The sequence below is a fragment of the Streptomyces yerevanensis genome (assembly GCF_000716805.1).
Taxonomy (GTDB): domain Bacteria; phylum Actinomycetota; class Actinomycetes; order Streptomycetales; family Streptomycetaceae; genus Streptomyces; species Streptomyces flaveus.
The window spans coordinates 1-56,586 of the sequence record NZ_JNWJ01000060.1; the positions used below are offsets into that span (position 1 = coordinate 1).

Genomic DNA, 56,586 nt, shown 5'->3' on the forward strand with positions numbered 1-56,586 from the left:
GCGTCCGCGTGACGCGATGGCTTCCGCCGGCAAGACGCTGGTCGAGCTGTTCGGTCTGGCCCGTGAGCTCAACATCGACGCCGAGGGCATCGACATGGGCCCGTCCCCCACGGACGCAGCCCTCGCCGCCGACCTGGTCCTGCCGATCGAGGATCTCGACCTCACCGTCCGGTCGTACAACTGCCTCAAGCGTGAGGGCGTCCACTCCGTGGGTGAGCTCGTGGCGCGTTCCGAGGCCGACCTCCTCGACATTCGTAACTTCGGTGCGAAGTCCATCGACGAGGTCAAGGCGAAGCTGGCCGGCATGGGCCTGGGCCTCAAGGACAGCCCGCCCGGATTCGACCCGACCGCCGCTGCCGACGCCTTCGGCGCGAACGACGACGCGGATGCGGGTTTCGTGGAGACCGAGCAGTACTGAACGCTGCGCCACGGCCGGGTCACAGGGGAGCCGGTGATCAGGAGACGGCACAGCGGACGACCACACCCCCTTTCCCTGAGAGGGGGTGTTTTGGCAGGCGTGACGCGACGAACCCCGAATCACGGTATAGCTACCGGCCGGCCTCAGCGACCTCCACGTGCGCCTCCCCGCAGCTGCGCCTGACCTTCAGGAGTCCACGGTCGCGCGGCGCATAAGCCGGACGCCATTCACCCGGCGCTCAGACTCCAGGGTCTTGAGCGGTCGCGGGCCGTTCGAGAAGCGCGCCTTGCCGTTCGTTCAGGGCGGACCACCGATGCACGAACACAGCCCATACCGCGCCCGCCCACGCTGCACGAAGCCGAGAAAGCGTGTTGCGGGCAGTGGGAGTCCCCTGAGACTTTTCTGGGACTTCCGGCTACATCAACGGGCACGAGCTGAGACAGCCGAAAGGTTATTCATGCAGGTCAGCCACGCAGGGCCGCCCGTCGCAACAGGTCACGGGACCCGCTGGTCCCTTCCGGGCTCACTGACCACCAGCACCGGGTTCTGCTCGCTGTCGCCAAGTTCTCGTCCTGGGCGGCGATTCTCTTCGCTCCCACACTCGTCGGAACCATTTACGGCAGGAACTTCGACGACATGCCCGAGCTGGGCTGGCACTTCGGATACTCCTTCGCGATCGGCCTGATGGGGGCGGTTTGTGCCAGCTTGTGCGTGATTTTCAAGCGGCGGGACTGGCTCTAAGGTTGACCACTCCCCCTCGCGCGGAAGCGGGGCTTCTTCCAGCAGCACGCGAAGGGCACCCGACCACGCCCGGCGCGGGTCAGGTGCCCTTCTCTGTGTGACTCTCTGTATGACGCGAAAGCGGCCGTTCTACACCGCGCAGGCCCGGACGAACGCGTCGGCCAGTTCGGCGGGGCGGGTGAAGAGGGCCTCGTGGCTGCCCGGGGTCTCGATGACCAGCGGGTTCTTGAGCCGTGGCAGGAAGCGGTCGGCCCAGGCCCACTCGCCGGGAAGGGCAAGGTCCTCCGTGCACAGGATGTAGGCGGTGGGGATGTCGAGTGCGGCGAACGCCGTCGTGTCCGGCTTCTCGGTGAAGGTACCCAGGGGCTGCGGGACGAGCAGGGAGTGGATCAGGCGCTGGGTCTCCTCACTGGCGTCCTGCATGAACGCCTGCTGAAAGACCTCGAAGGGGAACGTCACCGTGTCGTTGCCGGAGGCGGCCGCCACGGCGAGGAACATCTCGCCGTAGTGCGGCGGGCACGCGTCGATCAGGGACTCGCCGTCGTTCGGGACGAACGCGTTCCAGAACACCAGGCGCCGTATCCGGGATTCGAGCTTCGGCGCCGCGCCGGTCAGGACGTAGCCGCCCCAGCTGTGGCCGAGCAGGGTGATGTCGGTCAGCCCGGCACGTTCGACGTAGTCCACGAGGCTGTTCACACAGTCGGTGAGGGTCACGCCGCGCGGGTCGTCGTCGGTGCCAAGGCCGGCCAGGGTGGGGGTGTGCACCTGGTGTCCGGCGGCTCTCAGCTCGGCCGCGACCGGGCGCCAGGCCCATCCGCCGTGACAGGCTCCGGTCACCAGGACGAAGGTCTCGCTCATGTCGATCTCCTTTGATCGTTCAGCCACATCAGGCTCACAGCCAGCGTGGAATTTCCGGGAGTTCACCGGTGACGTGCAGTTCGTCGGTACCGCTCCGGCCGGTGAGCCAGGCGGCCAGGGCGTACGGCGGTCCGCCGACCGTGACGCCGGGGGCGGGCGTGCCGAGGACGACCGTGTCGTGGCCGTCCGCCGACAACTCGGCACCGACGCCCGGGCCGAGCCGGGCCGACATCCACCCGGCCACATCGCGTACGAGGGCCCAGGCGAAGCCGGGCGGCAGCGCGTCCATGCCGACGCCCACGTGCAGATCGACCAGATGGATCCACACTTCGCGGGCCCGCAGCCACGGCACTTCCGACGCCGGGATCTCGCGGCCCTGCGCGCTGACGACCGTGGCCGACCAGGCGTCGGCCGACAGCGACCGGGCGGCTTTCCGGAAACGGGCGGCGGACTCCCGCACGTCGTCCCGTTGTTCGGCCAAGGGCCGTCCGGCGCCCGCCTCGATGTCCGTGGTGCGTTGGTCCGGCGAGGCGTACATGGGCGTACGGATCCCGGTCCGGGCCCAGGTCAGCAGGTTGACCAGGGCGTCGGCGTTGCGCGCGAGGTGGGTGAGGAGGTGGCCGCGGGTCCAGCCGGGGAGGGCGGACGGCTCGGTCACCGCGTCGGCAGGCAGCGCGTCGACCGCCTGCTGCAGCGCGAGCTGCCCCGCCTCGACCCAGGCCTGCGACCGGACGACGGGGACGGTCACGGCTTGTCCTCGACGACCGTGTTCACGCATTCCCCGATGCCCTCCACCACGGTCCGTACGACCTGGCCGGGCTTCAGGAACACCTTGGGATCGCGGGCCGCGCCGACCCCGCCCGGTGTACCGGTGAGAACGAGGTCACCCGGCTCCAGCGTCGTGAACGTGCTGAGGTACGCGGCGATGTCCGCCGGGGTGAAGAGCAGGTCGGACGTGCGCGAGCGCTGCATGACCTCGCCGTCCACCTCGAGACGGATCTCCAGGTCGGCCGCGTCGTCGATCTCGTCGCCGGTCACCAGCCAGGGACCGGCCGGGGTGCTGGCCTCCCACGCCTTGCCCTGCAGCCACTGCGGGGTACGCCACTGCCAGTCCCGCATGGAGACGTCGTTGACGACGGTGTAGCCGGCGATCGCGGTCGCCGCCTCCTCCTTGGTGGCCCGGCGGCGCAGCCGGGAGCCGATGACGAAGCCGAGTTCGGCCTCCCAGTCCAGCTGCTCCGTCTCGCCCGGGTGGACGATGTCGTCGCGGGCCCCGAGCAGGACGTTGGCGAACTTGCCGAAGAGGGCGGGATACGACGGCATCTCCCGGCCCATCTCCGCGATGTGGGTGCGGTAGTTGTGGCCCACGCAGAAGATCTTGGCCGGAGTCGTGACGACCGGGGCGAGGTCGAGTGCGGCCACCTCGTGCGCCGGGCCGTCGGCGGCGGCCGCGTACGCATGCCAGTCGGGGCGGCGCAGCAGGGCGGCGACGTCGGTGGCGCCGGTCTCCACGGCCCTGACGCCGTCGAGGCGGACGGCCGCCGTGCCGGCGGCGGTGCGGATGGTGGCGAGCTTCATGCGCGGGTGCTCCCGGTGTTCCCAGCCGTTTCCGGCTTCTCGGTCGTTTCGGTGCGGGCGAGGTTGAGCGCCTCGTAGAGGGGCGCGTCGCTGAAGGTGAACAGGTCGAGCTGCGTGTGCGCGGCGATGGTCAGGGCGCACCAGGAGGGGACGGCGATCAGGTCGCCGGCGGTCACCTCGATCACGCGGTCGTCGAGGGTGACGGTGCCGCTGCCGCGGAAGATCTGCCAGACCGAGGAGCCCACCGTGCGGCGGGTGGCGGTGGCCGTGCGCGGGCGCAGACGGTGCATCTCGGTGCGCAGGCTGGCGAGGGCGTCGCGGCCGGTGGCGGGGTTGGTGAAGCGGATCCCGGCGTGGCCGGGCTCGATGACTCCCGGGTGTCCCTCGTCCTCCAGCTCCAGCTGGGCGGTGAGGGCGTCGTCGGTGTCGGCCCAACGGTAGGCCATGAGTGGGGAGTTGGGGCTGTCCGGGGCCCCGATCGGGCGCAGGCCCGGGTGACCCCAAAGTCGCTCGTTCCGCGACCGCGACGGGGTCGACCGGTCCGACACCCCGTCCTCGCCGAACTCGAAGAACCCGGCGTCCAGGCGATGCACGAGCGGGATGTCGAGGCCGTCCAGCCAGACCATCGGCGCGTCGCCGACGTGATGGTGGCCGTGCCAGTGCATCGACGGGGTGAGCAGCAGGTCGCCGGGCCGCATCTCGACGGCGTCGCCGTTGACGACAGTCCACACGCCCTCGCCCTCCAGGATGAACCGGAACGCGCCCTGCGAGTGGCGGTGGGCGGGGGCGACCTCGCGCGGGCCCAGGTACTGAACCGCCGCCCAGAGGTTGGGAGTCGCGTACGGCCGTCCGGGCAGGCCGGGGTTGGCGAGGGCGATGGCGCGGCGCTCACCGCCGCGCCCGACCGGCACCAGGTCTCCGGACCGGCGGGCGAGCGGCAGCAGGGTGTCCCACGGCCAGACGTGCGGGACGGCCTCGGGCTGTGGGGTCATCGGCATCAGGTTGCCGATCTCGGTCCACAGCGGGATGAGCCCGGCCGCCGCGAATCCGTCGTACAGCTTCCGGAGTTCGGGGTCCGTCTCCTCCGGGGCTATGACGGACGCGATGCCGTAGCTGTCACTGGTCATCGGGGGTTCCTTCGGCGTCGAGCCGGCGCGTGATGTCGGCGCGCAGCGCTTTCTTGTCGATCTTTCCGACCTTGGTGGCGGCGAGTTCGGGGACGGTCACCAGCCGGTCCGGGAACTTGAAGCGGGCGACCCCGGCGTGCGCCATGACGTGGTGGACGTCGTCGAGGGTCACCGTGTGCCCCGGTTCCGGTACGACGTAGAGGCAGACACGCTCGCCGAGCGCGGCGTCGGGCATCGCCACGGCGGCGGCGCGGGCGATGCCGGGGGTCTGGTAGGCGAAGTTCTCGATCTCCTCGGCGGAGATGTTCTCCCCGCCTCGGATGATCATGTCCTTGTCGCGGCCCTCGACTACCAGGTTGCCGTCGGGCAGCAGCCGCACGATGTCGCCGGTGCGGTACCAGCCGTCCTCGGTGAAGGCGCGGGCGTTCTGTTCCTCGGCGCGGTAGTAGCCGCGTGGGGTGTACGGGCCGCGGGTGAGCAGCACCCCCGGGGCCCCCTCCGGGACCGGATCGCCCAACTCGTCGACGACGAGGAGTTCGTCGTCCTCGCACATGGGGCGCCCCTGCGTCGTACAGATGACGTCTTCCGGGTCGTCCGGACGCGTGTAGTTGAGCAGCCCCTCGGCCATGCCGAACACCTGCTGGAGCGTGCAGCCCAGCTCGGGGCGCACCCGGCGGGCGACGTGGTCGGCGAGCCGGGAGCCGCCGACCTGCAGGAGACGCAGCGAGCTCAGGTCGGTTCCGGGGTGTTCGCGGTGGTGGTCGAGCCAGCGCTGGGCGATGGCCGGGACCAGGGCCGAAGCGGTGACGCCCTCCCGCTCGACGATCGGGAACGCCTTCTCCGGATTGGGGGAGCCCAGCACCACCCGGCCGCCGTTCAGCAGCGCGCCGAGCAGGCCCGGGCAGGCGAGCGGGAAGTTGTGGCCGAGGGGGAGGGCGGCGAAGTAGACCGTGTCGGCGCCGAATTCGCAGAGCTCGGCGCTGCGGCGGGCGTTGTAGAGGTAGTCGTCGTGCGTGCGGGCGATGAGCTTGGGCAGCCCGGTCGTACCGCCGGAGAGCAGGAAGACGGCGATCGAGCGGCTGTCGGGCCGGTACGCGTCCACGGCGGCCCGGTCCTCGGGCGTGCCGGGAGCGGTGCACAACTCCCGCAGGTCCACGGCGTCGTCGCCGACCTTGTCGCCGAGTACGAGGACATGCTGGAGGGTTGGAGAGGCGCCGGAGACCTCGAAGGCCATCGACTGGTGGTCGTGGTCCTTGAGGAAGTCCGGCACCGCGATGGCGACGGCCTCGCTGTGCTCGACCAGGTGGCCGATCTCGTGTCTGCGGTGCCCGGGCAGGGCCATCACCGGGACAACGCCGAGGCGCAGACAGGCGTAGGTCAGGATCACGAACTCGGCGGTGTTGGGCAGTTGCACCACGAGCCGGTCGTCCGGTCGGAGCCCGAGCGCGGCCAGGCGCAGGGCCACGGCATCCGCACGCTCGGCGAGTTGACGGTACGTCAGCCGCCAGTCGCCGTCGACGAGTGCGACCGCGTCGGGAGTGGCGTCGGCGGCGGCGTGGAGCCGGTCGCCGATGGCGTGGCCTTCCCAGTAACCCTTCGCGGTGTAGCGCTCGGCGTACTCCGCGGGCCAGGGGACAGCGCCGTTGCTGCTCGGCCTTGGCATGGTCGTTCTCCTCAGGTGCGGTCGGCCGTGTGCACGATCACGGCGTCCAGGGCGATCAGCCCGTCGGCGGTGAGCCGCAGGGGGTTGATCTCGATCTCGGCGGTTTCCGGACTCGCGGCCAGGGCGGCCGCGAGCGCGGCGGTGACCCGTCCGAACTCGGCCCGGTCGAGCACCGGCCCGCCGCGCCAGCCGTCGAGCAGGGCGCGCGCGGCCAGGTCGTCGGGCATCCCCGCCGCCTCGGCCGCGGACAGCGGGGCGAGCCGGATCGCCACGTCGGCGAGCGCCTCGGCGGCCGTACCGCCAAGACCGGCGAGGACGACCGACCCGAAGACGGGGTCGCGTCGTACGCCGAGCACGAGGTCGACGCCGGCCGGGGCCATCGCCTCGACCAGGTAGCGGTGGTCGGGGCCGATGGCGTCCAGCGCCGTGTCGAGTTCGTCGGGGGTGCGTACGCCCAGGTGGACTCCGCCGATCTCCGTCTTGTGGAGGATCGTGGCGTCGAGCACCTTGACCGCGACGGGCTCGCCCAGCAGGCGCAGGGCGTAGTGGGCGTCGGCGCGGGTGTCGCAGGCGACGCGGTCGGGGGTGCGGATCCCGAGGGAAGCGAGGAACGTCTTGGCACCGTCCTCGTCCACAGGGCCGGACGGCACGGAGGCAGCCGTCTCCTGCGGAGACCTGTCGGCGCGCACGGTCCGCTGTCGGGCGTGCGTCACCAGGGCCCGTACGGCATTGGCGGCCGATGCCGGTCCGGTCAGCGCCGGAATCCCCGCCTTGTGCAGCCGCGCCCGCTGTTCGGCGACATCCTCGGGAAGGCCGCCGACGACCACCACGGCCGGGGAGTCCGCACCGAGGCCGGCGTCCTGCGCAGCCGAGGCGAGGTCGACGCTGTCGGGCTCGGTCAGGGCGTAGACGGCGAGCAGGTCCACCGCCGGATCGGCGGCCGTGGCGGCGAGAACGCGGCCGAAGGTCTCGGCGGGCCGGCCGGTGTCGACCGGGTTGCGCTGGTACGTGAGCGGGGGCAGCAGCTCACTCAGCGTGCGCTGCGTGGTCTCGGCCAGCTCCGGCATCCGTACGCCGTCGGAGCCCGCCCGGTCCGCGAGCAGCAGCCCCGGCCCGGCCTGGGCGGTCACGATCGCTAGCCCCGGGTCCGCATGCGGCCGCAGCCGGACGCGGGAGAGGGCGGTGAGTGCGTCCACCATCTCCCGTTCGTCGTCCACGACCACCGCCCCGGCCTGCCGCAGCGCGGCGCGCGTCGTACGCCAGGAGGTGGCGAGCGCTCCGGTGTGCGACCGGGCGAAGTCACCGACGTCGCTGCGGCCGACGACGAGCGCCACGACCGGCTTGACGGAGGCCACCAGGCGTACGGCCTCGACCAGCCGTGGCCCGTCCGGAACCGTCTCCAGGTGCAGTGCGACGGCTGTCGTACGGCCGTCCCCCGCGAGGTGCTCCAGGACGTCCGCGGCGGTGACGTCGAGGCCTGCCCCGATGCCGATGCCGACGCTGATCCCGTTCCCGGCGGCGACCAGGTCGAAGGAGAGCGCGTGGTTGACGCCGCCGCTGGCCGCGACGACCGCGATGTCTCCGGCCGGCAGCTGCCCGGCCGCGGGCACGAAGCTGGCCGTCAGTCCGAGGTGGGGGGCGAAGAAGCCGGAGGTGTTGGGACCGAGCAGGCGGATCCCCGTCTCCTGGGCGACGCGGCGCAGTGCCTCCGCGTACTGCTCGCCCTCCGGGCCCGCCTCGCCGAAACCGCCCGCGCAGACCAGCGCCGCACGGCAACCCGCGGCTGCCGCCTCGGCCAGCGCCTGGGCGCAGCCGGCCGCCGGTACGCAGAGCACGGCCAGGTCGAGCCGTGCGTCGGTGTGCGCGGCGGCTTCCGCGACCGAGGCGTACACGCCCTTGTCGGGCTCCGGGCGCCGCGCGTTGACCAGGGCACGGGCGCCGGGGAAGGGAGCCAGCGAACGGGCCATGGCGGCGCCCAGCTTGCCGCTCTGCCGTGAGGCGCCGATCACGACCACGCCCTCGGGCGCGAGCATCGGCGTCAGGTCGGTGCTCATGCCCGCTCCCCCGCCACCAGGTCGGCGCGCCCGGACAGCAGCAGCGTCTCGGCCCGGTCGTCGTCCATCGCGTCCTCCACGATCAGCACGGGTACGCCGTGCTCCAGCCGGGCCTGCTCGGCGAGCAGCGACCGGGTGAGCGGTGTTCCGCCGTGCACGGCGACCAGGTCCGGGGGCGTGTCGTAACCCAGAGCGTCAGCCAACTCGCCGAAAGCTTCCGGCAGTTGAGCCTCACCTTCGGGTGCGGTGAGCCACAGGCATCCCTCGGAGCGCAACGCCGCGAGCTCCGCCGCGGTCAGTCGCCGTCCGCCGAACTCCCTGAACGGCGTATTCAGGGGATCGCGTCCTTCGTGCGCCGCCCGCCAGTCCTGTACGACCTGCTCGACGAACTCCGGGTCGCGGCGCGCGATCCGTTCCTTGCCGATGCTGCGGGAGATGAAGTGGAAGGCGAACCGCGTCGGTTCGAACGCGTCGTGGTAGCGCCCGAAGTGCTCCCACCACGACAGGCTCGGCCGGGCGGCGCCCTGGATCTTCGCCACCGAGGGCTGCCGCGCCGCCTCGTACGCGTCCAGGGCGCTCGCGAGGTCGTCGCGGTGGGCGAGGAGGCTGTCGGCGAGGGCGACGGCGTCCTCCATGGCCATCTTGGTGCCGGAGCCGACGGAGAAGTGGGCGGTGTGCGCGGCGTCGCCGAGCAGGACGACGTTGCCGCTGTGCCAGCGCCGGGTGCGCAGGGTGCGGAAGTTGCCCCAGCGTGAGTTGTTGACCAAGAGTTCGTGGCCGTCGATCTGCTCGGCGAAGAGCTTCTCCAGATACTGCTTGGTCTTCTCGTCGCTCGGGCCGGGCGGCTGGGCGGTGTCGAACGCGTCGAGCCCCGCCCGCCGCCAGGACGCCTCGTCGGTCTCGACGATGAAGGTGCTGACGCTGTCGCTGATCGGGTAGCCGTGCACGGCGAAGGTGCCGTGCGGGCCGTGCTCGTGCACGAAGGTCAGACCGTCGAAGAGGTAGTTCGTGCCGAACCAGATGAACTTCGCGGTCGCGACCTCCACCTCCGGCACGAGCACGTCGGCGAGACGGTCACGGAGCCGGGAGTTGGCCCCGTCGGCGGCCACGATGAGGTCGTAGTCGGCCAGTTGCGCGGGGTCCGCGGGAACCTCGTGGCTGAACCGGAGCTCGACGCCGACCTCCTCGGCCCGCCGGTGCAGCAGCTCCAGCAGGGTCTTGCGGGTGATGGCGGCCATGCCGTTGCCGCCGCACCGGATCCGCTGCCCCTTGAGCCGCACCTCGATGTCGTCCCAGTGCCGGCCGTGCTCCGCGAGCGCGGTGCGCAGGACGGGATCCGCCGCGTGGATGGCGGCCAGCGTCGCGTCCGAGAACACCACGCCGAAGCCGAAGGTGTCCTCCGGGCGGTTCCGCTCGAAGAGCGTCACCTCGACCGACGGATCGGCCTGCTTGATGAGCGCCGCGAAGAACAGCCCACCGGGGCCGCCTCCCACGCAAGCGATCCGAGAAACCATGGCTCCTGCCTCCACGTCGAGTACAAGCCCAGACTCAGGCTCGGACACATCCTGTGTCAATGCATGCACGGGCGTTAATAATTTGTTGCGCGTCGCCGAGGCTGATTTCCCTGTGGAATCATGGGTTCTCTCGGTCGGATGGCTCATCATCACGACGGCCGTCCGTGTGACATAGTCGATTCCGTGAAGCCTCGATCGATCGTCTTCGACCTGTTCGGCGACTACGTCCGCTACCGCGGCGGCACCGCCCGGCTGCGTACCCTCAGCACACTGATGGGCTGCTTCGGTGTCGGTGAGAGCACGGTGCGGGTGGTTCTCGCGCGCCTGCGCAAAGAGGGCTGGTTCGACGTCCGGCGCGAGGGCAGGGAGACGCTCTACGCGCTCAACAAGCGCAGCCTCCAGCTCCTCGACGAGGGCCGCTCACGCATCTTCGACCGGACACCGTCCGACTGGGACCGGCACTGGTACATGGTCATCTACTCGGTCCCCGAGAGTGAGCGCGGTGCACGCGACCGCATCCGCAAGGAGCTGGCCTGGCTGGGCTTCGGCCCTCTGGCCCCGTCCACGTACGTCTCCCCGCACAACCGGCTCCAGCAGGTCCGGGAGAAGTTCGCCGACGAGCCTGCCATCCGCCTGGACACCCTGCGCTGCCAGTCCGGCGGGCTGCCCGTCGACCGCGAGATGGCGGCGCGCAGCTGGGACCTCGCCGCCCTCAACGAGGACTACCGGGAGCTGCTGCGCACCTACCGAAGCCGGATGCCGTCATACCGGGCCGGGCACCTCAGCCCCGAGGAGGCGCTGGTCGAGCGCATGCGACTGACCTACGACTACCGCAAGTTCCCCTTCCGCGACCCGGACCTGCCGACCGAACTCCTCCCGGCGGGCTGGGTGGGCCACGAGGCCCACGAGATGTTCCTGGAGGCCCACGAGGTCCTCGGCCCGTCGGCCGAGTCCTACTACGACGAGGTGGCCGGCCCGCGCCCCGTCCAGTAGGGCACTACGACAGGTGTCCCAGCTCGTACGACGCCGCGGCCATGGTGTCGTGCAGCTCGCGGGCCACCTCGGCGAGGTGGCCCGGGCCGGGGCGGCTCGCGTGGTCGCCCAGGAAAAGGTGAGTGCGATGCCCGTTGCCCCCAACCCAGCAGGTCCTCCCGGGACAAGCCGTAGCACGTCGGCGACGATCCAGCCGAACATCCTGCGTTACCTCGTCGCAGTCGCCGACGAACGCGGCATCGATCTGCGCCCCTTGTTCCAGCAGGTCGGACTGGACGAGACGGTCATGCGCTCGGCCGCGCTGCGGGTGTCGTACCGGCAAGGCAGCGCGGTGATCCGCCGTGCGCTGGAACTCACTGGCGACGAGTACCTGGGACTGAAGGTCGGCGCGGCGCAGCACCTGACCGCATGGGGCCTGCTCGGCTTCGCCCTGATGGCCGACGACACGCTCCAGCACGCCATCGAGACCGGGGTGAAGTACCAGAACCTGTCCGGGGCGATGGTGGTGTGGCCGGCCGGTGTGGGCGAGGAGGACGGCGCCTTCGTGCTGCGCGCCGATCTTCCCGATCCCGCCATGGACCCGGCCGTGGCCTCCTTCCTGATCGAGGAGGCGTTCGCCTCCGTGGTCACCCTGTCCCGGCTGTCCGTCGGCCCGGCCTTCGCGCCGAGGGCCGTGGAGTTCTCTTTTCCGCCACCGCGCCAACTCGACCTGTACGGCGCCCTGTTCCGCTGTCCGGTCCGCTTCGGTGCCCCCGCCAACCGCATGGTCATCGACCCCACGTGGGCCCGCACCCGGATGCCCGGCCGGGATCCGGTGAGCTACGCGTCGACGCTGGAGATGCTCGACGCGCAGATGGCTTCCCGCCGCGACCAGCAGGACCTGCTGGAGGTACTGGAGATCTCCGTCGCACAGAGTCTCCCGATGGTCCCTTCCTTCGGTGAGCAGGCACGGCGGCATGCGACCAGCGAGCGGACCCTGCGCCGCCGCCTGGCCGACTGCGGCACGACGTACGAAGCACTCGCCGAGGGAGTACGCCGCGAACGGGTCGAGCAACTGCTCCTGCGTCCGGAGCTGACCCTGCGCGACATCGCCCGCCGTGCGGGCTTCTCCGACGAACGGGCGCTGCGCCGTGCGGTACACCGCTGGCACGGCACCTCCCCCGTCCGCCTGCGCGAGCAGATGCTCCGGACTGTGAGGCCCGCGCAATGACGTGTCGGTGTCCGTCCGGTCAGCGGGTGCGGATCCAGACCGTCTTCTCGCGGGTCCACTGGTCGAACGCGTTGGTGGACTTCTCCACTCCGCCGAATCCGGATTGCTTCCAGCCGCCGAACGGGGTCGTGAGGTCGCCCTCGCTGTAGGCGTTGACGGAGACGACACCGGCCTCGATGTGGCGTGCCATCCGCAGCGCGGTGTCCAGCTCGCCGGTCCAGACCGAGGCAGCGAGTCCGTACTCGGTGGCGTTCGCCTTGCGTAGCGCCTCGTCCTCCGAGGTGAAGGTCTGGACGGTGACGACCGGGCCGAACAGCTCCCGGGTGAGGACGTCGCTGCCCTCGGGGGCCCGGGTGATCACAGTGGGTGGGTAGTAGGCGCCCCGCGAAGGCAGCCCGTGGGGCAGTCCACCGGTGTGGATCTGGGCGCCACCGGCCCGGGCGGCGTCGACGGCCCCCGCGACTCTCTCGAAGGCGGCACGGTCGATGAGCGGCCCCATCTGCGTGCGCGGGTCGGCCGGATCACCAATGACGAGCTTCTTCGCCGCATCCGTGAACCGCTCCAGGACTTCCTCGGCGATGCTGCTGTGCACCAGGACACGGGAGCCGGCTGTGCAGTTCTGCCCCATGGTCAGGAACGCGGCCTCGATCATGTTGCCGATGAGTTCGTCACCGTGGACGAGGGCGTCGGCCATCAGTATCTGCGGGCTCTTGCCGCCCATCTCCAGCGAGACGCGCTTGAAGTTGGTCTCGGCGGCGGCCTTGAGGATGCGGCGGCCGGTCGCGGTGGACCCCGTGAAGGAGAGCGCCTCCACGAGGGGGTCGCGGGCGAGGGCCGCTCCCGCTTCCCGGCCGTATCCGGGCAGGACCGTGAGAACCCCGTCCGGCAGGCCGGCCTCGGCGGCGAGTTCGGCCAGGTGCAGGGCGGAGCGCGGGGTCGCCTCGGCGGGCTTGACCAGCAGGCAGTTGCCCGCCGCCAGTGCGGGCCCGACCTTCCACGCGGTCATGGCGAGCGGGTAGTTCCACGGCAGGATCGCCGCGGCGACCCCGACCGGTTCGCGGCTCATGAAGCCGAGCGCGTCGGGCCCGCTCGGCGCAAGTCGGCCGAAGATCTTGTCGGCCGCCTCCGCGAACCAGCGGATCGACTCGATCGCGCCCGGTACGTCGCCCGTACGGCACTCCGTGATCGGCTTGCCCGTGTCCTCGCTGTCCAGCCGGGCCAGGAGTTCCGCGTCGCGTTCCATCAGAGCGGCCAGCCGCAGCAGCACCGCGCTCCGCTCACGGACCGGCAGCCGCGACCACACCCCGATGTCGCAGACCTGCCGGGCGCGCTCGGCGGCCTTGGCCACGTCGTCGGCGCTCGCGGCTGGCAGGGTGGTGATCGGCTCACCGGTGGCGGGGTTGACGACGTGCAGCATCTCGTTCGTGGTCATGCTTCCTCCACCAGTTCCCAGCGTCCGTCGGTCCGGCGGGCCAGTCCGCGTCGGCGGAGGTCCTCCAGATAGCGGGCCATGCCACGGTCACCGCGCTTGCGGAACAGCGGGAAGACCCGGGGCAGCAGGTTCGGCATGAGCATCGCGAAGCGCACCAGACGGGACTCACCGGGCCGGGGATAGGCCTCCAGACGGGGCTTGTCCAGCAGGCTCACCACCGCCGCGACGACGTCGGCGGGCTGCTGCGGCGGATCCTGGAACTGCATGGAGTTCCCGCCGTCCACGGCCTCCTGTCGCAGCATCCGGGTGTCGGTCGCCGACGGAAGCACCGACCCGGCCAGAATGCCCTTGCTCCGCAGGTCGAGCCCGATGGCGAGCATCGCGCCCCGCAGCCCGAACTTGGAAGCGGTGTAGATCGGGGTCTCGCCGAGCGGGAAGATCCCACCGAGGGAGACCGTCGTGACCACCCGGGCGTCCTGAGAGGCCTTCAGCAGGGGGATCGCGATCCTTGTGGCAATCAGCGGGGAGGTCAGGTTGAGGTCGATCTCCTGCTCGATGCTCTCGATGCTGCGTACGTCGAAACGCTCCGCGCTGGTCATGCCCACGTTGTTGACGAGCACGTCGAGACGCCCGTAGGTGTCGGCGACCGTGGCGAACAGCCGCTCCACCTGGCCGCGGTCCGTCAGGTCACAGCCGATGCCCGTATGCCAGGCGCCGGGAAGCTCCGCGGCCACCTTCTCGGCGCGGCGCCCGTCGATGTCGACGACAATGCACCGGGCGCCTCCGGAGGCGAAGCGGCGGCACATCGCGCTGCCGAGGCCACCCGCGCCGCCGGTCACCAGCATGACCTTGTCGGTGAAGTCGAAGCCGCTCATGCCGACGCCTCCGCGTGTCGCCTGGACCGCACCCGCGGCGGTTGACCTTCGGTACGCCAGCCCATCTCGCCCGCGACCTTGCCCAGGTACTTTACGAAGGCCCCGCTGTCGACGTAGCCGGTGTGGCGGGGCGAGTCGACGAACTTCAGCCCGCCGGACAGATCCGGGCGGTCGGCGCGGATCCTCTGGGCGAACCGCTCCGCGTTCCGCAGCCGGTGCCGAGCATCGTGGATGTACCCGGCGATCAGCTGCGCCTGGGTGTCGAAGAGCTGGTACGCCCCGGAGTTGGTCTCCACGAAGCCGATGCCGAACAGCCCCTGGTGCTCACGGGAGAACGCCGACAGGTACAGGTCGGGATGCTGCTCGTCGCCGAAGTACTTCTGCGCGACCGGCACTTTGTGGGCATAGCCCGTGGCCAGCAGGACGAGATCGAAGTCGTCGCTCGTGCCGTCGGTGAAGTGCACGGTCCGGCCCTCGGTACGGGCGATCCCGGGTTTGGCAGTGATGTCGCCGTGCTGGAGGTGGTGGATCAGCATCGAGTTGACGGCCGGGTGGGTCTCGAACAGCTTGTGGTCCGGCTTCTGCAGGCCCAGCCGCGTCGGATCACCGTTGATGGCCCTCAGGAGGGCGCCGAAGACCCGCTGCGCCAGCCACATCGGCAGATGCGGCCCGCTGTTGGCGATGGTGTCCACGGGCCGGCCGAACAGGTGCTTGGGAATGAACCAGTATCCGCGCCGCATGCTGATCACCGCGTGATCCGCGGTCCGGGCCGCGTCGCAGGCGATGTCGCAGCCGGAGTTCCCGGCGCCCACGACCAGGACCCGCTTGCCCCCCAGCTCCTCCGCGCTGCGATAGCCGACCGTGTGCCGTATCTCCCCGCTGAACTCCCCCGGCAGATCAGGGATGTTGGGGTGCCATTGCGAGCCCGTACAGACGACGACCTGTCCGTGCACGCTCTCCCGCCCGTCGGCCCGGGTGACCGTCCAGGTGCCGTCGGCGTTCTTCTCGACGCCCTCGACCTCGACGCCGAACTCGATCCGGTCCATCAGGTCGTAGGCATCGGCGAACGACCGCAGATACGACAGGATCTGCCGATGCGGCGGGTAGTCGGCGAAGTGCTCAGGCATCGGGAAACCGCCGAAACCCGACAGGGTCCTGCTGGAGATGAAATGGGCCGACTCGTACATCGGGCTGCCGGGATTGTCGACGTCCCAGATGCCGCCGGGACCGGTGTGCCGCTCAAGTTGCGTGTAGGGCAGATCCCGCTCCGAGAGGGCCCTGGCGACCGCCAGCCCGGCAGGCCCCGCCCCGATCACACACGTATCCAACTGGCTTTCCTTCACAGGTCTGCCTCCTCGTTCATGTCGCTGCAGGGGGTGTGCAAGGAAACGTATTCACCTGCCGTTCAGCGGGAACTGACCTGCGCGGCCACAGACCGGACTCCAGCGGCCACGTCACCCGGGCAACGGCCGCAACAAAAATGACTTCATCGAGCGACTGGTTCACGAGACTCAGTCGGTATGATGCGGTCATGGCTCACGTTCCCGCGGCCGAGCGCCGCCCTCAGCTGATCAAAGCGGCCATCGACTTCATGACGAGGGAAGGAGTCGCGGCCGGGAGCACCCGTGCCATCGCCGCCGAGCTGGGGGTGGCCCAGGCCACGGTGCACTACACCTTCGGCACGAAGGAAGGGCTGTACCGCGCCGTGATGGAGCAGCTCGCGCAGGATCTGATCGCACAGGTCGAGCGGGCCGCGCCCGCCGACGCCGGATTCGAGGAGACGGTCAGCACCCTGACCGCCGCCCTGTGGCGCACGGTGCGTGAGCAGCCCGCCAGCCATCAACTCCTCACAGAACTGACCCACTTCGCGCTCCGCACCCCCGCCCTGAGTGAGGCCCTCGAGAGCCACCACCGGGGCGTGACCGAGGTGACGGCGCGACTGGTGACCGAGGCGGCCGAGCGCACCGGGCAGCCTCTCGCCCAGCCCGCGGAGACGATCGCGCGTTTCTTCCTCGCCGGCTTCGACGGGCTCACGATGCAACATCTCTCGTTCCCCGACGAGGAGGCCGAGCAGACCTGCCTCCAGGCCTTCGTGTCCGCCGTGGTGGCGATGGCCGGCGGCCGACTGGAGCTGGTGTCCGTACCGGCGAGCTGACAGCGCACGGACTCGGTTGCCAGCTACCCGTGTCGTAGACGGCCACGCACTCGCTGAGGGTTCCGAACGGCAGCCAGGGCGACGAGGTGGTGGAAACAGTACCCACGTACCGTGGCGAGGGCGGGCACTTCCTGTGACGGTTGAGCCTCTGGCCGAAGGGACACCATGGCGCGCATCACCGACCGGACGATTCTGATCGTCGGGGCTTCGTCGGGCATCGGCGCCGAGGTGACACGCCAACTCGCCCACGGCGGCAACCGGTTCGTCATCACGGCACGACGCGCCCCCGAACTGGCCGCAGTGGCGAAGGAGGTGCGGGCCGCCGCAGGCAGCGCATGCCTGGACATTCCCGGCGACGCCCTCGATCCTCGGGCAGCCGCCGACGTGGTGACCGCCGCCGTCGAGGCGTACGGCTCCATCGATGTGGCGCTGCTCAACGCCGGCCAAGGGCCGGACATGTCCATCGACGAGGTCTCCGTGGCGGAGGTCTCACGGATCATGGCGTTGAACTACGACGTCGTCGTCAACTACCTCATCCCGCTGGTCCAGCAGATGGGAAGCCAGCCGGACGGAGGCCTGATCGCCCACACCAATTCGCTGGCCGGGCTCATCGGCGTCCCCCGCCAAGGCCCCTACGGTGCGGCGAAAGCTGCCGCGCGCACACTCCTCGACGCGGCGCGTGTGGAACTGGCGCCCCGAGGCATTCGGTTCACCTCCCTCCACCCAGGTTTCGTGGCGACAGACCGTGTGAGCACCGATGGCCTGCCCAAGCCCTTCCAGATCAGTCAGGAGCGCGCGGCACGGTACGTCGTACGCGCCCTTGAAAAGGAACCGGCACAGGCGTACTTCCCCTGGACCACGACGGCCCTGGTCCGCGCCCTGCGCGTCCTGCCCACGCCGGCGTCCTCCCTGATCCTCCGAAAACTGGCCTCCCGGTAGAGTCAACCCGGAGTTCGTTGACGTCTCCCCCATCACCCGGGGCAGGTCGTGGTCGGGCGGCACTCCACTTCGTACACATCCTTGTGGACGGCGTTGCGGAAGACGCCGATGCCAGCGGCCCCGGATGCCCTTTTCACCAGGTCACAGGTCTTGACGTAGAGTGCGGTCGCTCCGCTGCTCAGATGGTCCGTCACGTAGTTGTCAGGGGGACGACCAGCCATGCCGTTCACAGTGTCGCAAGCAGTGGTACGCCGGACCGAGCATTGGTTTGTCCGGCGGGGTGCGCCCACCATGATCGAGGGATACGGCTTCTTCGATCACGTACTGCCTCGGATGCTGCCGTCCCTGACCTGCGTGGCGCTGGCCAGCCTGGCCTGGCTCATCCCGCTCAGATCCGCAGGTTCACAAGCGTGGATCCTCCTCGGTGGTGTGGCCGTGACGACACTGACCGTGTGGGGCATCGTGACCGCCTTCGTCCGCCGACTGCCCCGCTTCTCGCGCACAACCGCCATCACCGTCCTCGCCGCGTACGCCACGATGCCGGTCGCGGTACCTCTCATCCAGCTGGCCGTCGACGGAACTGTCACCGCACCGGGAGGCAGCGTGGTCGGTCTGCTGGGGTTCGTGATCTTCTTCGCCGCCGTTTTCCTGGCCACGCTCCTGGCCACCACGTACGGCTTCGGCACCCTGCTGCGCCGGGCCGTCCGACACTCGGTCTTCGACCTGCGCAACAGCGTGCACCTGCTGGGCCGCGCGTTGCCCGCGCTGCTCTTCGTCACGCTGTTCCTGTTCTTCACCGGCGAGTTGTGGCAGGCCATGAACCGACTCTCGTGGTGGCGGGTCTCGCTGGTGATCGTGCTGTTCGGCGCGGTCACCGTCCTTGCCGCCGCCGCCCGCCTGCGCGACGAGATCGGCCGGGTCGAACAGGATCTCAGCCTGCCCACGCTGTCGGCGGCGTGCCAGGGCACACCCTTGGCGGGTGTGCCCATCGAGCACCTGGTGCCCGACGGTCAGCTGCCTGCGATGCCGCTTACTGCGCGGCAGGAACGCAACCTGCTGCTGATGCTGGCCAGCCGCCAGCTCGTACAGGCGGCGGTGGTCGGCCTGGCCCTGTTCACCTTCTTCATCGCTCTGGGCGTGCTCGTGGTCACGCCCGAGACGGCGAAACAGTGGATCGGCGAGGAACCCGAGGCCTCGGTCCTGTTGCCCGCGCTCCCGGTCGCGTTGTTGCGTAACGCCACGCTCTTCGCCGGGTTCGGCAGCATGTATTTCTCGGTGACCTCGATGACGGACACGGACCACCGACAGCAGTTCTTCGCGCCGATCATCGACGAGATCGAGCGCGCGCTCACGGTGCACGCGGTCTACGCGGTCGTGCGCGAGACCGTCCCCGCCACGCTCTCGGGTCGGGGCATCCGATGACATCGTGGCCGACTTGGAAGACCTCGTTCAGCGCACAGACCGCGTAGCCCTGGTCGACACCGAGACCGACGCCTCGTCCCGGAACCCACCGGACGAAACTCAAGCCAAGACGGCACGCCAACGGCGAACCCCGCCTCTACGCACGGCTCACCGCGCGGCCAGGCCGGTGGACGTGGCCTGGCCGCGCGGAAACGGTTCGCAAGGCCGCCGGGTGCTCCCGGACACGCCTGTCGACGATCGCGGCCCACCTGGTGTGTCGTGCCGAAAATGCCCGGGCGGCCAAGGGGGCTGACACGGTGGTCGCCCAGGTCGCTCAGGTCGAGCGGGAGAGACATCCCGCCTCGGCAAACGGCGCACGAGCAAGCGGTCGGACGCTCACGCTGTTGCTGAGGGGATCATGGATTCGGTCCGGTGTACTCGGGCTCCTTCTCCAAGGCGCCCGAGGTCCTGGTCTCTTCCCCAGGCTCGGAATCACTCTCCATTCCTGCCCCCGCAGTACGGTCCTTGCCGGGGAGCAAGAAGGCCACGGACACCGCCCCCACTCCCAGGATCGCCGCGCCCACCAGGCTGGTGTGAGCCACCGCGTCCGCGAAGGACGAGCCGACCGCGTCCGCCATCCGGTGGGCGCCGTCGGTGAGTTGGCCGGCCTGCTCCTTGAGCTGTGCGGCCTGCTGCGGGTCGGTCGCCCGCGCCGCCTGTTCGGCGAGCTGCCGGGCCTGGTCGCCGATGCCCTGGGCGACCCCGTACCCGGCGGCGACCGAGTCCTGCGCCTGGCTCAGTGCGTCGGCCGGGAGCTTGCTGTCGGCGGTCGCGTCCGACAGGTTCGACGAGTACGAGGTCGACAGCAGCGAACCGAGGATGGCGATGCCGATCGCCCCGCCCAGTTCCTGCGAGGTGTCGTTGACCGCGCTGCCCACGCCCAGCTCCTCCTCGGGGAACGCACCCATGATCGCGTCCGTGCAGGGCGAGAGCGCCAGGCCGATCGCGAGCCCGAGTGCGATGAGGGGTGCCACGAAATCGCCGTACGACGACGACTTGTCGACCTGGGTGAGCAGCACGAGTGACGTCGTGCCGCCGACCATGCCCGCGACGATCGTCGCCTTCATGCCGATGCGCGGGGTGAGGTAGCCGGTCAGCGCGGAGCCGGCGAAGACCGCACCGGCGAGCGGCAGCATGCGTATGCCGGTCTCCAACGCGTCGTACTGCAGGACGAACTGGAGGTGCTGGGTGAGGTAGTAGAAGGCGCCGAAGACCGCGAGGAGGAACAGTACGACGGCGATGTTGGCACCCGTGAACGTGCGGTTCGCGAAGCGACGCGGGTCGAGGAGGGGGTGCGGGTGGTGCAGCTCCCAGAGGACGAACGCCACGAGCCCCACGACCGTGACGACCGTGCCCGTGAGGGCCTTGGCGTCCCAGCCGTGCGGGGCCTCGATGAGCGTGAAGACCAGCGCGGCGATCCACACCACCGACAGCAGTCCACCGGCGTAGTCGATCCGCGGGCTGTGCGCGGCCTTGGACGGCGGTACCAGCACGAAGGTGCCGACGATGGCGAGGGCGATCACGGGAACGTTGATCAGGAAGGTGGACTGCCAGCCGGAGCTCTCCAACAGCATGCCCGCGATCAGCGGTCCGGCGGCGATGGCGAAACCGGCGGTGCCCGCCCACAAGGTGATCGCCTTGGTCCGCTCGGCTCGCGGGAAGGTCGCGGCGAGCAGAGAGAGCGTGGCGGGCATGATGAGCGCCGCGCCGACACCCATCACCGCACGGGCCGCGATGACCCCTGTCGCGCTGTCGACGAGTGAACCCCATATGGCTCCGCCGCCGAACAGGACGAGCCCGAGAACGAGCGCGCCGCGTCGGCTGTACTTGTCACCGATCGCAGCGAACAGCAGCATCAGGGCGGCGTAAGGGATGGTGTAGCCGTCGATGACCCACTGCAGGTCCGTGCTGGTCAGGCCGAGGTCCTGGGTCATGGAGGGAGCCGCGACCGTGAGGGCGGTGTTGGCCATCACGATCATCAGCAGGCTCAGACAGAGTACGAGCAGAGCCCACCAGCGTCGGGCGTAGGGCCGGTCCATCTTCTCGACCGGTTCGTTCATGAATACACGCATGGCCAGGTCAGTCCTTCCGCCGAGAGGGTCCGCGCAGCGCCCTCGTGGGCAGGGGTGGGCGCACAGACCGAAAGGCATATAGCGAGCTTCCGTTCGACAGACTTTATCACTCGACAAAGTCGAAGGATCGAGTCAGGCTCACCTGGCTGTTGAGAGATGGGTCGCACCGTGGGTGGTCACCTGGTGCGCCGAGGAGCAATGAGCGGGCGGGGCGCTGCGTGCCGCGGGCACACCATGATCGGATCACCGTGGCGGGGTCGGCGAACCAATGTCGACGTGAGAGAGAAAGTGGCGGCTACGCCTCCGCTGAAGGAGCGCAGTTGTCGAGCGCGCACCTCGCCATCGGGCTCGGCGACCCGGAGGGGGCCGACCCCGAGACCGCCGACGCCCTGCTCTCCTTCATGCGCGACACCAGTTTGTACGTGATCTTCAAGCGGCGGGACTGGCCCCAGGGTTCCGGCGATCGCTCCTCAAGCCACTCGACCGTTTGCTCCCACGTCGCCGAGTCGCTCCGCGAGTTCGTGGGCGCTGATGCCGTACGTCTCCCGGATCCGTACGCCGTCGGGGCCGACGTCGAAGACGCCGCAGTCCGTGTAGACGCGGCTGACGCAGCCGACGCCGGTGAGGGGGTAGGTGCACTGCGGCACGAGCTTCGGCTCACCGGAGCGGGTGAAGAGCGTCATCATCACGTAGACGTCCTTGGCGCCGATGGCGAGGTCCATGGCGCCGCCGACGGCGGGGATGTCGTCGGGCTTGCCGGTGGTCCAGTTGGCGAGGTCGCCGTTGAAGGCCACCTGGTATGCCCCGAGGACGCAGACGTCGAGGTGCCCGCCGCGCATCATGGCGAAGGAGTCGGCGTGGTGGAAGTACGCCGCTCCCGGCAGCTCGGTCACCGGGACCTTGCCGGCGTTGGTCAGGTCGGGGTCGATCGCGTCGCCCTCGGCCTTGGGACCCATGTTGAGCATGCCGTTCTCGGTGTGCAGCACCACCCCGGAGTCGGCCGGCAGATGATCGGCGATCTTGGTGGGCTGCCCGATACCGAGATTGACGAAGGCGCCGGCCGGAATGTCGCGTGCGATGACGGCGGCCAGTTCGTCCATCGAGAGCCGGTGTTCGGCGCTCCTCGGCGCCCCGGCGTACGCCTGGCCGCTCGACGTGGTGCTTGGCGTGGTGGTCATCGGGCCCCCTGCACGGTGTAGTGACGGGCCGCCACCTGGACGACCCGGTCGACGTAGATGGACGGGGTGACGACGGCCTCGGGGTCGAGTTTCCCGGGCTCGACGACCTGGTCGACCTGGACGATGGTCGTCGTCGCGGCCGTGGCCATGACCGGTCCGAAGTTGCGGGCGGTCTTGCGGTAGACGAGGTTGCCCATCGCATCCGCGACGTGCGCGCCGATCAGCGCGTAGTCGCCCTTGATGGGGTACTCCAGCAGGTACTTGCGGCCGTCGATCTCGCGCTCCTCCTTGCCCTCGGCCAGCGGCGTGCCGACCGCGGTCGGGCAGTAGAACGCGCCGATGCCGGCACCGGCCGCGCGCATCCGCTCGGCGAGGTTGCCCTGCGGCACCACCTCGAGCTCGATCTTTCCCTCGCGGTAGAGGCCGTCGAAGACCCAGGAGTCGACCTGGCGCGGAAAGGAGCAGAGCACCTTGCGCACCCGGCCGGCGGCCAGCAGCGCGGCCAGCCCGACGTCGCCGTTGCCGGCGTTGTTGGACACGATCGTGAGGTCCTTCGCCCCCTGCCGGATGAGCGCGTCGATCAGATCGAACGGCATGCCCGCCAGGCCGAAGCCGCCGACGAGGACGGTGGAGCCGTCCTCGATGCCGGCGACCGCCGCATCCGCGCTCTCGACGATCTCCGCCCGGCTCACTGGGCCGTCTCCGTGATGTCGCAGTTCTCGAGTACGACGGCCAGCCCCTGACCGACCCCGATGCAGATCGCGGCGACGCCGTAGCGCTGCTTCGTCTCGCGCAGCACCTTGGCCAGCGTGGCGAGGATGCGACCGCCCGAGGCGCCCAGCGGGTGCCCGATCGCGATGGCGCCGCCCTTCTGGTTGACGATGGCGGGGTCGACCTTCCACGCGTCGAGGCAGGCGAGCGACTGCACGGCGAAGGCCTCGTTGAGCTCGACCGCGCCCACCTGGTCCCAGCCGATCCCGGCCCGCGCCAGCGCGCGATTCGCGGCCTCGACCGGGGCGTAGCCGAAGGCCTGCGGCTCCAGCGCCATCACGCCGCGGCCGGCAATGCGTGCGATCGGGTCGGCCCCGATCATGGCCGCGGCCTTCTCGCTGCCCAACAGCACCGCGGAGGCGCCGTCGTTGAGCGGGCTGGCGTTGCCCGCGGTGATGGTGCCGCCCTGTTCCGGTGTACGGAAGACCGGCTTGAGACCGGCCAGCACCTCCGGTGTGGATCCGGCTCGGATGCCCTCGTCGCGAGTCAGGCCGACGCCTTCGACCGGTACCACCAGGTCGTCGTAGAAGCCCGACTCCCAGGCCTGGTGGGCGAGTTGGTGGGAGCGGGCGGCGAACTCGTCCTGCCGTTCGCGGGAGATCCCGAAGCGCTCCCGGAGCTGCTCGTTGGCCTCGCCGAGGCTGACCGTCCACTCCTTCGGCATCCGCGGGTTGACCAGCCGCCAGCCGAGCGTGGTCGAGACCGCGGTGACATCACCGGCCGGGAACGGCTTCGCCGGCTTGGGCAGCACCCACGGCGCACGCGTCATCGACTCCACACCGCCGGTCAACACCACCTCGGCGTCGCCGGACTCGATCGTGCGACTGGCCGTCATCGCCGCGTCGAGGCTCGAACCGCAGAGCCGGTTGACCGTGGTGCCGGGCACGCTCACCGGAAGCCCGGCGAGCAGCGCCGCCATGCGGCCGACGTTGCGGTTCTCCTCGCCGGCGCCGTTGGCGTTGCCCCACACCACGTCGTCGATCGCGGCAGGGTCGAGGCCCGGCACCCTGGCGAGCGTCGAGGTGATCGCGGCGGCGGCGAGGTCGTCGGGGCGGACGCCGGCCAGCGCGCCGTTGAAGCGGCCGAACGGCGTGCGCGTCGCGGCATAGATGAAAGCACTCATGGCAGCGACGCTAATCCCGGGCAACGATATTCTGAAGTACGCATATCCGGCCCGATTGATATGGACAACATATGGATCTGCGTCATCTTCGGTACTTCGTGGCGGTGGCCGAGGAGCGCCACTTCGGTCGCGCCGCCGAGCGGCTCCACATGGCCCAGCCGCCGCTCTCCCAGCAGATCCGCCAGCTCGAGGCCGAGCTGGGCGTCGAGTTGCTCCACCGCACCACACGCCGCGTGGACGTCACCGAGGCCGGCCGGGCCTATCTCGAGCGGGCGCGCGCGATCCTCGCCGACGTCGACGAGGCCGCCCACCACGCACGGCTCGTCGCCGCCGGCTCGGTGGGCCACCTCGCGATCGGGTGCGTGGGCTCGGCGACGTACAGCCTCCTGCCCGCGCTCTCGCGGCGGCTCTCGGAGGAGCTTCCCGGCGTCGACTTCTCCTTCCGCGGCGAGATGCTCGCGCCCGACCAGGTCGAGGCGCTGCGCACCGGCGCGATCGACGTCGCGCTGCTGCGCCCTCCGGCGGCCGACCTCTCCCTCACCGTGCACACCCTGCGCCGGGACCGCCTCGTCGTCGCCGTACCGGTCGACCACCGCCTCGCCCGCCGGAAACGGTTGCGGGTGGTGGACCTGGCCGGCGCCGACCTGATCGTGCACTCCGCCGACCGCCGGTCGGTGATGTACGACGTGGTGCTGGGCCTGCTGCGCGACGCCGGCGTCGAGCCGCACATCCGCCACGAGGTCGGCGAGACCTCGACGCTGGTCACACTCGTGGCCGGCGGCCTCGGCGTCGCGGTCGTCCCCGAGCCGGTGACCGCGTTGGCGCTCGACGGCGTCGCCTACCTGCCGCTGGCCGGGGCCGACGCACGCGTGGAACTGGCCGTGGCCCACCGCCCCGACCGCTCCGAGCCGCACCTGGCGCGCACCGTGGGGATCATCCGGGCGGCGTTCTGAGACATCTGCCGACGCCGGAAGGCTCGGCATCGCCGCCTCGCCGACCAGGAGGAAGGCCTACGCAACGATCTTCGCGACGGAATCGCGAGCCTGTTGCGCGATGCGGTCGTCGGTGACGTCATCCGCCCCGCCCACGCCGATGGCGCCGATGACCTCCCCGTCGGCCGTCACGATCGGCACGCCGCCGGCGACCGGCAGAAGGTTGGCATCGACCAGGTGGGGAGGTGCCACCTGCATCTGGGGGGACGCGGCGAAGGCCGCGAACTTGGCCGTCGGGACACCACTCACGGCCGACGTGTAAGCCTTGCGTCGCGCGGTCTCCACGCCGAGGAGGCCAACGCCGTCGTCACTGAGAAGGACCTTCGTGACGCCACTTCGGTTGACCACGACAGCGCACACCTTGTGCCCCTCGGCCCTTCCCGCTTCCAGAGCGGCAAGTGCGGCGCCGTGCGCGATCTCGTAGCTGAGGGGCTCTCGCATCGAGCGGTTCCTTCCCTTGGTGACCTGGTGACCGAACGGTCAACCGGCCGTCTTCCGTGGAGTCCTTGGGCGCCCTCGGTCCAGGCGATCGCTGATCCCCAAGGCGCCGGGAGCCCGGCCAGTATGCAGCCGCCCGACCACAGATGTGAAGCGGTTCTCACATTCGCATCCGGATGCTCAGAACTTACTGCGCCGGCCTGCCGAGGAGGTACAGGCAGGCAACGTCCACGAGCTCATCGGTGAGCTGACGCCACGTCAGCGGCCGGTCGGACTCGAACAGTTCGCCGTACAGCACGCGGTTCTGGCAGGCCCCATAGACCAAGCGGTAGACGACATCCAGGCGCAACTCCGGCTCCGGCGCGTCGATCATCGGCAGGATCGGCTCCAGGAACTGCCGGAAGACATGGCAGGCATCAGTGGCGGCCTCGGACCCGACTCGAGCCACTGCGGGATCGGTGGCACCTGCGGCCAAGAAGACCCGCATCAGGCGCTCGTGCGCTTGATACGTCCCGGTGAGTCCGGCGACCGCCGAGGCGACCAGGGCGGTCGGCTCTGTTCGCTGCGGAGTGAAGCGGCGAATGGTGTCAGCGCGAAAGTGATCGATCATGTCGAGCTGCAGAGCCGCGATCAGGCGGTCCTTGCCGGCGAACCGTCGATAGACGCTGCCCACCGAGACGCCCGCTCGAGCAGCGACGGCCGCGACAGTGAGCGCCTCGGTGCCGCCCTCTTCGAGGAGGGCCGTACCTGCTTCCAGGATCCGCTGCTGGGTAAGCCGGCTGCGCGCCTGCTGCGCCGGCGGCAGATCAAGTGACGGTTCGGTACTCACCAACCCAGCGTATACGCCGCCGACATCGGCTCCGGCGGCCCCGCATCCAGCACTGCCGGGCCGCGGACAGCGGCGCGATCAGGCCGGTGGGTGAGCGGCGCACACAGGGGTGGGACCACGCTGACCGGCTCGCGGCCGAGGCCGCCCGTCGGGTGACCACTCTCCCCGACCGAGGAAGCACCGAACGCGACTCTTGACGCACCGCGAGAAGAAATGCGAATGTGAATCACGTTTTAATTTTGCGTGTCGCACATGACGGTGCCCTCGCAGGTGATCCCCACAGCCCTGCACTCACCACCTCCTGTGCGCCCGAGCCGCACAGGAGGCAGGACGATGACCACCACTTCAGAAGTCGACACGGGCACGGCCTACGGCCGCCCGAAACCCTCGTACAACGCCCGTCTGCGCGAGGTCGGGCCCGGTACACCCATGGGCGAGGCGCTGCGCCGCTACTGGCACCCGGTCGCCAGCTCCGAGACGCTCATCGCCGGCGCCCTGCCGCAGAAGACCCGCGTACTGGGCGAGGACCTGGTCGTGTTCCGGGACGGGCAGGGCAAGCCCGGTGTCGTGATCGAGCGCTGCACCCACCGAGGCGCCAGCCTCTTCTACGGCCGGGTCGAGGACGACGGCATCCGCTGCTGTTACCACGGCTGGAAGTTCGACGTGCAAGGCCGCTGCATCGAGCAGGCGTGCGAGCCGGGCCTGGGGCGCAGGCGCGACGCCGCCCGTCAGCCGTGGTACCCGGTGGAGGAGCGTTACGGCCTGGTCTTCGTCTACATGGGCCCGCCCGAGCTCAAGCCCGAACTCCCCCGCTACGACGTGCTGGAGAACCCCGCGGAGGACGAGAAGTACTTCGCCAGCTGGCCGGTCCCCCACGCCGCGGTCCTCGGTATGCCGACGGACTTCAGCTGGCTCAACATCTACGAGAACTCCGCCGACCCGACGCACGTCACCTGGCTCCACTCCACGCACAGCGGGTACCAGATGCTGGGCACCGGCACCTTCGGCTACCCCGAGAACTTCTTCGACCCGGCCCTCGTCGCCGACCGTGTGACGTACGAGCGCACCGACCACGGGCTGAAGTACACCCAGCGGTTCGAGATGGAAGGCGAGGACGGCGAGGTCACCGAGTACGGCTTCGCGGTCGAGCAGCACCTTCCCAACGTCTTCGGCCTGCCGAACTTCGTGAAGGTCACCCCCGACGAGCGGCCGGACCAGTTGCTGTGGGTCGTGCCCTCCGACGACACCAGCCACCGGCTCTTCTTCTCGATCCGCACGAACGATCCCGAGCGCATGATCCACTTCGTGATCGGCATCACGCAGAACGGCAAGCAGAACCACGAGCTGACCGACGAGGAGCGCCAGAAGTTCCCCGGTGACGCGGAGGCCCAGGGCTCGCAGGGAGCCATCACCCTGGACTCCGAGGAGACCCTGGCCACCGGAGACCGCGGCGTCGTCATGCTGCGTCGCATGCTTCTCTCGATGGCCGACGACGTCGAGGCCGGGCGCGACCCGATCAACATCGTCCGCGACCCGTCGGTGGTCCACCGCACCGAGTCCGGCCTCTTCACCCTCGGCAAGCGCAAGGCGGGCGACGACGCCGACGCCCCGGCCGCCGCCGGCATCTGAGCCAGAGCCATGAGCAACGAGTGGCTCGACACCATCGTGGTCGCCCGGCACGACGCGACCGCCCGGATCGTGGTGCTCGAACTGGTCAGTCCCGACGACGTCGAGCTCCCGGAGTTCGCCGCCGGCGCCCATGTCGACGTACTGGTGGACGGTGCCGCCGGGCTGGTCCGCCAGTACTCCCTGTGCGGGCCGCCGCACGACCGCGCCCGATACCGGCTGGCAGTGCTGGCCGAGACGGCGTCGCGCGGCGGCTCGCTGGGAATGCACCGGCTCCGCGAGGGCGACAGGCTGCGGATCTCCCGTCCGCGCAACAGGTTCGGAGTCTCGGACCAGGCGCGTCGCCATCTGCTGATGGCCGGCGGAATCGGCGTCACTCCCCTGTTGGCCATGGCACACGAGCTCGACGCCAGGGGCGCGGAGTACACGTTGCACCACTTCGCTCGAAGCCGGCCGGATTCGGCGTTCCTCGACGAGTTGGAGCAGAACCCCCGCGTTCGGCTCCACTTCGACGACGGCCCGGACGACCAGCGCTTCATCTCCGCCACCGACCTCGGTCCGCCCGACCCCGACACGGCGATCTACGTCTGTGGCCCCGGGGGCTTCATGGACTTCGTGATCTCCATGGCACTCGGAGCGGGATGGCCCGCCGAAGCGATCCACAAGGAGCGCTTCGCACCCGTGGAGGACGCCGCCGCGCACACGGCCGGCAGGACGTTCAGGGTGCGGCTGGCCAAGACCGGCGGCGAGTACGAGGTCAAGGACGGCGAGAGCGTCCTCGACGCCCTGCTCGCGGGCGGCGTCGACGCCCCCTACTCCTGCCAGCAGGGAATCTGCGGCGAGTGCATCGTGCGCGTACTCGCCGGAGAGCCCGACCACCGCGACGACATCCTGACCGACCGTGAACGCGCCGACGGCATGTTCACCACGTGCTCGTCCCGAGCACACTCACCGATTCTGGAGCTGGACCTATGACAACAACGTCCACCGCAACCACCAAGGCCGTCGAGGCGATCGAGCAGATGGAGGCCGCATGGCTCGTGGCTCTCGTCGAGGGCGAGAAAGCGACGATCCCCCTCATGCTCGAGGACAGCCGCGTCGTCCACGGCCCGGTCGGGAGGGTCGACGACCGGGAGACCTGGGCCCATTTCCATGTGACCCGCCGCCGCTCGGTCTCCGCGAAGGCCACGGAGCTCGAGATCACGGTGCGTGGCAACACCGCGATCACCACGTGCTTCCACGAGATGTACACCGTCCTCGACGAGAACCTCGCGCCGTTCCCGATGCAGGAGGTGGTGACGAAGGTCTGGGAGGAGACCGCGGAGGGCTGGCGCCTGGCGCACATGGTCATGGGCAGGCGGTTCCCGCCGGTCTGACGTCCCGGAAGGCTGACGGCACGACCCTCACGACGCTGTCCGATGAATGGACAACAGGGTTCAGGGCGTGCCGCCGGTCATGGAGTGTTCGACGTACATGATTCGTGCGGCGATCGCCCTGCATGGTTCATGCGGCGATCGCCGCTGTCGTGGAAGTGAGGCAACACATGTCAGCCACTGAGATCGAGGCACCCACATCCGGCGCGGTCCGGACCAGTGACCTCTTCATCGCGGGTGAGCACGTCGCGGCCAAGGACGGCCGCTACTTCGAGACCACCGAGGCCCTGACCGGCGAACCGATCGCACGGGTCGCCGCGGCCTCCGTCGGTGATGTCAACCACGCGGTTGACGCGGCGGCGGCGGTCCTTCCGGAGTGGTCGGCCCTTCCGCCGGCCGCACGGCGGTCGGTTCTGGAGCGTGCGGCCGCCCTGCTCGACGAGCGCACCGACGACATCGTCGCCACGATGAGCCGGGAGATGGGCGCCACTCTCCCCTGGTGCGGCTTCAACGTGCACGTCGCGAAGGGCATGCTCGTCGAGGCGGCGGCCCAGGCGTACGCGGCCGTCGGCGAGGTCATCCCGTCGGACGTGCCCGGCCTCACCGCCCTCAGCGTGCGTCAGCCGGTCGGCGTCGTCGTCGGCATCGCACCGTGGAACGCACCGCTCATCCTCGGCGTACGCGCCATCGTGTGGCCACTGGTGTGGGGCAACACCGTCGTACTGAAGTCCTCCGAGCAGACGCCGCTCACCCAGGCCGCCATCGTCCAGGTGCTGCACGACGCCGGTGTGCCCGCCGGAGCGGTCAACCTCATCAGCAACGCGCCCGAGGACGGCCCGAGCGTCGTCGAGGCGCTGATCGCGCACCCCGCCGTGACGCGCGTGAACTTCACCGGATCCAGCAGGGTCGGCCGTATCATCGGCGAACTCGGCGGTCGCCACCTCACCCGTGTGGTCCTCGAACTCGGTGGCAAGGCACCGTTCCTGGTGCTTCCCGACGCGGATCTGGAGGAGGCAGCCGCCGCGGCCAGCTTCGGTGCCTTCATGAACCAGGGCGAGATCTGTATGTCGACCGAGCGCGTCATCGTCGACAGAGCCGTCGCCGACGAGCTCTCCTCCCGTCTGGCCGAGCGTGCCGCCAAGCTGGTCGTCGGCCCCCCGAGCGACCCCACCTCACAGATCGGTCCGCTGGTCCACGCCGGCGCCCGCGACCACGTGGTCGAGTTGATCGAGGACGCCCGTGCCAAGGGTGCGCAGGTCCTGACCGGCGGCACGTCCGACGGCCTGTTCGTGCAGCCCACCGTGCTGCGCGGTGTCACGCCGGACATGCGTGTCTACACCGAGGAGACCTTCGGACCGGTGGTCTCCGTCATCGAGGTGGATTCGACCGACGAGGCCGTCGCGGTCGCCAACGACACCGAGTACGGGCTCTCCGCCGCGGTCTTCGGCAAGGACGCGGCCGCGGCGCTCGACGTGGCCCGCCGGATCAAGTCCGGCATCTGCCACATCAACGGCGCCACCGTGCACGACGAGCCCCAGATGCCCTTCGGTGGTGTCGGTGCCAGCGGCTGGGGCCGGTTCGGGTCCCGCGCCGCGTTGGAGGAGTTCACGGAGTTGCGCTGGATCACCATTCAGTCCGGTTCCCGCCACTACCCCATCTGACGATGGGACGAGTTCGTACGGCGCACGTGACACGGCGTGCGCCGCGCCCCCGGCCCTTGCTCCCATGGCTGTGGTGCCTTGCCGCGGCTTTCAGCCCGGCGGTGGGCGCGGCCTGGCTGGCGGACGCCCGAGAGACAGAGGCCTCCCAGCGGCTCGACCGCGAGCTGGAGGAGTTCCTCAGGTCTGTCTGACGAGGCCCCTGTACCAGGGATCTCCACCCCTCCAAGGAGTCAGCAATGTCGCAGGCCGACAACGACCGCCACGAGATCCGGCAGCTCATCGAGAACTGGGCACTGTGGCGCGATGCCGGGGCTTGGGACCGCTTCGCCACGGTCTGGCATCCGCGCGACGGCTGGATGAGCGCCACCTGGTTCCAGGGAAGCGCCACCGAATTCATCAAGGCCAGTCGTGAGGGCTTCGAGAACGGAGTCAGCATCCTCCACTTCCTGGGTGGCCACACCGCGGACATCGTCGGCGACCGAGCCATCGCCCAGACGAAGATGACCATCAACCAGCGTGCGAGCATCGACGGCGTCGAGGTCGATGTCGTCTGCACCGGCCGCTTCCACGACTTCCTCTCCCGCGACGAGGGCCGCTGGAGCATCGTGCGTCGGCAGCCGATCTACGAGAAGGACCGGCTCGACGTCGTCGACCCCGCTGCCTCACTGACGTTGGATCCCGAGCTCCTGGACCGGTTCCCGACCGGCTACCGGCACTTGGCCTACCTGCAGACCAAGGCGGGCTTCACGGTGAAGGACGGGCTTCCCGGCCTCACCGGCACCGCAGTCGAGCAGCTCTACTCCGAAGGCACACAATGGCTGGCCGGGGCCTGATGCGGGCCGTCACCCGCATGCGGTCGACCCAGCCGAAGACCTACCCGAGGAACAAACGATGAGGTTCACACACGAGACCCTTCCCCAGCGGGTGGTGTTCGCGGCCGGGGAGTCGCCCGTCGCCGTGGCGGCGGAGGTCGAGGCACTCGGCGGTTCCAGGGTCATGCTGATCGCGTCGGACCGCGAGAAGGAACTGGCCGACCCGATCGCCAAGGAACTCCCGGTCGTGCTGCGTCACGAGGAGGTCGTGATGCACGTACCGGTCGAGGTCGCGGGGCGAGCCCTCCGGGCGGCGGTCGACGCGGGCGCGGACATCCTGGTCAGCGTCGGCGGCGGCTCGACCACGGGTCTGGCCAAGGCCGTTGCGATGAGCACCGGGCTGCCGATCGTCGCGGTACCCACCACGTACGCCGGCTCCGAGGCGACCAACGTGTGGGGCCTGACCGAAGGCGAGACCAAGACCACCGGTGTGGACGACAAGGTGCTGCCCGCGTCGGTCGTGTACGACGCCGCTCTGCTGACCACGCTGCCCGGCGAGATGACCGTGGCCAGCGGCCTGAACGCGATGGCGCACTGCGTGGACTCGATGTGGGGGCCACGTACGGACCCGATCGACCGGGCGCTGGCCCAAGAGGGCATCCGCGCACTGGCGACCGGCCTGCCGGCGGTGGCCGACGACTCGACAAGCGTCGAGGGCATCGAGCAGACGCTGTACGGCGCCTACCTCGCCGCTGTCGCGTTCGCCTCGGCCGGCTCCGGGATGCATCACAAGATCTGCCACGTCCTCGGCGGCATGTTCAACCTCCCGCACGCGCAGACCCACGCGGTCGTGCTGCCCTACGTGCTGGCCTTCAACGCCCCGCAGGCCCCCGAGGCGGAGGCGCGTATCGCCCAGGCCTTCGGCACGGTCTTCCACACCGAGGCGGCGGGCGCCGGCCTGGCCGCCCTGCGCCAGTTGCTGGACGCGCCGAGGGCGCTGCGCGACTACGGCATGCCCGAGGACGGCATCGCCAAGGCGCTGGGTCCGATCACGAAGGTGATCCCGGCCGACAACCCCACCCCCGTCACCGACGAGAACCTGACCGCGCTGCTGAGGGCGGCGTGGGCCGGCGACCCGATCAACTGAAGGAGGCCGTCATGGCTACCTACGTCAACCCCGGCTCGGCCCAGGCCGGTGCTCACGGCGCGATCTACCGCGAGGTGTCGCCGGAGCAGCAGGCGGTCGAGCAGCAGCTCGTCGACAACGTCGTGGCCTCCTTCGGCCTCTGCGAGGACCCGCGGCTGCAGGAACTCATGACCTCCCTGGTCAAGCACCTGCATTCCTTCGTCCGCGAGGTCCGGCTGACCGAGGAGGAATGGGGGACGGCGATCGACTTCCTCACCAAGGCCGGCCACATCACCGACGACGTCCGGCAGGAGTTCATCCTGCTGTCCGACACCCTCGGCGCGAGCATGCAGACCATCAACGTCAACAACCAGGCCTACAAGGGCGCCACCGAGGCGACCGTCTTCGGGCCGTTCTTCGTCGAGGACGCCCCGGGGATCGAGCTCGGCGGCGACCTGGCCTTCGGTGCCCCCGGCGAGCCCTGCTGGGTCGAGGGCACCGTCACCGACACCGACGGCACCCCGCTCGCCGGCGCGCGGCTCGAGGTCTGGGAGGCCGACGAGGACGGGTTCTACGACGTGCAGTACGACGCCGGAAAGCGCGCAGGGCGGGCGCACCTCTTCTCCGCGGCCGACGGCAGCTACCGCTTCTGGGGCCTCACCCCGACGCCGTACCCCATCCCCGACGACGGACCCGTCGGCAAGATGCTCGACGCGGTCGGCCGCTCACCGCTGCGCGCCGCCCACCTGCACTTCATGGTGTCCCACGAGGGGGCGCGCACGCTGGTGACCCACATCTTCCCCGAGGGCGACCCGATCGGCCGCAAGGACACCGTCTTCGGGGTGAAGGACTCACTGATCAAGCGGTTCGAGCAACAGCCCGCCGGCACGCCGACGCCCGACGGCCGCGTCATCGAGGGCACGTGGAGCCGGGTGCGCTTCGACATCGTCCTCGCTCCCGCGGGCGTATGACCGCGCCTGCCGCTCCGACTTGAGTCCGACTTGAGGAGGCAGTTCTTGCCGCGGAGGCGGCACGCGGCGTCGAGGAGCGCTGCGAGGGAACCTCGGTTCCCTCGCAGCGCTCCTCGACTTCGTGGGCGGTTCGGAGTGGTGGCTCATGCCCCGCTCTCGACACCGCCGAACGGAGCTTCGCCGTTCATGACGCGCTCCTCCGGAGGAATGGGTGCGAGGCTCACTCGCACGTCGATGCACGTCGGCCGGCGGGCCGCGAGGGCGGCCTCGATCGCCGGGCGAAGCTGGTCCAGCTCCGTGACGTCGACGCCGTCCGCACCGAGAGCTCGTGCCACGCCGCTGTAGGAGCCGTTCTCCAGGCGGTTGTTGGTGACGCGTTCCTGTCCGTAGAAGAACTGCTGGGTGTGCAGGGTGGCACCCCAGGCCTGGTTGTTGAGGACGATCACAACGACCGGGAGCCCCGCCCGGACGAGGGAGTCGAACTCGGCCAGGCTGTAGCCGACCGCGCCGTCGCCGGTGACGAGGATCGTCGCCTTGTCGGGAGTCGCGTACTGCGCTCCCAGAGCGACACCGAGGTTGCTCCCCATCGAACTGAGGTAGCCGTGCCCGAGGTAGTGGGCCAGAGGAGCGAGCGCGATCGTCTCGGAGAGCCACAGCTCGGTCAGAGCTCCGTCGACGAGCACGGTGGCCCCGTCGGGGACGCTTTCGGTGATCGTGCGGACCGCGAGGTACGGGTGGATCGCGTCGTCCTCGTGCTTCTCGGTCTCGGCTGCGAGGGCGGACCGCCGGGCGACCGAGACGTCCCGCAGGGTCCCCAGCCAGTCGCCGCGCCCCGAGGGCACGGGGCTGTCGCCCAGGCGCTCGTTCAGCAGGCCGATCGTGCCGATCGGGTCGGCCTGGATGCCGAGTTCGACATCCTGCAGACGGCCGAGCTCACGGCCGTCGGGGTCGATCTGCAATATCCGCGCGCTCTTCGGGAGCAGTTGGCCCGTGCCGAACCCGGTGGTCATTCCGAAGCGCAGTCCGAGCAGCAGGACCAGGTCGGGCCGCTCGTCCTCGGGGACGGTGGCCAGGGTCTGGACGAGACCGACCTGCTGCTCGGAGCCGACGATCGCCCCGAGACCCTCCCAGTCGGAGAGGAGGGGCACTCCGGCACGGGCGGCGAACTCGTGCAACCGGGCCCGTGCCTCGGCGGTGACGAAGGACTTGCCGACCAGCGCGATCGGCCGCCGGGCGGTGCTGAGCGCCCCGAGGATCTGGTCGACCGCGGCGGCGGAGGCGATGCCGGTGCCGTCGATCTCGACGCGGTAGTCCTCGACCTCGTCGACGTCGACCGTCTGGCGCAGAACGTCCCAGGGGATGTCGAGGAGCACCGGGCCCTTGGGCTCCGACTGCGCGGCGCGGATCGCCTGGGCGACCAGGCGGGGGATCAGGTCGGCGCGGGTGACGCGGTGCGCGAACCTGGTCACCGGGGCCGCCATGGCGACCTGGTCGAATCCGGCCTGCTGGTCGTTGATCTCGTCCCGTTCGAGAGGACCGGAGCCTGCGATGTAGAGGACGGGGGTCCGGTCCAGATAGGCGTTGGTGATCGAGGTCAGGACGTTGGTGAAGCCGCCACCGGCCGTGACGACGGCGACCCCCAGGTCCCCGGTGACCCGTGCATAGCCCTCGGCCGCATGGCCGGCGTTCATCTCGTGCCGCACGTCGACGACCCGGAGCTTGGCGTCCAGGGCCTCCTGGAGAATGGGGTCGATGTGCGCTCCGGGCAGGCCGAAGGCCACGTCGACTCCGGCTCGCTGCAGCGTTCGCACGACGAGCCCACTACCGGTTGCGGTTGCCATTCGGTGGTCCGCCTCTCTGGACGTACTCAGGGTTTCGACAAGGGTCGTTGGAACAGGGCCGGGACAGGGCCGCATCTCGGGCCGCCCGTACGGGAGTCTCGGGTGCGGCCCGGGTGACGACAACGGCTGTGTTCGTTGGATGGTCAATGCTTTGTTCGGCGTTCGGCGTCGAAAGGTCGAGACCTCGGCCCCGGATCCTCGAGGCCGGCTTTGATTCACACCGAGGCCGAGACAGCGACCTCGGGGTCGTACTCGTAGATCCAGCCGTTCGTCCTGAGTGGGTCGGCCTGCGAGTACGCCAGGTCGCGCGCCTGCTGCTCGGGGCCGTCCGGAAGGTGGTTGATGTGAGACCTTCCGTGCGACACCTCCTGCAGGCGTGCCGTGCGGCGTCGACGGAGTTCTTCGTAGCGCCCCAGTGCCGCGGTCGGGTTGTCCGGGTCCGCTGCAAGGCAGAGGGCCAGGACAGCGCCGTCCTCGATCGCCTGGGCGGCACCTTGGGCGAAGAACGGGAACATCGGGTGGGCCGCGTCACCCAGCAGGGTCGTGTTTCCACGGTTCCAGTGGTCGAGGGGCTCGCGGTCGAGCAACGCCCAGCGCCCCGGCGTGTCGGCTGCCGTGATCAGCTCCACCAGACGCGGGTCCCAACCGGCGAACTCGTCGAGCAGTTCCCTGAGCGTCGCGGTGGCCGTCCACGACTCGACACTGTTGCCCCCGGCCGGTGTGAAGGCGACGAGGTTGACGTACTCCTCGCCGGAGACCGGGTAGTGCACGAGGTGGCGGTCGGGGCCGATCCAGAGGGTCTGGGCGCGCCGCCTGGCGAAGTCGGGTGCCTTCTGGGCCGGTACGAGAGCCCGGAAGGCACAGATGCCCGACTCCCTGGCGTGAGTCGGCCCGACGATGGCGCCGCGCACTCGTGAGTGGACCCCGTCGGCGCCGATGAGGATGTCCGGGCGAACCGTCTCGCCGTCCTCGAACCGAAGAACCGCCTGGTCGCCTTCGAACTCGACCGAAACGCAGCGCTTGCCGAGGTGGATCGAGTGCTCGGGGACAGCCGACCTCAAGGCGTTCAGCAGGTCGGCTCGGTGGGCGGTGTAGGTGTGCTCGCCGTACAGGCGTACGCACTCCTTCTCCAGGTTCTCCGCGGAGAGGACGGCGCCGCTCTCCCAGCGCCGGAACTCCCAGCCGGTCTCCATCTGGACCGCGCGCTTGATGAACCGGTCCAGCACGCCGAGACGTCGCAGAAGGCGGGCGGCGTTGGGCGCGATCACCAGGCCGGCACCGACCTCGGTCAGTGCGGTCGCCTGTTCGTAGACGTCGCTGTCGAAGCCCTTGTCGCGAAGGAAAGCCGCGGCGGCGAGGCCCCCGATGCCGCCACCGAGGATCGCGATCTTAGGGCCGTCCTCTGTACTCATCATGCTCTTTCACTCCCGTGGACCTCGAGCGAGGTAGTGACTGACTGCATGCAAGAGTTCCGCAAAGTACGCGTTGTTAGAACGCCATCATTCATTCAACGAACATAGAAGGTAGAGTGACCGGGTCATGAGCGATGGAGGAGAGGCCCATGCCTCGCGCGAACGAGCCAGGACGCACGGTCAGCTCCCGACTGTGGGATCTGCTGTTCGCCTTTGACCCCAACAACACCGAGCTGACCCTCGCCGACCTGGTCCGACGTACCGGCATGCCGCACGCCACCGCCAGGCGCCTCACGCTCGAACTCGTGGAGGCCGGCGCGCTGGAACGCACCAGCGACAACCGGTTCGCGATCGGCCTGCCGCTGTGGCGCCTGGGGACCCTCGCACCGCGCGCCGAGACGCTCCGCAGCGCCGCCCAGCCGTTCGTGGAGGACCTGTACACGGCGCTTCGCCAGCATGTGCAACTGGCCGTCCTCCAGGGCGAGCAGGCCGTGATCATCGAGCGGCTGTCGGCGGTCAACGCCGTCGGTCTGACGTCGCAGGTCGGTGGCCATCTGCCCTTGCACTGCTCAGGTGTCGGCAAGGTACTGCTGAGCCACAGCAGTACGGACTTCATCGATGAGGTGCTGGCGGGAAGGCTGCAGCGCTTCACTCCCAGGACGATCGTGGACCCGGCCGAACTCCGTCGCGAACTGGCGTCCTGTCGCTCGACCGGAACGGTGGTCGTCAAGGAGGAGTTGAGCGAAGGGGCCGAGTCGGTTGCGACGCGCATCGTCGATGGCCGCGGCAAGGTCGTCGCGGCTCTGTCGGTTGTGGTGGCCGCGGGCTCGATCAAACTGCAAGCGGCCGTCCCCTCGCTGGTCGCGAGCGGACTGGGTCTGTCCAGGAGTCTTGGCTGGAGGCCGGGCATTCCCATTCGCACCTCGTGACATTCGCGGGACTTCGCGGGACGAGGAAACCAGCGCGTCATGCCGGCGGCTGCCGCCGGGAGAACCGCATGTGGCCGAGGCGCCGTCCCTCGTCGGTCGAGAACCGCACCCGTGTGTACGCCGTGGCCTGCCGCGACTGCTGCCTCCGAGGAGGAGGAGTCGCGGCAGGCGCTCCGGTTGTCCTGGCCGGCCTGCCACCTGTGTCCCGGTGCCGACCCGTTCGTCGGGCGGTCAGTCGTTGAGGGTGTGCGGGTCGTCGTCGAGATGAGTCTCGCCCACACCACCGCGCGCACCCACGAGAGTGAGTGCCGCCGCCACCAGAGCAGCCACACCACCGAGCACGTATGCGAGGGAGTAACTGCTGCTGAGGGCGTCGAAAGCGATGTCCTTGAGCGGGTTGAAGGGCACGACCTGACCATCCGGCAGTGTGATGCTGGACGGCACCGAGTTGGCTCCGAGCGGGCCCGATTCCACGGCGTGCACCGCCGCCTCGAGCTGCGGTCTCTGCTCCGCGGGAGCATTGGCCGCAGAAGCCTGGAAAGCCTCGTAGGCGTTCCTCAGTTCAGGATCGCCGGCCAGCTTGCCGGCGATCTCGTCGGCGGCCCGGCCCAGTGCGACAGCACCGGCGATCGCGGGGCCGAGGGCGAACCCGAGATCCCGGAACGTGCTCGTGACACCGCTCGCCATACCGGCGAGGTGGTTGGGCAACGTGTTGACCGCGACCGCGCTGATGGAGGCGAAGGCGAGTGCCGAGCCGACGCCGGCGAGAATCAGTGGCCCGACGATGGCGCTTATGGCCCGATCGCTCGTCGGAACGCCGGCGAACCACAGCCCGCTGGCGCCGATGAGGGTCAGGGCTGCGCAGAGAACCCACCGGGGGTTGTAGCGCTCGAGCAGCTTGGACGTGAGAGGCAGCAGTACGAAGCCGATGCCTCCGAAGAAGAGGAACGCGACGGAACTCCGCAGTGGGCTGAATCCCTGGATGGTGGTGAGGCGGATACTGGTGCCGTACATGATCACGAGGAACGCGAACATACCGATCAGGGTGACCACCGAGTTCATGGCGAACGCCCGGTTCCTGAACACACTCAGGAGAAGGAGCGGCGCGGACGCACGGCTCTCGGCGAAGACGAACAGCACGAGCAAGGCGGCCGCGACGATGAACGCGATGACGATCTGCGGGCTCCCCCAGCCACTCTCGGGTCCCTGGATCACGGCGTACATCAGAGCGAACAGGCCGAGCGCGGCAGTGATCTGACCCGGCCAGTCGATGGACCGGCCCTCGGGCGAGGCGGAGTTCTGGGCGCGGGTGAGCGACAGGACCACGCTCACCGCAGCGATGACAAGGACACCGACGAAGGCCCAGCGCCAGTTCCCGTTCCCGGCCCATCCGCTTTCGATCTTGGCGGCGACGCCTGCGAGCAGCGGTCCGAGGAAGCCGCCGACCGAGAGCGCGGTGGCCCAGATCGCCACGCCACGCGCGCGGGTGGCGGTGGTGTGCGTGCCGGCCGCCACCATGGCGAGGCTCGTCGGGAAGATGGCCGCGGCCCCGATGCCGTTGAGGACCTGGGCAAGGATCAGCACCGTCACCCGGGTATCGGTCGAGGATCCCTCAGTCGGCACCAGGACCGCGAGAGTCGAGCCCACGACAATGAGCGCGGCGCCCCCGACGAGCAGGCGCTTACGGCCGAACAGGTCACCGAACACGCCGAAGCCCAGCCCCAACGCGGCGACGGGAAGCATGAAGGCCTCGGTGATCCACGTCAGTTGGGCCGAGGACGGCGCGAGATCCTGCTGGATCAGCCCGTTGATGAGCGAGGGAACGGAAAGGGCTATCTGCGCAAGGCACACGGCGAGAACCACCGCCGTCAGCGTGCCTGAGCTCAGGGTGTATCTGCCACCCTCTCCCTTTGCAGCACTGGGTGAATCGATCTGAACCATGGACGACTCCTTGCGCGCAGAGCGCTGCTGTCGGAACCGGCGCCCGCCGCCGGACCGTGCCAGGGGGTGCTTCTGTCTCGGTCATCCGGCAACACCGCTGCCGAACGCCTCAGGAGCCTTCGCGGAACGTTTCCGCACGGCTCGACCGGACCTGCCTCAGACGCTCGGCGCTGTGGCCGACCCGTCGAGCAGCGACAACGTAGGAGTGACCCCCGTCACGCTCAATGGGCATGTTCATTAGACGAACAGGCCACCACTCGTCAGCAGCCTCGATGCGCAATATCCGTGGGTGACGGCCACAGCGGGGCCGGTCCCACTCGGCTGCCTCGTACGCCTGCTGCGGAGCCGGACGACGGCATCACATTCGGCGGGGAAGAATTGGACCGCTCCTGCGGCGCGGGGCAGGAGAAGACGGTGTACCGCATTGAATCCTCCCCTTCCCTGAAGGGAGGGGATTCCTGGCTCAGGCCACCTCCTGGAGCAGCGCTCCAGGAGGTCTTGTGCCATCGGCACCAGCCGGGTTGAGACCAGCCCGGACGAGTTCACCTGCCCGGAAACTTCGTGGCCCCTCGACCTGTTGACCGGGACGGCCGTGTGTCAGGTAAGGCGCTCGGGGACAGATGCGAGTAGGTCCTCGTATTGGACGAACAAGCGTGGGACAGGGGTTCCGGTAGGGGCGTGAGTGTCGGCCTCGGCGAGTGCGGTCCAGCAGGCGGCCGTGAGCCGGCGGGCGTGGGCCCCGGGCCAGGGTTGGGGGAGGAGCTCGGGGGGCAGGAGGGGGTCCGGTTCCATGGCGTGGGTGAAGGCCGCGGCGAGCTGGATGGCCATGGCCAACTGCTCGGGCCCGGTGGGACTGCCTGGCTGCGTGAGCCGGTCGAGGCAGACCTGGGCGAGGCCGGCGAGGCGATCGTGGCGGGCGGCGATGTCGTCCAGGGGCCAGAGGGCGGCGGCCAGGGCGGGCGGGTGATCGAGGCCCCCGACGCGCAGGTCGGTGCTGGTGAGGCAGGTGACCGCGTGGGCGACGTCGAGGTGGCGGGCCTGGGCTTCGACGAGTTCTTCGATGGGGTTCGCACTGACGTAGAGACCGCTTTGGACCGGGGCGGCGCCGAGGTGGCGCAAGGTGTCGCGAAGGGCGTCGCGGGAGGTCCTGCTCGACTCGGGGATGGCGAAGGCGAAGAGGTGCCAGACACCGTCCCAGGCAGCGAGCCCGTGGTCCTGGCGGTAGGCGTGCCGGACGTAGGCGACGTTGGGGGTGATCGAGCCGGTGACGTCGGCGACCGCCTTCAACAGGGCCTTGCGTCCACGGCCTTCGTGGGTGAAGCGGCCCTCGGCGACGAGCCGCTTGATGCAGAGGCGGACCTGCTGGTCGGTCATGCCCAGAAGACCGGCGACAGCGTAGAGCTCACCGGAGTCGACGGTGCCGTCCTCGCGGACCAGGGCGTGGACGAGTAGTCGGGTGGGGACGGGCACAGGGGCGGTGCCGTCCGCGTCGGCCTGCGCGCCCATCGGGGTGTTCGGGAGGGTGCTCATCAAGCCTCCCGGCGGTTCGTCGAGACGGCCGGCGTGACGGGCCGGTGCATGGTCGTGACGGCGCCGAAGCCCATCAGGTTGCGCAGGTACGGGGTCTTCTCGGTGTGTACGGCGATGAACCCGTGCCGTTCGTACAGGGCGCGGGCGCGCGGGTTGACGTCGATGACGTCGAGACGAATACGCCGGCAGGAGTGATCGGCGGCCACGGCCGCGATCTCGCGCAGCAGGAGGCTGCCGATGCCTTTGCCGCGGTGCTCCGGGGCGACGGCGATGCCGTCCATCACGAGTTCGCTGTCGGCGGGACGCCGTTCCATCAGGACGAGAAGAGTCAGGCGGGGTAGTCCACGCAGGGTCCCGTACGTGGACAGGACGTCGCCCGCGCCGCCGCCCATCAGGCCGCGTTCGTTGAGTTGGTAGCCGGCCACCCCCGCCACCTCGCCGTCGACGACGGCGACCACACCCCGGTCGTGGTGGAGATGAGCCGCGAGGAAAGCGCGGGCCTTGTCCGGTGGGTTCAGGGCGGCGCCGAGCTTCCGCCCGAAAGCCTCCCAGTACAGCGCGGCCACACGCGTCTCACTGCCCGGGGGTACGCCCCTGCATACCCCCGGGCCGTCCACGTTCTCCGGCCTGTGTCCCCTCTTCGGGGTGTCCATCGGCTCCATCGACATTCCTTCCGCGCGGCGGGCCGAGACGCCCACCCTTGCACTATCGACCTTACTACGTTCATTCTAGAAACGAACGTATCGATGTTGATAGTTTTCAGGGGGAGAGATGAACCGACGGATGGCGCCGCTTGTGCGGCGTCGCTGGCGCGTCCTCGTGTGGTCGCTGGTCGCCGTACTGCTGGTGGGCGCGGGGATCAGCGGTGTCGCGGTCTGGCAGAACACCTACGCGCTACGGGAGGAGCGCATCACCGTGCGTCATGACGGGCGGCTGATGGACGGCGTGCTGGCGCGGCCGCAGAACGGCGACGGTCCTTTCGGCCTGGTGGTCTTCGTCCACGGCGACGGGCCCGTCGACGCCACGCACGACACCTTCTACCGGCCCCTGTGGGAGTCGTTCGCGAAGGCCGGCTACGCCTCGCTCTCCCTGAGCAAGCCCGGCGTCGGCGCCTCCGAGGGGAACTGGCAGGACCAGAGCATGGACGACCGCGCGGATGAGACCCTCGCCGTGATCACCTGGGCCCGCACGCGTCCCGACATCGATGGCCGGCGCGTCGGCCTGTGGGGGGCCAGCCAGGCCGGGTGGGTGCTGCCCAAAGTCACGGCCCGCGACCGCGCTGTCCAGTTCGTCATCGCGATCTCACCGGCCGTCGACTGGCAACAGCAAGTGCGCTACAACCTCCTCGCCGAACTGCGCAGGGACGGCGCCACCCAGGACGAGACACAAACGGCGCTGCGACGGCGCGAGACGACCCTGCGCCTGCTGCGGCAGGGCGCGGCCTTCGAGCAGTACCGCGCCGCAGTCGCCGACACCGACGGCATGACCGCCGAACGCTGGCGGTTCATCGCCAAGAACTACCGCTCCAACGCGAGCGAGGACCTGCGCGCCATGCGCGGCACACCCACGCTCCTGGTGCTGGCTGGGCACGACATCAACGTCGACGTCGCCGACACCGAGGCCGCCTACCGCCGCATTCTGCCGCCCGCCTCCCTGACGGTGCAGCACTACCCCGACGCCACCCACTCACTGGTCGACAACGCCGTCGAAAACTCCGAGCCGCGCCTCACCCTTACCGCCGTCTTCGCCCCCCGGCGCCTGTACGCCGCCGGATTCCTCGCCCACCAACGCAACTTCGTCCAGCAGATCACCGACCGCAAGGGGACCGAGTGACCACCGCAACCGCCGCGCCTCCGTCCCGGGCGGCCGGCGGACGCCTCGCCCACGTCGACGCCCTGCGCGGCTTCGCGCTGCTGGGCATCCTCATCGTCAACATCGGCTATCTGGCCTCCACCTACCACGGCACGGGCCTGGAGGACCCCGGCTTCGCCTCGCCGCTCGACAACGCGGTCCGATGGTTCGTCGCGGTGTTCTTCGAGGCCAAGTTCTTCCTGTTGTTCTCGTTCCTGTTCGGCTACAGCTTCACCCTCCAACTCTCCTCCGCCGAGCGGCACGGGGCACGCTTCGCCTCCCGCTTCCTGCGGCGCCTGGCCGGCCTGTTCGTCCTGGGCGCCCTGCACGCGGTCCTGCTGTTCCCCGGAGACATCCTCACCACGTACGCGGTGCTCGGCCTGATCCTGCCGGCCGCCCGTCGCCTGCGGCCCCGTACCGCCGTGTGCACCGCCGCCACCCTCTTCGTCCTCACTGCCGCCGCGTACGTCGTGCTCGCGCTCTCCGCCCACGCGGCGGGCGGCTCCGGAGTGGACCCGGCCACGGCGGCTGGTGCCGAGCGGGCCGCCGAGGCGCTGCGCGGCGGCCCGGCATCAGTGGTCGCCGCCCACCTGGAGCAGCTGCCCGACGTGCTGATCCTGCTCGTCTTCTTCCAGGCCCCGGCCGCCCTGGCAGCCTTCCTTCTCGGCCTCGCCGCAGGAAGGCACCAGGCCCTCGGGGACATCGCCCGCCATCGCAGGACGCTGGGCATGCTCCAGTGGACGGGCTTCACGCTGGGGCTGCTCGGCGGTGTCGTCTACGCCCACGCGAGTCTGGAGCACCCGGGCGGCGCGTACCAGATCCTCGCACTGGGCATCGACGTCGTCACCGCCCCGCTGCTGGCCGCCGCCTACGCCGCGACGGTCCTCCGGCTCGCCTGCGGCCGGCACGCGGATCGGCTGATCACGTTGCTCGCCCCGGCGGGCCGCATGACCCTGACCAACTACCTCACCCAGTCCCTCGTCTGCGCCCTGTTGTTCACCGGCTACGGCGCAGCCCTGATCGGCGATGTGCCTCCCTTGGGCGTCCTGGCCATCGCCCTCGTGCTCTTCACCGCGCAGGCCGTCGCGAGCCGCTGGTGGCTGCGCCGGTACCACTACGGCCCGCTGGAATGGCTGCTGCGCGCCTGGACCACCCTGACCTGGCCGCCCCTCCGTCAAGGCGAGGCCGCCCCGCGCTGACCGCTACCCCGACAGAGTCAATGTCGGAACCGGCGATCTGTGACGTTCTGTAACGGATGGGCTTGTGAGGTGCCGGAACTCGGAGCGTCAGGACGCGCCGACCCCGTGGAGCGATAGACATTTTGCGGCTCCTTCCCCGCTCTCGGCTTCGCTCGAGCGGGGGCCCATGAGCGGGGACCCCCGTCGTGGGCGCGACCAGCCACACACAACCCGCATCCGACAACGAACCCAGCGTCGGGAGGGGTCCCCGTAGGGACGGCCTACCGTGCTCGTCGACGTCGAGGACGGAGGTGGGCGACGGTGATCTCCTCGGAAGCGGACACCGGCAAGAAAGTGGACTGGTGAGCGGTGAGGGGACGGACATGCCCGCACGAGTGAAGCGCGGCGCGGCGATGGTGGTCGTGTCCGAGCCCGCGTCCCCGAGCCCGTCCCCGACCGGCCCGCTGCCCAAGGCCAAGGACGGCAAGGACACCGGAGCCTGCAAGGACGGGAACTGCGAAATCCTTGTCACCGAGCCGGTGGACGTCGTGATCGGCGACGGGTTTCTGCACGTGAGCGTGGAGGTATCCACAGTCACCCTCATGCGCTTCGATTCCTCGGATTTCCTGGGCTTTGTGAGCTTCGGCGGCGGCGGGGAAGCCACGTTCTCCACAGCGGGCGGCAAGGAGACCACCGTCGACGCCACCGTGGTCGACAAGGATGGCGCCGTACTGAAGTTCAGTACGAAATAGCTCCGCAGGAGGAGAAGGAGGCTGAAGCTTCCCTTGGACTGGACACCAAGAGTTTCTGATTCACTCCCCGCGCGGACAGGGTCAGCGCCAGGGGGAAACCTCACATGTTGCTGGTGGAGTCCGCACCGTAAGCGCGGGGCTGCCCGAACGCGTACGGCAGTGGGAGTACCCGCACCCACCCCGAGCCGACCCTGAGATGTCCCCCATCTCCCCCTGAGGTGTGTCAGGAATCTTTGACAGGTCCCCGAAGCGCCTGTCAGCCTTTCCTGACAGGTACGACGGAAAGGGGCCGCGATGCCCGAGGTCCCGCCTCCGGCACCGACGGGCGACGAGTTGCTGAAGGTGCTCTCCGCGCTCGGCAATCCGCACCGGATGCGGATCGTCGCGGCGCTCGTGGAGAGCCGGAACTACGTCAGCGCGCTCGCCCGTGAGATCGGCATGGGCCGCCCGCTGCTGCACATGCACCTGCAGCGCCTGGAGGCGGCCGGACTGGTCGTCGGCACGCTCGAACTCGCGGAGGACGGCAAGACGATGAAGTACTTCGAAGTCACCCCCTTCTTCTACGAGTTGACACCCCACGCCATCGCACGGGCGGCCGCGACGATCACCGAGACCACTGACCGGACCGCGAAAGAGGAAGCGAAGTGAATGAGGAACTGGTGACGTTCGCCGCCGGGGAGAGCGAGTGGGGGGTTCTGGTCGGCGCCGTCGGCGCGGCCGGGCTCTTTACCCTGCTCATCGTGATCGTCTGGCAGGTCGCCGCCACTTGGCGGGCCCGGATGCTGGCCGCACGTGAAGAGCAGTACAAGGAACTCGCGACAAAGTACGCCCGACTCCTCGAAGACACCGTGGAGTTGCAGCGCCGCACCGTCGATGAGCAGCGGCAGACCCTGGACGAGCTGACGCAGACCCGGCTGTCGGTGAACTCGATGGAGAAGATGATGCGCGAGATCGAATAACACCCGCTGTTCACGTGCGGCCGGGAGCTGCAACTCCCGGCCGCACCAAGGAAGAACACACCTCAGACACACATCCCGTACGCCACGGCAGGTCGTCACACCCTCTGCGCCGTGGTGCGGGCCCCGTGCGTTTTTGTGCCGGTCACCGACCGGCGGCGCGCTCCCTATCCCAAGGAGATTACTCATGCGTGCGCTGCTTCAGCGTGTCGCCCGTGCGCCCGGCGGGCGGCGCGGCAAATGGCTCGTCCTGGCCGCCTGGCTGATCATGGCCGTCGCACTCGGCCCACTGGCCGGAAAGCTGGGCGATGTCGAGGACTCGAGTGCCAACGCCTTCCTGCCGCGCGGCGCCGAGTCCGCGCAGGTCAACACGGAGCTGGAGAAGTTCCGTACCGACCCGGTCATGCCCGCCGTCATCGTCTACACCGGCGACGGAGCGGACGCGAAGGCGGCCGCCGACCGGACCGCCTTCGCGGAGTTCGTCCCCACGGGCGAGGAGGTCTCGCGGCCGGTCCCGTCCGAGGACGGTCAGGCGCTGATGACCGTGGTCCCGCTCGACAGTGAGGACGACATCACCGGGAAGATCGACGAGCTGCGCGAGATCGCCGGCTCCAACGCGCCGCCCGGCGTGGAAGTCGAGGTCGGCGGTCCCGCCGGAGCCCTCACCGACTCGGTGGCGGTCTTCGGCAGCCTCGACTCGACGCTGCTGCTCGCCACCGGCCTGGTGGTGGCCGCCCTCCTGCTGATCACCTACCGCAGCCCCTTCCTGTGGCTCCTGCCCCTGCTCTCGGTCGGCTTCGCGGCCGTCCTCACCCAGGTCACCACCTACCTGCTGGCCAAGCACGCCGGTCTGCCCGTGGACCCGCAGAGCGCGGGCGTGCTGATGGTGCTCGTCTTCGGCGTCGGCACCGACTACGCCCTGCTGCTCATCGCCCGCTACCGCGAGGAACTGCACCGCCACGTCGACCGGCATCAGGCGATGCGGATCGCGCTGCGCCGCTCGGGCCCGGCGATCCTGGCCTCCGCCGCCACCATCGCCGTCGGTCTGGTCTGCCTGGCCTTCGCCGACATCAACTCCTCGCGCTCGCTGGGGCTGGTCGGCGCGGTCGGCGTCGTGTGCGGCTTCCTCGCGATGGTCACGGTGCTTCCGGCGCTGCTCGTCATCGCGGGCCGCTGGGTCTTCTGGCCCTTCGTCCCGCACCACGGCACGCCCGCCCGCAAGCCGCACACCGTCTGGTCCCGCATCGGCGCCGCCGTCGCACTGCGCCCCCGCTGGTCGTGGATGACGTCCGTCGCCACCACCGGCGTCCTCGCCCTCAGCGCGGCCGGCATCTCCATGGGCCTGACCCAGGCCGAGATGTTCCAGGACAAGCCCGAGTCGGTCATCGCCCAGGAGACGATCTCAGCGCACTACCCTTCCGGGGCATCCGACCCCGCGAAGATCGTCACCAGCACCGGCAGGGCGGCCGAGGTCCGCACGGCCGCCTCCGCCGTGGACGGCGTCGCCCGTGTCGAGGACGGCGGTGACCGCACACCGGACGGTGAACTCACCACGATCTCCGTGGTGTTGGAGGACGCCCCGGACAGCCAGGCGGCCAAGGACACGATCGACAAGCTCCGTGAAACCGTGAATCCGATGGACGCCCTCGTCGGCGGGACCACCGCCGAGAGCCTCGACACCCAGCGAGCGGCCGACCGCGACCTGACCACGGTCATCCCGATCGTGCTGCTGGTCGTCCTTGCCGTCCTGGTCTGGCTGCTGCGGGCGCTGGTCGCCCCGCTGCTGCTCCTGGCCACCGTGGTGCTTTCGTACTTCGCGGCGCTCGGCGCGTCGAACCTGATCTTCGAGCACGTCCTGGGCTTCGCGGGCGTCGACTGGTCGATCCCGCTCATGGGCTTCGTGTTCCTGGTCGCCCTCGGCATCGACTACAACATCTTCCTCATGCACCGCGTGAAGGAGGAGGCCGCTCGTCTCGGCCATGCCCGCGGCGTCCTGGAGGGCCTGACCAGCACTGGAGGCGTCATCACCTCCGCGGGCATCGTCCTCGCCGCCACCTTCGCGGTCTTCGCCGGGCTGCCGCTGGTGACCATGGCTCAGATGGGAGTCCTCGTCGGCGTCGGAGTCCTGCTGGACACCTTCCTCGTCCGAACGGTTCTGGTTCCCGCCCTCGCCCTCGACCTCGGTCGCTGGTTCTGGTGGCCCGGCAGCCTCTTCCACCGCCTGGCCCGCGACGAACCGAACGCATCGGCAAGCCCTTCAGCCGGCGCACCCACCCCGGCCCGCGATCCGGCCTGATACGGGGCGACGCTGACGCGGGTTCCTTCACCCGCGTCAGCGGCCGTTCAGCGCACCACCAAGCGGATCAGGCCATCCGCGGCACTTGACCTGCACGCAAGCGACCTGACGCACCATCAGGAACGAGTGTCGGATGAGCGTCACACATGTTCGCGTGCCGACAGGGCTCTTCGGCATGATGAGGGAGGTGCCGCTGGCACCTTTCGGGAGGGAGCGGGCATGGCGGAGAGTCCGGCAGCGGGGCGGAAGGACGGCCCGGCGGCACCTCAGTTGCGGTTGGACGAGCTGCTGGAGGGGCTGCAGGCACAGGTGGCGCAGGTGCGCGCGACCCGGGACCGGGTGCACACGCTGCTGGACGCGGTCCTCGCGATCGGCTCCGACCTGGATCTCGATGTGGTGCTGCGGCGGATCACCGAGTCCGCGGTGGCCGTGGTGGACGCCGAGTACGGGGCGCTGGGGGTGCTGGGCGAGGAAGGCCGGATCAAGCAGTTCATCACCGTCGGTGTGGACGAGGACACCATCAAGGCGATCGGCCACTATCCCGAGGGCGAGGGCATCCTGGGGCTGCTGATCCGGGAGCCGGAGCCACTGCGCCTCGCCGACCTCGGCACGCATCCCGAGTCGGTGGGCTTTCCCGAGGGGCATCCGCCGATGACCACGTTCCTGGGGGCTCCGGTGCGCGTACGCGACCGGGTCTTCGGAAACCTGTACCTGACCGACAAGCGCGGCGGGGCACAGTTCGACGACGAGGACGAGGCGGTGCTGCGCACGCTCGCGGCGGCGGCCGGCGTGGCCATCGACAACGCCCGGCTGTACGAGGACACGCGCCGCCGGGAGCGGTGGCTGGCGGCGAGCAGCGAGCTGACCCGCAGCCTGCTGTCGGGCACCGACCCGGATCAGGTACTGCACCAGATCGCCGCCACCGTGAGGTCCCTGTCAGGGGCCGATCTGGTGACGGTGGCGGTGCCGATCGACGGCGGCGACGAGCTGGTGATCGAGGCGGCCGAGGGGGAGGGCGCCGAGCGGGTGCGCGGTCTTGTGCTGCCGGCCACCACGCTGGCCGCGAAGGTGTACCACTCGAACGAGCGGATCAGCAGCAGCGCACTGTCCCAGGAGCCGCAGGAAGGCGGCGGCTCCGCGGCTCTTCTGGAACTGGGGGCCGGGTTTCTGCTCCCGCTGGGCGGGCGTGAGCACGCCCGCGCGGTTCTGCAGGTCGCCAATCTGCCCGGCGGCGAGAATTTCTCCGACGCCACCATGACCATGATCGGCGGCTTCGCCGACCAGGCCGCGCTCGCCCTGGAGATCGCCGAGCACCGGCGCGAGGCCGAGCATCTCCTGGTCCTGACCGACCGCGACCGCATCGCGCGCGACCTGCACGACCTGGCGATCCAGCGGCTGTTCGCCTCCGGGCTGACGCTGAACTCCGTACTGGGTCGGATCTCCGACCGGCCCGAGGCGGCCGAGCGCGTCCAGCGGGTGGTCGACGACCTCGACGACACCATCAAGACGGTACGGACGACGATCTACGCACTGCGCGAGCGCGACCGCTCCGAGGGGCGCGGGGGACTGCGAGCGAAGCTGCTGTCCGAGACCGACCAGGCCGCCGCCGTGCTCGGCTTCAGCCCCGCCCTGCGCATGACCGGCCTGCTGGACACCGACGTACCCGCAGGGCACGCCGAGCACCTGCTGGCGGTGCTGCGCGAGACGCTGTCGAACGCCGCCCGGCATGCGCACGCCACCGCCGTCGAGGTCACCGCCGAGACGGACGGCAGCCGACTGCGCCTGCGCGTGTCCGACAACGGACGCGGCATCGACCCCGCCGTAACCCGCCGCAGCGGCCTGGACAACCTCCACCGCCGCGCGACCGACCTGGGCGGCAGTCTCACGCTCACACCGAACGAGCCCACCGGCACCGTCGTGGAATGGACGGTGCCCCTCCCCGCGGAGGCGGAGGCGGAGGCGTAACTCGCTTGCCAGATCCGGCTGTTCAGGACCCCACGGGGTCCCAGCCGCGCCGCGGGGCGCGCGGGTACCGCGTTGCCCGCGCGGCTCCCGCGAATCAACGGCTGTGATCGGCCGTCCTCGCGTCCCAAGGGGGCCAAGGGGGTAGGGCCGGTCGGCCCTACCCCCTCACCGCGACCGCGGAGACCATGGACGGATGTTCCAGAACGACACCTTTCGCGCACTCGACCGGCAGGAGAGCCTGCGCCTGCTCGCCAAGGTGCCGGTCGGCCGCGTGGTCTACACCCGGCAGGCTCTGCCCGCGGTCCTGCCCATCAACTTCTCCCTGGACACGGACGCCTCCGTCCTGCTGCGCACCTCGCCGGACTCGGACCTCGTACGCGCCATCGACGGCGTCGTGGTCGCCTTCGAGGTGGACGAGTTCGACGCGGCGACCCGGTCCGGCTGGAGCGTGGTCGTCACCGGCCGGGCCACCGTGGTGACCGACCCGGCCGAGCACGAGCGGCTGTCGCAGGCCGGTCCCACGTCCTGGATGCCCCTGCGGGACCCGGTGTTCGTACGGATCGAGTCCGAGATGGTCACCGGACGCGAACTCAGGGGAACACACGGCACGCAGTGAGGCGCAGTCCGCAGCGGGCCGCTGGGTTGTGGCCGGCCGCCCGGCACGTGACCGCGTCACGGATGGTAGATGTCCCAGGTCGTCGACCTGGTGGGTGAGGGGTCGGCCGTCGGCCGGTTCGTGGTGCATGCGGTGGGGTCCTGCGGCGGGAGCAACCGGTGGGCGCCGATCCGCTCCGTCCCGAACCGCACGTCCATGTCCCCGGCGATGGCCAAGTCCCGTGTCGTCCACGGCAGTTCCGGACCACTCAGGGGCGCGCCCGCGTACGCCGCAACAAGGACCCGGGTGCAGATGCCGTCCTGTCCGGCGGGAAGGCCCCTGGGGAACCCGACGGTACGGGTCCTGCTGCCGTCCGTGGACAGTCCGTAGCGCATGACGGACGACGTCTCCGTCCCCGTCTCCGTCCCCGTCGTCCTGGCCGAGAGGGTCCAGAACTCGACGTGCACACCGAGCGGTTGGCACAGCACCCGGACATCACCCGCGTGCTGTGCGCGGACGACGACCGAAGCGTCCTCGTACGACGGGCCTGCCCCGTCGGCCGTCCCGCGGAAGGCCACCGCGGTCCGCAGCCATGCGGCCTGTTCCCGTCCCGACCAGTGGCCGTCGTCGCGGCAGTCGCCGGCCTGCGCGTCCGCGGACGCCTTCGAGCAGCCGGCCGCGAGCAGCGCGAGAGCCGCCGCGCACGCCGTCAGGGCTCCGTGGCGGAGGCGGGTCTGGGTGCTGTGCATGGTCTCCCTCGATCGGAACAGGGCGGGCCGCGGACATCACGCGGCTCGGGCGGCGAGCAGTCTGCTCACGCCTCGCCCGCGGCGGGGGCCTCGATGGCCCGCTGTGTCCGTCCCGTGATCAAGGAGACGAGCATGCGCCCCGCGGAGGGCGCGCCGTCCGTCTCGTACCAAAGGTCCCGCAGGGCTCGCCGGGAGACGGTTTGCCGGCCAGCTGCCTGGATTTCGGCGATTCGTAGCCGAATTTCCCAAACAGTTGAGCGCTTGTCGTCCTTTCTTCACGATTTGGCTGTCAAGTGCCCGACGGTGAGGCCTCGGGCCTCAGCGCTGCAGAAGCGAGTCCAGCATGGTGCGTGTCCGTGCGTCCCTGTCCCAGCTGCCCGCCTACGTCCCGGGCCGCAAACTGCCCGGGGCCGTCGTGCTGGCCAGCAACGAATCCCCGCACGGCTTGCTGCCGGGAGTGGCCGCGACCCTCGCGGAGGCCGCCGGCGGTGTGTCGCGGTACCCCGATCTGCACGCCGCCCCGCTCGTCGAGGCCCTGGCCGCGCACCACGGGGTCGAACCGGACCGGATCGCGGTGGGCGCCGGTTCCTCCGAGGTGTGCGGGCAGTTGCTGCACACCGTCGTGGGACCCGGTGACGAGGTCGTCTTCGGCTGGCGGTCGTTCGAGGCGTACCCGATCCTCACCGCCGTAGCGGGCGGTACGGCGGTGCGGGTGCCCCTGCGCGACCACGCTCTCGACCTCGACGCCATGGCCGCGGCGATCACCGCCCGGACCCGGCTGGTCTTCGTGTGCAACCCCAACAATCCGACCTCCACGGCGGTCGGCACGCGGGCCCTGACCGACTTCGCGGACCGGGTGCCGCGGGACGTGCTGATCGTCGTCGACGAGGCGTACCGGGAGTACACCGATCCCGCCCGGGTCCCCGACGGCCTCGCCCTCCTCGGCGACCGGCCGAACGTGGCGGTGCTGCGGACCTTCTCGAAGGCGTACGGCCTGGCTGGGCTGCGTGTCGGCTACTGCGTCGCGCCGCCCGGCATCGCCGCGCACGTGCGCCGGACGCAGGTGCCGTTCAGCGTCAGCGCCCTCGCCCAGCGGGCCGCCGTCGTCGCCCTCGGCGAAGGCGCGGAAGTCGCCCGGCGGGCCGCCCTCACGGTCGCCGAACGCGACCGGGTCACCGAGCGGTTGCGGGCGCTCGGCCACGATGTGCCCGACTCCCAGTCCAACTTCGTCTGGCTGCCGCTCGGCGGCGACAGCGGGGACTTCGCCCTGCACTGCGCGGACGGGAAGGTCATGGTCCGCCCGTTCCTCGGCGAGGGCGTCCGGGTCACGATCGGGCTGCCCGAGGAGAACGACGCCCTCCTCGCGCTCGCGGCGAGCTGGAGAGGCTGACGGCCATGCGCCCCGGTCCCTACGAACGGCACCACGAGCTGCTTCAGAGCATCGTTCGCGCGAGCGCCGCCGGTGAGTGCCGACGCCCCTTCACCGAGACGACCGGCCAGGACGCGGCCGACGCGGGCATGAGGTCGACCCGCACCGCGGGAAAGGTGTTCCGCTCACTGCTGGGACGGACCTTCGCCCTGCCGCAGCCCGGCGAGCTCGGTCTTGTGCGCACGGAGTCGTCGCCGTACGGCGTCGGTCCGGCCATCGCCTACCCGCGCTGCGATCCCGCGGAGCTGGTCGCGGCGGCGGGGTGGGCGGCGGCCGGCTGGCGGGTGGCCGGGCCGTACGAGCGCGCCGGGCTCGCCGTGGAGATCCTGCGCCGGCTCAACACCCGCAGCCACGAACTGGCCCTCGCGGTGCACCACACCACCGGCCAGCCCCTCCAGGCGGCCTTCCGCGCCGCCGGGCCGCGCGCCCAGGACCGTGGCCTTCAGGTGGTGGCCCAGGCCTTCGCCGAGTCGGAACGTGTGCCGGCCGACTCGCACTGGAAAATCACCGGACAGGGCGGGCGGCCGCGCGCTCTGCGGGGCACCTGCACCCTCGTGCCCCGTGGGGTGTCGCTGCTCGTCGGCTGTCCCGACTTCCCGCTCTGGAACGGGTATCCGAGCCTGTTCGCCAGCCTGGTGACCGGCAACCCGGTCGTCGTGGCTCCGCACCCTCGCTCGGTACTGCCGCTGGCGATCACGGTGCGGGTCGCCCGACAGGTGCTCGCGGAGGCCGGTCACTCCCCGGACCTCGTGACCCTGGCCGTGGCGGAACCGGAGCGGCATGTGCACCGGCGGCTGGCCACGGACCCGGCGGTGCGCATCGTCGACTTCACGGGCTCCGCGCGCTTCGCCGACTGGCTGGAACAACACGCCCGCCAAGCCGCCGTGTTCGCCAACCGGACCGGGCTGAACACCGTGGTCGTGGACTCGACCGACGACTACCAGGGCCTGGTACGGGGTCTCGCCCTCTCCTCGTGCCGGTGCAACGGCACGGTGCGCACCACACCGCAGAACATCCTGGTACCGGAGCGGGGCTTCAGCACCGACGAGGGACACAAGACGCTGCGGGACCTCGGGGCCGACCTCGACGAAGCCGTGGACCGGCTGCTCGGGCACCCCGCCCGCGCGGCGAGACTGCTGGGCGCGATCACCGCCGACGAGGTGTCCAGCGCTCTGACGGAGGCCGCGCGGTGCGGCCCGGTCCTGCACGCGTCCGGTCCCGTGGCCCATCCCGACCACCCGTACGCCGATCTGCGCAGTCCGCTGCTGGTGCGGCTGCGCGCCTCGGACGAGCGGGTCTACACGCGCGAGTGGCCCGGGCCGGTGACCTTCCTGGTGGGCACCGACTCGACCTCGCACAGCCTGGCGCTCCTGCGCCGTACGGTGGCGCGGCACAGCGCGCTCTACGTCTCGGTGCACTCCACCGACCCGCTGGTGCTGGCGGCGGCCGAGACGGCGGCGCTGGACGCCGGGGTGCATCTCGTGGAGAACCTCGACGACCTGCCCGCCGACCCGTCCTCCGCCCTCGCCGAACTGCCGGGCGCGGACGCCCACTTCGTCACGGGACGGTTCCGCGTGGTGCGCTCCCGGCGGCGCGCACCGGCGGCGGCTCCCGTCCCGGTACCTGACCGGCCGGCGGTCGCCGCGGGGAGCCCTGCCGCCACCGCCGCGCTGATCGACGTATGACCGCGGCGGTCCCTCAGTCCGTCCAGGTGGCGCCGCGCCCCCGCACCTCGTCGAAGACCAGCCAGGTGCGGGTGGAGCGCACGCCCGGCACCGCCTGGATGCTCTCCAGCACCACCTTGCGCAGCGCCAGGTTGTCCGGCGCACGCACCAGCACCAGGACGTCGAAGTCGCCCGTGACGAGGGCGACATGCTCCACGTACGGGATCTCGCGCAGTTCGCGGGAGATGTTCCGCCAGGCGTTCTGGTCGATCATCACCGTGACGTACGCACTCGTGCCCAGGCCCGCCCGCTGGGCGTTGAGCTGCGCGGTGAAGCCCGTGATGACGTCCTCGGCCACCAGCCGGCCGATGCGCGTGTAGGCGTTGGCCCGGGAGATGTGCACCTGCTCGGCGAGGGCGCGGACCGAGATCCGGCCGTCCTCGAGGAGTCGGCTCAGGATCTGCCGGTCGATGTCGTCGAGCGGGACGGCAGTTCGTCCGGCCGCCGCCCCCGGCAGGGCGTTTTCCTCGGACACTTTGTCCTCCCGGTCTCTTTGATTCGGCAGTTCGTCGCCTGTTCCGCCGAGCTATTGAACACATATTCCGCGACGACGACCATTCTCCTGTCAAGTGTCCAGAGAAAGCGAGTGCCCTCCATGTCTGTGAAGAGCCTCCGCCAGACGGTGCAGGGCCTCCTGCCGTCCCTGTCGCCGGTGCGGTTCGTGGCCGAGGACGGCACACCGGTCGCGAAGCAGCCGGCCGACTACACCGAGCCCGAGGTCGAGGCCCTGCTCGAGGCCTGGCGGCGCATGGTCCTGGGCCGCCGGTTCGACACCCAGGCGACCGCCCTCACCAAACAGGGCCGCCTCGCGGTCTACCCGTCCAGCCGCGGCCAGGAGGCCTGTCAGATCGGCGCCGTGCTCGCGCTGCGCCCGGACGACTGGCTGTTCCCGACCTACCGCGACTCCGTCGCCCTGGTGACCCGTGGCATCGACCCGGTCGAGGTGCTGACTCTGCTGCGCGGCGACTGGCACTGCGGCTACGACCCCGCCGCCACCCGCGTCGCACCGCAGTGCACCCCGCTCGCCACCCAGGTGCTGCACGCCGTCGGCATGGCCGAGTCCCTGCGCCGCAAGGGCGAGGACGGCGTGGCGATGGCCCTCGTCGGGGACGGGGCGACCAGCGAGGGCGACTTCCACGAGGCGCTGAACTTCGCGGCCGTCTTCCGCGCCCCGGTCGTCTTCTTCGTGCAGAACAACAAGTACGCGATCTCCGTCCCTCTGGCCCGGCAGACCGCGGCGCCCGCCCTCGCCTACAAGGGCATCGGCTACGGGGTGCGCGCCGAGCAGGTCGACGGCAACGACCTGCTCGCGGTGCTGGCGGTGCTGACCTCGGCCGTCGAGCACGCCCGCGCCGGGAACGGCCCGGTCCTGGTCGAGGCGCACACGTACCGCATGGACGCGCACACCAACGCCGACGACGCCACCCGCTACCGGGAGGACGACGAGG

General features: G+C 70.1%; 50 protein-coding genes and 1 pseudogene (1 of these 51 only partly in view). 27 read left to right on the top strand and 24 right to left on the bottom strand.

Annotated elements, in window-relative coordinates; translation table 11 throughout:
* Window positions 1-418, top strand: a 418-nt coding sequence (locus tag OP79_RS39385; protein WP_033327545.1) for a DNA-directed RNA polymerase subunit alpha C-terminal domain-containing protein, incomplete at its 5' end; no start/stop codon positions are given.
* Window positions 419-973: 555 nt separating this feature from the next.
* Window positions 974-1,159: pseudogene (locus tag OP79_RS52680) on the top strand (CorA family divalent cation transporter); the annotation flags it as partial.
* A 129-nt stretch (window positions 1,160-1,288) separates the two neighbouring features.
* Here OP79_RS52680 and OP79_RS39395 read toward each other — a convergent pair.
* From OP79_RS39395 to OP79_RS39425, 7 genes are read right to left on the bottom strand one after another with little or no spacing between them, the layout of a single operon-like run.
* Window positions 1,289-2,017 carry an alpha/beta fold hydrolase gene (locus OP79_RS39395; RefSeq protein WP_033327550.1) on the bottom strand — a complete coding sequence of 243 codons (729 nt, stop codon included), beginning with the start codon at window positions 2,015-2,017 and terminating at the stop codon, window positions 1,289-1,291.
* A 34-nt stretch (window positions 2,018-2,051) separates the two neighbouring features.
* Window positions 2,052-2,765: a maleylpyruvate isomerase family mycothiol-dependent enzyme gene (locus tag OP79_RS39400; RefSeq protein WP_051745330.1), complete on the bottom strand. Its 714-nt coding sequence runs from the start codon at window positions 2,763-2,765 to the stop codon at window positions 2,052-2,054.
* Complete coding sequence (locus OP79_RS39405) at window positions 2,762-3,595, bottom strand: fumarylacetoacetate hydrolase family protein (RefSeq protein WP_033327552.1); 834 nt, start codon at window positions 3,593-3,595, stop codon at window positions 2,762-2,764. Before OP79_RS39405 ends, OP79_RS39400 begins: the two co-directional genes overlap by 4 nt.
* Entirely contained in the window at window positions 3,592-4,722 is a 1,131-nt protein-coding gene (locus OP79_RS39410) for a cupin domain-containing protein (protein ID WP_051745335.1), read from the bottom strand. Before OP79_RS39410 ends, OP79_RS39405 begins: the two co-directional genes overlap by 4 nt.
* A complete protein-coding gene (locus OP79_RS39415) occupies window positions 4,712-6,385 on the bottom strand; it encodes a (2,3-dihydroxybenzoyl)adenylate synthase (RefSeq protein ID WP_033327555.1) in 1,674 nt (557 codons plus the stop codon). The genes OP79_RS39410 and OP79_RS39415 overlap by 11 nt, the downstream gene beginning before the upstream one ends.
* A gap of 11 nt (window positions 6,386-6,396) precedes the next feature.
* Window positions 6,397-8,439 carry an acetate--CoA ligase family protein gene (locus OP79_RS39420; RefSeq protein ID WP_033327557.1) on the bottom strand — a complete coding sequence of 681 codons (2,043 nt, stop codon included), beginning with the start codon at window positions 8,437-8,439 and terminating at the stop codon, window positions 6,397-6,399.
* Entirely contained in the window at window positions 8,436-9,932 is a 1,497-nt protein-coding gene (locus OP79_RS39425) for an FAD-dependent monooxygenase (protein WP_245685605.1), read from the bottom strand. Before OP79_RS39425 ends, OP79_RS39420 begins: the two co-directional genes overlap by 4 nt.
* Before the next feature lie 204 nt (window positions 9,933-10,136).
* On the opposite strand from OP79_RS39425, the gene OP79_RS39430 reads away from it, so the two are divergent.
* Window positions 10,137-10,946, top strand: a complete 810-nt coding sequence (locus OP79_RS39430; protein ID WP_033327633.1) for a PaaX family transcriptional regulator — start codon at window positions 10,137-10,139, stop codon at window positions 10,944-10,946.
* A 127-nt stretch (window positions 10,947-11,073) separates the two neighbouring features.
* Window positions 11,074-12,156, top strand: coding sequence for an AraC family transcriptional regulator (locus tag OP79_RS39435; protein WP_033327634.1), 1,083 nt, complete (start codon window positions 11,074-11,076; stop codon window positions 12,154-12,156).
* Window positions 12,157-12,175: 19 nt separating this feature from the next.
* On the opposite strand, the gene OP79_RS39440 is transcribed toward OP79_RS39435, so the two are convergent.
* Genes OP79_RS39440 through OP79_RS39450 form a run of 3 tightly spaced genes read right to left on the bottom strand, consistent with a single transcriptional unit; the run spans window position 12,176 to window position 15,806 of the window.
* Complete coding sequence (locus tag OP79_RS39440; RefSeq protein ID WP_051745337.1) at window positions 12,176-13,588, bottom strand: aldehyde dehydrogenase family protein; 1,413 nt, start codon at window positions 13,586-13,588, stop codon at window positions 12,176-12,178.
* Window positions 13,585-14,463 carry an SDR family NAD(P)-dependent oxidoreductase gene (locus tag OP79_RS39445; RefSeq protein ID WP_033327561.1) on the bottom strand — a complete coding sequence of 293 codons (879 nt, stop codon included), beginning with the start codon at window positions 14,461-14,463 and terminating at the stop codon, window positions 13,585-13,587. The genes OP79_RS39440 and OP79_RS39445 overlap by 4 nt, the downstream gene beginning before the upstream one ends.
* Window positions 14,460-15,806, bottom strand: a complete 1,347-nt coding sequence (locus OP79_RS39450) for a flavin-containing monooxygenase (RefSeq protein WP_211270945.1) — start codon at window positions 15,804-15,806, stop codon at window positions 14,460-14,462. Before OP79_RS39450 ends, OP79_RS39445 begins: the two co-directional genes overlap by 4 nt.
* Before the next feature lie 188 nt (window positions 15,807-15,994).
* On the opposite strand from OP79_RS39450, the gene OP79_RS39455 reads away from it, so the two are divergent.
* The gene (locus OP79_RS39455; RefSeq protein ID WP_033327565.1) at window positions 15,995-16,618 is read left to right on the top strand and encodes a TetR/AcrR family transcriptional regulator; all 624 of its coding nucleotides are present in this window, start codon (window positions 15,995-15,997) and stop codon (window positions 16,616-16,618) included.
* Between the two features lie 165 nt (window positions 16,619-16,783).
* On the top strand, window positions 16,784-17,557 hold the full coding sequence (locus OP79_RS39460) for an SDR family NAD(P)-dependent oxidoreductase (protein ID WP_033327567.1): 774 nt from the start codon (window positions 16,784-16,786) through the stop codon (window positions 17,555-17,557).
* 32 nt (window positions 17,558-17,589) lie between these two features.
* On the opposite strand, the gene OP79_RS55575 is transcribed toward OP79_RS39460, so the two are convergent.
* Complete coding sequence (locus OP79_RS55575) at window positions 17,590-17,778, bottom strand: hypothetical protein (protein ID WP_157857440.1); 189 nt, start codon at window positions 17,776-17,778, stop codon at window positions 17,590-17,592.
* A 70-nt stretch (window positions 17,779-17,848) separates the two neighbouring features.
* On the opposite strand from OP79_RS55575, the gene OP79_RS39465 reads away from it, so the two are divergent.
* A complete protein-coding gene (locus tag OP79_RS39465; RefSeq protein WP_033327569.1) occupies window positions 17,849-18,979 on the top strand; it encodes a hypothetical protein in 1,131 nt (376 codons plus the stop codon).
* Window positions 18,980-19,374: 395 nt separating this feature from the next.
* Here the strand turns inward: OP79_RS39465 and OP79_RS39470 are convergent, their stop codons facing one another.
* The 4 genes from OP79_RS39470 to OP79_RS39485 form a co-directional block, all read right to left on the bottom strand.
* On the bottom strand, window positions 19,375-21,090 hold the full coding sequence (locus tag OP79_RS39470) for a DHA2 family efflux MFS transporter permease subunit (RefSeq protein WP_033327572.1): 1,716 nt from the start codon (window positions 21,088-21,090) through the stop codon (window positions 19,375-19,377).
* 470 nt (window positions 21,091-21,560) lie between these two features.
* The gene (locus OP79_RS39475; RefSeq protein ID WP_033327573.1) at window positions 21,561-22,268 is read right to left on the bottom strand and encodes a 3-oxoacid CoA-transferase subunit B; all 708 of its coding nucleotides are present in this window, start codon (window positions 22,266-22,268) and stop codon (window positions 21,561-21,563) included.
* Window positions 22,265-22,960: a 3-oxoacid CoA-transferase subunit A gene (locus OP79_RS39480; protein WP_033327575.1), complete on the bottom strand. Its 696-nt coding sequence runs from the start codon at window positions 22,958-22,960 to the stop codon at window positions 22,265-22,267. Before OP79_RS39480 ends, OP79_RS39475 begins: the two co-directional genes overlap by 4 nt.
* Window positions 22,957-24,162, bottom strand: a complete 1,206-nt coding sequence (locus OP79_RS39485; protein ID WP_033327577.1) for a thiolase family protein — start codon at window positions 24,160-24,162, stop codon at window positions 22,957-22,959. The genes OP79_RS39480 and OP79_RS39485 overlap by 4 nt, the downstream gene beginning before the upstream one ends.
* Before the next feature lie 71 nt (window positions 24,163-24,233).
* On the opposite strand from OP79_RS39485, the gene OP79_RS39490 reads away from it, so the two are divergent.
* Window positions 24,234-25,115 carry a LysR substrate-binding domain-containing protein gene (locus OP79_RS39490; protein ID WP_033327578.1) on the top strand — a complete coding sequence of 294 codons (882 nt, stop codon included), beginning with the start codon at window positions 24,234-24,236 and terminating at the stop codon, window positions 25,113-25,115.
* A gap of 57 nt (window positions 25,116-25,172) precedes the next feature.
* Here the strand turns inward: OP79_RS39490 and OP79_RS39495 are convergent, their stop codons facing one another.
* A complete protein-coding gene (locus tag OP79_RS39495) occupies window positions 25,173-25,595 on the bottom strand; it encodes a GlcG/HbpS family heme-binding protein (RefSeq protein ID WP_033327579.1) in 423 nt (140 codons plus the stop codon).
* A gap of 184 nt (window positions 25,596-25,779) precedes the next feature.
* A complete protein-coding gene (locus OP79_RS39500) occupies window positions 25,780-26,421 on the bottom strand; it encodes a TetR/AcrR family transcriptional regulator (RefSeq protein ID WP_033327580.1) in 642 nt (213 codons plus the stop codon).
* Window positions 26,422-26,754: 333 nt separating this feature from the next.
* Here OP79_RS39500 and OP79_RS39505 point away from each other — a divergent pair, with 333 nt between their 5' ends.
* The 7 genes from OP79_RS39505 (at window position 26,755) to OP79_RS39535 (ending at window position 33,990) form a co-directional block, all read left to right on the top strand.
* On the top strand, window positions 26,755-28,050 hold the full coding sequence (locus tag OP79_RS39505; protein WP_033327581.1) for a Rieske 2Fe-2S domain-containing protein: 1,296 nt from the start codon (window positions 26,755-26,757) through the stop codon (window positions 28,048-28,050).
* 9 nt (window positions 28,051-28,059) lie between these two features.
* Window positions 28,060-29,022 (top strand): PDR/VanB family oxidoreductase, encoded by a 963-nt coding sequence (locus tag OP79_RS39510; protein WP_033327582.1) that lies wholly within the window; start codon window positions 28,060-28,062, stop codon window positions 29,020-29,022.
* On the top strand, window positions 29,019-29,423 hold the full coding sequence (locus tag OP79_RS39515; protein WP_033327583.1) for a nuclear transport factor 2 family protein: 405 nt from the start codon (window positions 29,019-29,021) through the stop codon (window positions 29,421-29,423). Before OP79_RS39510 ends, OP79_RS39515 begins: the two co-directional genes overlap by 4 nt.
* A gap of 167 nt (window positions 29,424-29,590) precedes the next feature.
* Window positions 29,591-31,081 (top strand): aldehyde dehydrogenase, encoded by a 1,491-nt coding sequence (locus OP79_RS39520; protein ID WP_033327584.1) that lies wholly within the window; start codon window positions 29,591-29,593, stop codon window positions 31,079-31,081.
* Between the two features lie 236 nt (window positions 31,082-31,317).
* Window positions 31,318-31,914 (top strand): nuclear transport factor 2 family protein, encoded by a 597-nt coding sequence (locus OP79_RS39525; protein ID WP_033327585.1) that lies wholly within the window; start codon window positions 31,318-31,320, stop codon window positions 31,912-31,914.
* A 58-nt stretch (window positions 31,915-31,972) separates the two neighbouring features.
* Window positions 31,973-33,040, top strand: a complete 1,068-nt coding sequence (locus tag OP79_RS39530; protein WP_033327586.1) for a maleylacetate reductase — start codon at window positions 31,973-31,975, stop codon at window positions 33,038-33,040.
* 11 nt (window positions 33,041-33,051) lie between these two features.
* Entirely contained in the window at window positions 33,052-33,990 is a 939-nt protein-coding gene (locus OP79_RS39535; RefSeq protein WP_211270946.1) for a dioxygenase family protein, read from the top strand.
* 143 nt (window positions 33,991-34,133) lie between these two features.
* On the opposite strand, the gene OP79_RS39540 is transcribed toward OP79_RS39535, so the two are convergent.
* Together OP79_RS39540 and OP79_RS39545 are read right to left on the bottom strand one after the other, a co-directional pair.
* The gene (locus OP79_RS39540; RefSeq protein ID WP_078492295.1) at window positions 34,134-35,831 is read right to left on the bottom strand and encodes a thiamine pyrophosphate-binding protein; all 1,698 of its coding nucleotides are present in this window, start codon (window positions 35,829-35,831) and stop codon (window positions 34,134-34,136) included.
* A 215-nt stretch (window positions 35,832-36,046) separates the two neighbouring features.
* Window positions 36,047-37,246: an FAD-dependent monooxygenase gene (locus OP79_RS39545; protein ID WP_033327589.1), complete on the bottom strand. Its 1,200-nt coding sequence runs from the start codon at window positions 37,244-37,246 to the stop codon at window positions 36,047-36,049.
* A 146-nt stretch (window positions 37,247-37,392) separates the two neighbouring features.
* Here OP79_RS39545 and OP79_RS39550 point away from each other — a divergent pair, with 146 nt between their 5' ends.
* The gene (locus tag OP79_RS39550) at window positions 37,393-38,172 is read left to right on the top strand and encodes an IclR family transcriptional regulator (protein ID WP_033327590.1); all 780 of its coding nucleotides are present in this window, start codon (window positions 37,393-37,395) and stop codon (window positions 38,170-38,172) included.
* Between the two features lie 231 nt (window positions 38,173-38,403).
* On the opposite strand, the gene OP79_RS39555 is transcribed toward OP79_RS39550, so the two are convergent.
* The 3 genes from OP79_RS39555 to OP79_RS39565 all read right to left on the bottom strand — a co-directional run bounded on the left by OP79_RS39555 (window position 38,404) and on the right by OP79_RS39565 (window position 42,305).
* A complete protein-coding gene (locus OP79_RS39555; RefSeq protein WP_033327591.1) occupies window positions 38,404-40,113 on the bottom strand; it encodes an MFS transporter in 1,710 nt (569 codons plus the stop codon).
* Window positions 40,114-40,710: 597 nt separating this feature from the next.
* Window positions 40,711-41,643 carry a PaaX family transcriptional regulator C-terminal domain-containing protein gene (locus tag OP79_RS39560; RefSeq protein WP_033327593.1) on the bottom strand — a complete coding sequence of 311 codons (933 nt, stop codon included), beginning with the start codon at window positions 41,641-41,643 and terminating at the stop codon, window positions 40,711-40,713.
* Entirely contained in the window at window positions 41,643-42,305 is a 663-nt protein-coding gene (locus tag OP79_RS39565; protein ID WP_245685606.1) for a GNAT family N-acetyltransferase, read from the bottom strand. Before OP79_RS39565 ends, OP79_RS39560 begins: the two co-directional genes overlap by 1 nt.
* A 109-nt stretch (window positions 42,306-42,414) precedes the next feature.
* On the opposite strand from OP79_RS39565, the gene OP79_RS39570 reads away from it, so the two are divergent.
* The 8 genes from OP79_RS39570 (at window position 42,415) to OP79_RS39605 (ending at window position 51,257) form a co-directional block, all read left to right on the top strand.
* Window positions 42,415-43,476 carry an alpha/beta hydrolase family protein gene (locus tag OP79_RS39570; RefSeq protein ID WP_106972596.1) on the top strand — a complete coding sequence of 354 codons (1,062 nt, stop codon included), beginning with the start codon at window positions 42,415-42,417 and terminating at the stop codon, window positions 43,474-43,476.
* Complete coding sequence (locus OP79_RS39575; RefSeq protein WP_033327595.1) at window positions 43,473-44,693, top strand: DUF418 domain-containing protein; 1,221 nt, start codon at window positions 43,473-43,475, stop codon at window positions 44,691-44,693. The genes OP79_RS39570 and OP79_RS39575 overlap by 4 nt, the downstream gene beginning before the upstream one ends.
* Before the next feature lie 362 nt (window positions 44,694-45,055).
* Entirely contained in the window at window positions 45,056-45,424 is a 369-nt protein-coding gene (locus tag OP79_RS39580; RefSeq protein WP_157857441.1) for a hypothetical protein, read from the top strand.
* Between the two features lie 294 nt (window positions 45,425-45,718).
* Window positions 45,719-46,072, top strand: a complete 354-nt coding sequence (locus tag OP79_RS39585; protein ID WP_033327598.1) for an ArsR/SmtB family transcription factor — start codon at window positions 45,719-45,721, stop codon at window positions 46,070-46,072.
* Window positions 46,069-46,383: a hypothetical protein gene (locus tag OP79_RS39590; RefSeq protein ID WP_033327599.1), complete on the top strand. Its 315-nt coding sequence runs from the start codon at window positions 46,069-46,071 to the stop codon at window positions 46,381-46,383. The genes OP79_RS39585 and OP79_RS39590 overlap by 4 nt, the downstream gene beginning before the upstream one ends.
* Before the next feature lie 184 nt (window positions 46,384-46,567).
* Window positions 46,568-48,676 (top strand): MMPL family transporter, encoded by a 2,109-nt coding sequence (locus OP79_RS39595; protein WP_033327601.1) that lies wholly within the window; start codon window positions 46,568-46,570, stop codon window positions 48,674-48,676.
* 219 nt (window positions 48,677-48,895) lie between these two features.
* Window positions 48,896-50,641 (top strand): sensor histidine kinase, encoded by a 1,746-nt coding sequence (locus OP79_RS39600; protein WP_033327602.1) that lies wholly within the window; start codon window positions 48,896-48,898, stop codon window positions 50,639-50,641.
* A gap of 193 nt (window positions 50,642-50,834) precedes the next feature.
* A complete protein-coding gene (locus OP79_RS39605) occupies window positions 50,835-51,257 on the top strand; it encodes a pyridoxamine 5'-phosphate oxidase family protein (RefSeq protein WP_033327603.1) in 423 nt (140 codons plus the stop codon).
* A 56-nt stretch (window positions 51,258-51,313) separates the two neighbouring features.
* Here the strand turns inward: OP79_RS39605 and OP79_RS39610 are convergent, their stop codons facing one another.
* Window positions 51,314-51,985, bottom strand: a complete 672-nt coding sequence (locus tag OP79_RS39610; protein ID WP_033327605.1) for a hypothetical protein — start codon at window positions 51,983-51,985, stop codon at window positions 51,314-51,316.
* Window positions 51,986-52,328: 343 nt separating this feature from the next.
* On the opposite strand from OP79_RS39610, the gene OP79_RS39615 reads away from it, so the two are divergent.
* Window positions 52,329-53,375 (top strand): histidinol-phosphate transaminase, encoded by a 1,047-nt coding sequence (locus OP79_RS39615; protein WP_033327606.1) that lies wholly within the window; start codon window positions 52,329-52,331, stop codon window positions 53,373-53,375.
* 5 nt (window positions 53,376-53,380) lie between these two features.
* Entirely contained in the window at window positions 53,381-55,099 is a 1,719-nt protein-coding gene (locus OP79_RS39620) for an aldehyde dehydrogenase family protein (RefSeq protein WP_245685607.1), read from the top strand.
* A 13-nt stretch (window positions 55,100-55,112) separates the two neighbouring features.
* On the opposite strand, the gene OP79_RS39625 is transcribed toward OP79_RS39620, so the two are convergent.
* Window positions 55,113-55,613: an Lrp/AsnC family transcriptional regulator gene (locus OP79_RS39625; RefSeq protein WP_033327607.1), complete on the bottom strand. Its 501-nt coding sequence runs from the start codon at window positions 55,611-55,613 to the stop codon at window positions 55,113-55,115.
* 120 nt (window positions 55,614-55,733) lie between these two features.
* Between OP79_RS39625 and pdhA the strand changes: the two genes are divergently transcribed.
* Window positions 55,734-56,586, top strand: the 5' portion of a protein-coding gene (gene pdhA / locus OP79_RS39630) for a pyruvate dehydrogenase (acetyl-transferring) E1 component subunit alpha (RefSeq protein WP_033327608.1). It continues 269 nt past the right edge of the window; only the first 853 of its 1,122 coding nucleotides appear in the window; the start codon lies at window positions 55,734-55,736; its stop codon lies off the right edge, out of view.

Excerpts from the sequence above, each read along its gene's own strand:
- OP79_RS39395 (WP_033327550.1), bottom strand. The coding sequence starts at position 2,017 with ATGAGCGAGACCTTCGTCCTGGTGACCGGAGCCTGTCACGGCGGATGG.
- OP79_RS39405 (WP_033327552.1), bottom strand. The coding sequence starts at position 3,595 with ATGAAGCTCGCCACCATCCGCACCGCCGCCGGCACGGCGGCCGTCCGC.
- OP79_RS39410 (WP_051745335.1), bottom strand. The coding sequence starts at position 4,722 with ATGACCAGTGACAGCTACGGCATCGCGTCCGTCATAGCCCCGGAGGAG.
- OP79_RS39415 (WP_033327555.1), bottom strand. The coding sequence starts at position 6,385 with ATGCCAAGGCCGAGCAGCAACGGCGCTGTCCCCTGGCCCGCGGAGTAC.
- OP79_RS39420 (WP_033327557.1), bottom strand. The coding sequence starts at position 8,439 with ATGAGCACCGACCTGACGCCGATGCTCGCGCCCGAGGGCGTGGTCGTG.
- OP79_RS39435 (WP_033327634.1), top strand. The coding sequence starts at position 11,074 with ATGCCCGTTGCCCCCAACCCAGCAGGTCCTCCCGGGACAAGCCGTAGC.
- OP79_RS39440 (WP_051745337.1), bottom strand. The coding sequence starts at position 13,588 with ATGACCACGAACGAGATGCTGCACGTCGTCAACCCCGCCACCGGTGAG.
- OP79_RS39445 (WP_033327561.1), bottom strand. The coding sequence starts at position 14,463 with ATGAGCGGCTTCGACTTCACCGACAAGGTCATGCTGGTGACCGGCGGC.
- OP79_RS39455 (WP_033327565.1), top strand. The coding sequence starts at position 15,995 with ATGGCTCACGTTCCCGCGGCCGAGCGCCGCCCTCAGCTGATCAAAGCG.
- OP79_RS39460 (WP_033327567.1), top strand. The coding sequence starts at position 16,784 with ATGGCGCGCATCACCGACCGGACGATTCTGATCGTCGGGGCTTCGTCG.
- OP79_RS55575 (WP_157857440.1), bottom strand. The coding sequence starts at position 17,778 with ATGGCTGGTCGTCCCCCTGACAACTACGTGACGGACCATCTGAGCAGC.
- OP79_RS39465 (WP_033327569.1), top strand. The coding sequence starts at position 17,849 with ATGATCGAGGGATACGGCTTCTTCGATCACGTACTGCCTCGGATGCTG.
- OP79_RS39470 (WP_033327572.1), bottom strand. The coding sequence starts at position 21,090 with ATGCGTGTATTCATGAACGAACCGGTCGAGAAGATGGACCGGCCCTAC.
- OP79_RS39475 (WP_033327573.1), bottom strand. The coding sequence starts at position 22,268 with ATGACCACCACGCCAAGCACCACGTCGAGCGGCCAGGCGTACGCCGGG.
- OP79_RS39485 (WP_033327577.1), bottom strand. The coding sequence starts at position 24,162 with ATGAGTGCTTTCATCTATGCCGCGACGCGCACGCCGTTCGGCCGCTTC.
- OP79_RS39490 (WP_033327578.1), top strand. The coding sequence starts at position 24,234 with ATGGATCTGCGTCATCTTCGGTACTTCGTGGCGGTGGCCGAGGAGCGC.
- OP79_RS39495 (WP_033327579.1), bottom strand. The coding sequence starts at position 25,595 with ATGCGAGAGCCCCTCAGCTACGAGATCGCGCACGGCGCCGCACTTGCC.
- OP79_RS39505 (WP_033327581.1), top strand. The coding sequence starts at position 26,755 with ATGACCACCACTTCAGAAGTCGACACGGGCACGGCCTACGGCCGCCCG.
- OP79_RS39510 (WP_033327582.1), top strand. The coding sequence starts at position 28,060 with ATGAGCAACGAGTGGCTCGACACCATCGTGGTCGCCCGGCACGACGCG.
- OP79_RS39515 (WP_033327583.1), top strand. The coding sequence starts at position 29,019 with ATGACAACAACGTCCACCGCAACCACCAAGGCCGTCGAGGCGATCGAG.
- OP79_RS39520 (WP_033327584.1), top strand. The coding sequence starts at position 29,591 with ATGTCAGCCACTGAGATCGAGGCACCCACATCCGGCGCGGTCCGGACC.
- OP79_RS39525 (WP_033327585.1), top strand. The coding sequence starts at position 31,318 with ATGTCGCAGGCCGACAACGACCGCCACGAGATCCGGCAGCTCATCGAG.
- OP79_RS39530 (WP_033327586.1), top strand. The coding sequence starts at position 31,973 with ATGAGGTTCACACACGAGACCCTTCCCCAGCGGGTGGTGTTCGCGGCC.
- OP79_RS39535 (WP_211270946.1), top strand. The coding sequence starts at position 33,052 with ATGGCTACCTACGTCAACCCCGGCTCGGCCCAGGCCGGTGCTCACGGC.
- OP79_RS39540 (WP_078492295.1), bottom strand. The coding sequence starts at position 35,831 with ATGGCAACCGCAACCGGTAGTGGGCTCGTCGTGCGAACGCTGCAGCGA.
- OP79_RS39545 (WP_033327589.1), bottom strand. The coding sequence starts at position 37,246 with ATGATGAGTACAGAGGACGGCCCTAAGATCGCGATCCTCGGTGGCGGC.
- OP79_RS39550 (WP_033327590.1), top strand. The coding sequence starts at position 37,393 with ATGCCTCGCGCGAACGAGCCAGGACGCACGGTCAGCTCCCGACTGTGG.
- OP79_RS39555 (WP_033327591.1), bottom strand. The coding sequence starts at position 40,113 with ATGGTTCAGATCGATTCACCCAGTGCTGCAAAGGGAGAGGGTGGCAGA.
- OP79_RS39560 (WP_033327593.1), bottom strand. The coding sequence starts at position 41,643 with ATGAGCACCCTCCCGAACACCCCGATGGGCGCGCAGGCCGACGCGGAC.
- OP79_RS39565 (WP_245685606.1), bottom strand. The coding sequence starts at position 42,305 with ATGGAGCCGATGGACACCCCGAAGAGGGGACACAGGCCGGAGAACGTG.
- OP79_RS39570 (WP_106972596.1), top strand. The coding sequence starts at position 42,415 with ATGAACCGACGGATGGCGCCGCTTGTGCGGCGTCGCTGGCGCGTCCTC.
- OP79_RS39580 (WP_157857441.1), top strand. The coding sequence starts at position 45,056 with ATGCCCGCACGAGTGAAGCGCGGCGCGGCGATGGTGGTCGTGTCCGAG.
- OP79_RS39585 (WP_033327598.1), top strand. The coding sequence starts at position 45,719 with ATGCCCGAGGTCCCGCCTCCGGCACCGACGGGCGACGAGTTGCTGAAG.
- OP79_RS39595 (WP_033327601.1), top strand. The coding sequence starts at position 46,568 with ATGCGTGCGCTGCTTCAGCGTGTCGCCCGTGCGCCCGGCGGGCGGCGC.
- OP79_RS39600 (WP_033327602.1), top strand. The coding sequence starts at position 48,896 with ATGGCGGAGAGTCCGGCAGCGGGGCGGAAGGACGGCCCGGCGGCACCT.
- OP79_RS39605 (WP_033327603.1), top strand. The coding sequence starts at position 50,835 with ATGTTCCAGAACGACACCTTTCGCGCACTCGACCGGCAGGAGAGCCTG.
- OP79_RS39610 (WP_033327605.1), bottom strand. The coding sequence starts at position 51,985 with ATGCACAGCACCCAGACCCGCCTCCGCCACGGAGCCCTGACGGCGTGC.
- OP79_RS39615 (WP_033327606.1), top strand. The coding sequence starts at position 52,329 with ATGGTGCGTGTCCGTGCGTCCCTGTCCCAGCTGCCCGCCTACGTCCCG.
- OP79_RS39620 (WP_245685607.1), top strand. The coding sequence starts at position 53,381 with ATGCGCCCCGGTCCCTACGAACGGCACCACGAGCTGCTTCAGAGCATC.